This is a genomic window from Rhizobium sp. NPDC090275 (assembly GCF_044772225.1).
GTDB lineage: Bacteria > Pseudomonadota > Alphaproteobacteria > Rhizobiales > Rhizobiaceae > Rhizobium.
The window spans coordinates 113,963-171,633 of sequence record NZ_JBIVYL010000006.1 but is presented as its reverse complement, the minus strand read 5'-3'; the positions used below and the strand labels follow the sequence as shown (position 1 = coordinate 171,633).

Annotated in this window: 49 protein-coding genes and 4 pseudogenes (1 of these 53 cut by a window edge); 33 read left to right on the top strand and 20 right to left on the bottom strand. The window is 57.5% G+C overall.

Annotated elements, in window-relative coordinates; translation table 11 throughout:
* On the top strand, positions 1-125 hold the 3' end of the coding sequence (locus ACIQUB_RS17005; protein ID WP_402930844.1) for an alpha/beta hydrolase fold domain-containing protein. It extends 811 nt beyond the left edge of the window; only the last 125 of its 936 coding nucleotides appear in the window; its start codon lies beyond the left edge, outside the window; it ends in the stop codon at positions 123-125.
* A gap of 57 nt (positions 126-182) precedes the next feature.
* Here the strand turns inward: ACIQUB_RS17005 and ACIQUB_RS17000 are convergent, their stop codons facing one another.
* Positions 183-1,040 carry a LysR family transcriptional regulator gene (locus tag ACIQUB_RS17000; RefSeq protein ID WP_402930842.1) on the bottom strand — a complete coding sequence of 286 codons (858 nt, stop codon included), beginning with the start codon at positions 1,038-1,040 and terminating at the stop codon, positions 183-185.
* Between ACIQUB_RS17000 and ACIQUB_RS16995 the strand changes: the two genes are divergently transcribed.
* Positions 964-2,310: an MFS transporter gene (locus ACIQUB_RS16995; protein WP_402930840.1), complete on the top strand. Its 1,347-nt coding sequence runs from the start codon at positions 964-966 to the stop codon at positions 2,308-2,310. The genes ACIQUB_RS17000 and ACIQUB_RS16995 overlap by 77 nt on opposite strands.
* A gap of 233 nt (positions 2,311-2,543) precedes the next feature.
* Here ACIQUB_RS16995 and ACIQUB_RS16990 read toward each other — a convergent pair.
* Positions 2,544-3,424: pseudogene (locus tag ACIQUB_RS16990) on the bottom strand (AraC family transcriptional regulator N-terminal domain-containing protein).
* A 138-nt stretch (positions 3,425-3,562) separates the two neighbouring features.
* Here ACIQUB_RS16990 and ACIQUB_RS16985 point away from each other — a divergent pair.
* Entirely contained in the window at positions 3,563-4,306 is a 744-nt protein-coding gene (locus ACIQUB_RS16985) for an SDR family NAD(P)-dependent oxidoreductase (protein WP_402930838.1), read from the top strand.
* Positions 4,307-4,318: 12 nt separating this feature from the next.
* Positions 4,319-5,068 (top strand): nuclear transport factor 2 family protein, encoded by a 750-nt coding sequence (locus ACIQUB_RS16980; RefSeq protein ID WP_402930837.1) that lies wholly within the window; start codon positions 4,319-4,321, stop codon positions 5,066-5,068.
* A gap of 188 nt (positions 5,069-5,256) precedes the next feature.
* Here the strand turns inward: ACIQUB_RS16980 and ACIQUB_RS16975 are convergent, their stop codons facing one another.
* The 3 genes from ACIQUB_RS16975 to ACIQUB_RS16965 all read right to left on the bottom strand — a co-directional run bounded on the left by ACIQUB_RS16975 (position 5,257) and on the right by ACIQUB_RS16965 (position 8,418).
* Positions 5,257-5,721, bottom strand: coding sequence for a GNAT family N-acetyltransferase (locus ACIQUB_RS16975; RefSeq protein ID WP_402930835.1), 465 nt, complete (start codon positions 5,719-5,721; stop codon positions 5,257-5,259).
* 52 nt (positions 5,722-5,773) lie between these two features.
* Positions 5,774-6,466, bottom strand: coding sequence for an ROK family protein (locus tag ACIQUB_RS16970; RefSeq protein WP_402930833.1), 693 nt, complete (start codon positions 6,464-6,466; stop codon positions 5,774-5,776).
* A gap of 155 nt (positions 6,467-6,621) precedes the next feature.
* Positions 6,622-8,418, bottom strand: a complete 1,797-nt coding sequence (locus ACIQUB_RS16965) for a glycoside hydrolase family 15 protein (protein WP_402930831.1) — start codon at positions 8,416-8,418, stop codon at positions 6,622-6,624.
* 206 nt (positions 8,419-8,624) lie between these two features.
* Here ACIQUB_RS16965 and ACIQUB_RS16960 point away from each other — a divergent pair, with 206 nt between their 5' ends.
* Both ACIQUB_RS16960 and ACIQUB_RS16955 read left to right on the top strand, forming a co-directional pair.
* Positions 8,625-10,580, top strand: a complete 1,956-nt coding sequence (locus tag ACIQUB_RS16960; RefSeq protein WP_402930829.1) for a diguanylate cyclase domain-containing protein — start codon at positions 8,625-8,627, stop codon at positions 10,578-10,580.
* Positions 10,581-11,198: 618 nt separating this feature from the next.
* Complete coding sequence (locus tag ACIQUB_RS16955; protein ID WP_402930827.1) at positions 11,199-11,360, top strand: hypothetical protein; 162 nt, start codon at positions 11,199-11,201, stop codon at positions 11,358-11,360.
* On the opposite strand, the gene ACIQUB_RS16950 is transcribed toward ACIQUB_RS16955, so the two are convergent.
* From ACIQUB_RS16950 to ACIQUB_RS16940, 3 genes are all read right to left on the bottom strand, one after another.
* Positions 11,333-11,650 carry a hypothetical protein gene (locus ACIQUB_RS16950; RefSeq protein WP_402930825.1) on the bottom strand — a complete coding sequence of 106 codons (318 nt, stop codon included), beginning with the start codon at positions 11,648-11,650 and terminating at the stop codon, positions 11,333-11,335. The two genes, ACIQUB_RS16955 and ACIQUB_RS16950, sit on opposite strands and share 28 nt — an antisense overlap.
* Positions 11,651-11,977: 327 nt before the next feature.
* A complete protein-coding gene (locus ACIQUB_RS16945) occupies positions 11,978-14,632 on the bottom strand; it encodes an EAL domain-containing protein (protein ID WP_402930823.1) in 2,655 nt (884 codons plus the stop codon).
* Positions 14,633-14,742: 110 nt separating this feature from the next.
* Positions 14,743-15,777, bottom strand: coding sequence for a hypothetical protein (locus tag ACIQUB_RS16940; protein ID WP_402930822.1), 1,035 nt, complete (start codon positions 15,775-15,777; stop codon positions 14,743-14,745).
* A gap of 182 nt (positions 15,778-15,959) precedes the next feature.
* Between ACIQUB_RS16940 and ACIQUB_RS16935 the strand changes: the two genes are divergently transcribed.
* The gene (locus tag ACIQUB_RS16935) at positions 15,960-16,283 is read left to right on the top strand and encodes a CrpP-related protein (protein WP_402930820.1); all 324 of its coding nucleotides are present in this window, start codon (positions 15,960-15,962) and stop codon (positions 16,281-16,283) included.
* A 379-nt stretch (positions 16,284-16,662) separates the two neighbouring features.
* Here the strand turns inward: ACIQUB_RS16935 and proP are convergent, their stop codons facing one another.
* Both proP and ACIQUB_RS16925 read right to left on the bottom strand, forming a co-directional pair.
* Positions 16,663-18,192 (bottom strand): glycine betaine/L-proline transporter ProP, encoded by a 1,530-nt coding sequence (gene proP / locus ACIQUB_RS16930; RefSeq protein WP_402930818.1) that lies wholly within the window; start codon positions 18,190-18,192, stop codon positions 16,663-16,665.
* An 894-nt stretch (positions 18,193-19,086) separates the two neighbouring features.
* Positions 19,087-19,272, bottom strand: coding sequence for a DUF4172 domain-containing protein (locus tag ACIQUB_RS16925; protein ID WP_402930816.1), 186 nt, complete (start codon positions 19,270-19,272; stop codon positions 19,087-19,089).
* 503 nt (positions 19,273-19,775) lie between these two features.
* On the opposite strand from ACIQUB_RS16925, the gene ACIQUB_RS16920 reads away from it, so the two are divergent.
* Complete coding sequence (locus ACIQUB_RS16920; protein WP_402930814.1) at positions 19,776-20,894, top strand: metallophosphoesterase; 1,119 nt, start codon at positions 19,776-19,778, stop codon at positions 20,892-20,894.
* A 183-nt stretch (positions 20,895-21,077) separates the two neighbouring features.
* Positions 21,078-21,218, top strand: a pseudogene (locus ACIQUB_RS16915) (class II aldolase); the annotation flags it as partial.
* Between the two features lie 12 nt (positions 21,219-21,230).
* Here ACIQUB_RS16915 and ACIQUB_RS16910 read toward each other — a convergent pair.
* The 5 genes from ACIQUB_RS16910 to ACIQUB_RS16890 form a co-directional block, all read right to left on the bottom strand.
* The gene (locus tag ACIQUB_RS16910; protein ID WP_402930812.1) at positions 21,231-21,968 is read right to left on the bottom strand and encodes an ABC transporter ATP-binding protein; all 738 of its coding nucleotides are present in this window, start codon (positions 21,966-21,968) and stop codon (positions 21,231-21,233) included.
* Positions 21,965-23,122 carry an ABC transporter permease gene (locus ACIQUB_RS16905; protein WP_402930810.1) on the bottom strand — a complete coding sequence of 386 codons (1,158 nt, stop codon included), beginning with the start codon at positions 23,120-23,122 and terminating at the stop codon, positions 21,965-21,967. Before ACIQUB_RS16905 ends, ACIQUB_RS16910 begins: the two co-directional genes overlap by 4 nt.
* A complete protein-coding gene (locus ACIQUB_RS16900) occupies positions 23,119-24,210 on the bottom strand; it encodes an efflux RND transporter periplasmic adaptor subunit (protein WP_402930808.1) in 1,092 nt (363 codons plus the stop codon). Before ACIQUB_RS16900 ends, ACIQUB_RS16905 begins: the two co-directional genes overlap by 4 nt.
* Positions 24,211-24,591: 381 nt before the next feature.
* Complete coding sequence (locus ACIQUB_RS16895; protein WP_402930806.1) at positions 24,592-24,837, bottom strand: hypothetical protein; 246 nt, start codon at positions 24,835-24,837, stop codon at positions 24,592-24,594.
* Between the two features lie 41 nt (positions 24,838-24,878).
* The gene (locus ACIQUB_RS16890) at positions 24,879-25,361 is read right to left on the bottom strand and encodes an SH3 domain-containing protein (RefSeq protein WP_402931195.1); all 483 of its coding nucleotides are present in this window, start codon (positions 25,359-25,361) and stop codon (positions 24,879-24,881) included.
* Between ACIQUB_RS16890 and ACIQUB_RS16885 the strand changes: the two genes are divergently transcribed.
* The 4 genes from ACIQUB_RS16885 (at position 25,360) to ACIQUB_RS16870 (ending at position 29,704) form a co-directional block, all read left to right on the top strand.
* Entirely contained in the window at positions 25,360-25,572 is a 213-nt protein-coding gene (locus ACIQUB_RS16885; protein WP_402931232.1) for a hypothetical protein, read from the top strand. The genes ACIQUB_RS16890 and ACIQUB_RS16885 overlap by 2 nt on opposite strands.
* Positions 25,573-25,721: 149 nt before the next feature.
* On the top strand, positions 25,722-26,447 hold the full coding sequence (locus ACIQUB_RS16880; RefSeq protein WP_402930804.1) for a response regulator: 726 nt from the start codon (positions 25,722-25,724) through the stop codon (positions 26,445-26,447).
* Positions 26,447-27,796, top strand: coding sequence for a sensor histidine kinase (locus tag ACIQUB_RS16875; RefSeq protein ID WP_402930802.1), 1,350 nt, complete (start codon positions 26,447-26,449; stop codon positions 27,794-27,796). The genes ACIQUB_RS16880 and ACIQUB_RS16875 overlap by 1 nt, the downstream gene beginning before the upstream one ends.
* Positions 27,797-28,252: 456 nt before the next feature.
* Complete coding sequence (locus tag ACIQUB_RS16870; RefSeq protein WP_402930800.1) at positions 28,253-29,704, top strand: CHAD domain-containing protein; 1,452 nt, start codon at positions 28,253-28,255, stop codon at positions 29,702-29,704.
* A 272-nt stretch (positions 29,705-29,976) separates the two neighbouring features.
* Here the strand turns inward: ACIQUB_RS16870 and ACIQUB_RS16865 are convergent, their stop codons facing one another.
* Entirely contained in the window at positions 29,977-30,765 is a 789-nt protein-coding gene (locus ACIQUB_RS16865; protein WP_402930798.1) for a DUF4394 domain-containing protein, read from the bottom strand.
* 196 nt (positions 30,766-30,961) lie between these two features.
* On the opposite strand from ACIQUB_RS16865, the gene ACIQUB_RS16860 reads away from it, so the two are divergent.
* From ACIQUB_RS16860 to ACIQUB_RS16835, 6 genes are all read left to right on the top strand, one after another.
* Positions 30,962-31,513 (top strand): sigma-70 family RNA polymerase sigma factor, encoded by a 552-nt coding sequence (locus tag ACIQUB_RS16860; RefSeq protein WP_402931193.1) that lies wholly within the window; start codon positions 30,962-30,964, stop codon positions 31,511-31,513.
* The gene (locus ACIQUB_RS16855; RefSeq protein WP_402930796.1) at positions 31,510-32,214 is read left to right on the top strand and encodes an anti-sigma factor domain-containing protein; all 705 of its coding nucleotides are present in this window, start codon (positions 31,510-31,512) and stop codon (positions 32,212-32,214) included. Before ACIQUB_RS16860 ends, ACIQUB_RS16855 begins: the two co-directional genes overlap by 4 nt.
* Before the next feature lie 895 nt (positions 32,215-33,109).
* Positions 33,110-35,347 carry a UDP-forming cellulose synthase catalytic subunit gene (gene bcsA, locus ACIQUB_RS16850; protein ID WP_402930794.1) on the top strand — a complete coding sequence of 746 codons (2,238 nt, stop codon included), beginning with the start codon at positions 33,110-33,112 and terminating at the stop codon, positions 35,345-35,347.
* Positions 35,347-37,677 carry a cellulose biosynthesis cyclic di-GMP-binding regulatory protein BcsB gene (locus tag ACIQUB_RS16845; RefSeq protein WP_402930792.1) on the top strand — a complete coding sequence of 777 codons (2,331 nt, stop codon included), beginning with the start codon at positions 35,347-35,349 and terminating at the stop codon, positions 37,675-37,677. Before bcsA ends, ACIQUB_RS16845 begins: the two co-directional genes overlap by 1 nt.
* On the top strand, positions 37,674-38,768 hold the full coding sequence (locus ACIQUB_RS16840; protein WP_402930790.1) for a glycosyl hydrolase family 8: 1,095 nt from the start codon (positions 37,674-37,676) through the stop codon (positions 38,766-38,768). The genes ACIQUB_RS16845 and ACIQUB_RS16840 overlap by 4 nt, the downstream gene beginning before the upstream one ends.
* A gap of 119 nt (positions 38,769-38,887) precedes the next feature.
* Positions 38,888-40,552: a hypothetical protein gene (locus ACIQUB_RS16835; RefSeq protein WP_402930788.1), complete on the top strand. Its 1,665-nt coding sequence runs from the start codon at positions 38,888-38,890 to the stop codon at positions 40,550-40,552.
* A gap of 303 nt (positions 40,553-40,855) precedes the next feature.
* Here ACIQUB_RS16835 and ACIQUB_RS16830 read toward each other — a convergent pair.
* A pseudogene (locus ACIQUB_RS16830) lies at positions 40,856-40,978 on the bottom strand (NADPH-dependent oxidoreductase); the annotation flags it as partial.
* Between the two features lie 813 nt (positions 40,979-41,791).
* Between ACIQUB_RS16830 and ACIQUB_RS16825 the strand changes: the two are divergent.
* The 10 genes from ACIQUB_RS16825 to ACIQUB_RS16780 all read left to right on the top strand — a co-directional run bounded on the left by ACIQUB_RS16825 (position 41,792) and on the right by ACIQUB_RS16780 (position 50,538).
* Positions 41,792-42,448, top strand: a complete 657-nt coding sequence (locus ACIQUB_RS16825; protein WP_402930786.1) for a response regulator transcription factor — start codon at positions 41,792-41,794, stop codon at positions 42,446-42,448.
* A gap of 2 nt (positions 42,449-42,450) precedes the next feature.
* A complete protein-coding gene (locus ACIQUB_RS16820; RefSeq protein ID WP_402930784.1) occupies positions 42,451-43,821 on the top strand; it encodes an ATP-binding protein in 1,371 nt (456 codons plus the stop codon).
* Between the two features lie 111 nt (positions 43,822-43,932).
* Positions 43,933-44,616 carry an MtnX-like HAD-IB family phosphatase gene (locus ACIQUB_RS16815; protein WP_402930782.1) on the top strand — a complete coding sequence of 228 codons (684 nt, stop codon included), beginning with the start codon at positions 43,933-43,935 and terminating at the stop codon, positions 44,614-44,616.
* A 12-nt stretch (positions 44,617-44,628) separates the two neighbouring features.
* Positions 44,629-46,041 carry an aspartate aminotransferase family protein gene (locus ACIQUB_RS16810; RefSeq protein ID WP_402930780.1) on the top strand — a complete coding sequence of 471 codons (1,413 nt, stop codon included), beginning with the start codon at positions 44,629-44,631 and terminating at the stop codon, positions 46,039-46,041.
* Between the two features lie 4 nt (positions 46,042-46,045).
* Positions 46,046-46,999, top strand: a complete 954-nt coding sequence (locus tag ACIQUB_RS16805; protein ID WP_402930777.1) for an arginase family protein — start codon at positions 46,046-46,048, stop codon at positions 46,997-46,999.
* Positions 46,996-47,346 carry an EamA family transporter gene (locus ACIQUB_RS16800; protein ID WP_402930775.1) on the top strand — a complete coding sequence of 117 codons (351 nt, stop codon included), beginning with the start codon at positions 46,996-46,998 and terminating at the stop codon, positions 47,344-47,346. Before ACIQUB_RS16805 ends, ACIQUB_RS16800 begins: the two co-directional genes overlap by 4 nt.
* Positions 47,343-48,218: a fatty acid desaturase family protein gene (locus tag ACIQUB_RS16795; protein WP_402930773.1), complete on the top strand. Its 876-nt coding sequence runs from the start codon at positions 47,343-47,345 to the stop codon at positions 48,216-48,218. The genes ACIQUB_RS16800 and ACIQUB_RS16795 overlap by 4 nt, the downstream gene beginning before the upstream one ends.
* Positions 48,208-49,023, top strand: coding sequence for an alpha/beta hydrolase (locus tag ACIQUB_RS16790; RefSeq protein WP_402930771.1), 816 nt, complete (start codon positions 48,208-48,210; stop codon positions 49,021-49,023). Before ACIQUB_RS16795 ends, ACIQUB_RS16790 begins: the two co-directional genes overlap by 11 nt.
* Positions 49,004-50,176, top strand: coding sequence for a peptidogalycan biosysnthesis protein (locus ACIQUB_RS16785; RefSeq protein ID WP_402930769.1), 1,173 nt, complete (start codon positions 49,004-49,006; stop codon positions 50,174-50,176). Before ACIQUB_RS16790 ends, ACIQUB_RS16785 begins: the two co-directional genes overlap by 20 nt.
* Positions 50,173-50,538: an EamA family transporter gene (locus tag ACIQUB_RS16780; RefSeq protein ID WP_402930767.1), complete on the top strand. Its 366-nt coding sequence runs from the start codon at positions 50,173-50,175 to the stop codon at positions 50,536-50,538. Before ACIQUB_RS16785 ends, ACIQUB_RS16780 begins: the two co-directional genes overlap by 4 nt.
* Here ACIQUB_RS16780 and ACIQUB_RS16775 read toward each other — a convergent pair.
* From ACIQUB_RS16775 to ACIQUB_RS16765, 3 genes are all read right to left on the bottom strand, one after another.
* Complete coding sequence (locus tag ACIQUB_RS16775) at positions 50,535-51,362, bottom strand: MipA/OmpV family protein (RefSeq protein WP_402930765.1); 828 nt, start codon at positions 51,360-51,362, stop codon at positions 50,535-50,537. The genes ACIQUB_RS16780 and ACIQUB_RS16775 overlap by 4 nt on opposite strands.
* A 718-nt stretch (positions 51,363-52,080) precedes the next feature.
* The gene (locus ACIQUB_RS16770; protein ID WP_402930763.1) at positions 52,081-52,446 is read right to left on the bottom strand and encodes a hypothetical protein; all 366 of its coding nucleotides are present in this window, start codon (positions 52,444-52,446) and stop codon (positions 52,081-52,083) included.
* A gap of 886 nt (positions 52,447-53,332) precedes the next feature.
* Positions 53,333-54,103 carry a 2-keto-4-pentenoate hydratase gene (locus ACIQUB_RS16765; protein ID WP_402930761.1) on the bottom strand — a complete coding sequence of 257 codons (771 nt, stop codon included), beginning with the start codon at positions 54,101-54,103 and terminating at the stop codon, positions 53,333-53,335.
* Positions 54,104-54,807: 704 nt separating this feature from the next.
* Between ACIQUB_RS16765 and ACIQUB_RS16760 the strand changes: the two genes are divergently transcribed.
* The 4 genes and pseudogenes from ACIQUB_RS16760 (at position 54,808) to ACIQUB_RS16745 (ending at position 57,575) form a co-directional block, all read left to right on the top strand.
* The gene (locus tag ACIQUB_RS16760) at positions 54,808-55,839 is read left to right on the top strand and encodes a porin (RefSeq protein WP_402930759.1); all 1,032 of its coding nucleotides are present in this window, start codon (positions 54,808-54,810) and stop codon (positions 55,837-55,839) included.
* A 409-nt stretch (positions 55,840-56,248) separates the two neighbouring features.
* A pseudogene (locus ACIQUB_RS16755) lies at positions 56,249-56,453 on the top strand (two-component sensor histidine kinase); the annotation flags it as partial.
* 83 nt (positions 56,454-56,536) lie between these two features.
* Positions 56,537-57,229, top strand: a complete 693-nt coding sequence (locus ACIQUB_RS16750) for a VIT family protein (RefSeq protein WP_402930757.1) — start codon at positions 56,537-56,539, stop codon at positions 57,227-57,229.
* A 151-nt stretch (positions 57,230-57,380) separates the two neighbouring features.
* Complete coding sequence (locus ACIQUB_RS16745) at positions 57,381-57,575, top strand: cryptochrome/photolyase family protein (protein WP_402930755.1); 195 nt, start codon at positions 57,381-57,383, stop codon at positions 57,573-57,575.
* Positions 57,576-57,671: the final 96 nt, after the last annotated feature.

Below are 57,671 nucleotides of genomic sequence, written 5' to 3'. Positions count from 1 at the left end.
ACGCCGTCCGCTTTCTAGGCACCATTCATGATTTTGCAGTCCTGGGACCGCTTGCGGAGACCCCTGCTGCGCGAGGTGCCCTGGCTCAGGCGGCCGCCGTGTTGAAGGAGACATTCGGTGAATGACATCAAGAGAATTTGTGAGGAAAGCAGTCCGTATCACGTTCACGAATGCAGCTGAATTCAACGTACTCCAGAGAGGAGGCTCACCGCGAGTTCGACAAATGCCCTGAGACGTCCTGAGCGCCGAATATCGCGATGATAGCCCATCCAGATATCGCGGCTTGGCGGGTCTTCGCCCAGATCCAGTCGCTGCAGATTTGGCTGTTTGTCTCCGACGGGCCGCGGCAGAACGGCGATGCCGACACCGGCACTGCTCATTTGCGCCTGGACGTTTCGGTTGTTCGATTTGACGATAACCTTGGCTTGTGGAAGCTTCGATTTAAGCCAGTCGATATCGGGAAAGGCGCCGAGGGATGTGTCCATGGTTACAAGAGCACATCCCTGGCCCTCGCCGACCCGGGGTGGAGTTATATCCGCCGCAGCATAAACGCCGTAGGGCATCTCGATGAGCTTGCGCTGTACGACGTCGGCTTCTGTAAACGGCGAGATGCGGAACGAGACATCGGCCTCCCGCTGCGCGAGACTGAAGAGCCTAGTCCCGGTCAGAATTTCAGTGTCGACATGAGGGTACATCTTCACGAACGCGGCGACAACGGGCGGAAGGACCCAGGCTCCGAACCAGTCTGGAGAGGAGATTCGAAGGGCTCCCTCGAGCTTCTGGACATCTCCTGCCAGCCGCCTTTGAATGGCCAATGCACTCTCTTCCATATGCTCGGCGATCGATAGCACTGCAGAGCCTTCCTCGGTCAGAACGTAACCATCGCTGGTTCGCTGAAAAAGCGTCTGCCCTGTCGCATCCTCCATCGCTCGCAAACGCCGGCTGATCGTCGGGTGGCTGAGCTTGAGGGAGCGGCCGGCCGCTCCTAGCGTTCCCTCTCTGGCAACAGCGAGGAAAATCCTGACATCACTCCATTCCATACCAGACCCCGTTCAAAAACGTACGAACATTGTGCATTGTCTTCAATTGCAGAACAAGCACGTCAGCCTGATATTCTCGCCCATCAACAATGAGGACGTCGACATGACCATCCATTATCAACCGACGGCGTTACCGAAAATGACGACGCCTCTTACCTTCGCAATGGCGCTCGGTGCCGGCGCGGCGGTTGCCAACATTTACTACAATCAGCCGATGCTGGAATTGATCGGAAAGGATCTGCCGCTTGCCGCAACACTGATCTCGCCGGTTACGCAACTCGGCTATGCCTTGGGGCTGTTCCTGCTGGTCCCCCTGGGAGATATCGTCGAGCGCAAGCGCCTGATCGTCGGCCAATTCATCATCCTTGCCATCGCTCTTCTTGGTGTCGCCTATGCCGGCAACACGGTGATGGTCGTGGTATTCTCTGCTCTCGTCGGAATTTCATCGACGGTCGCTCAGCAGATCATCCCGTTCGCGGTTCACCTCGCGACACCCGCGAAACGCGGCGCGACGGTCGGAACCCTGTTGTCCGGCGTGCTCGGGGGTATCCTCTTGAGCCGAACGGTCGCGGGCTACGTCGGCACCACCCTGGGTTGGCGGGAAATGTATATGATCGCGGTCGCGGTCGCCCTTATCGGCGCGGCGAGCATGTGGGGCATTTTGCCCTATGTTCCTGTCTCGACATCGATGCGGTACCGGTCGCTGATATCGTCGATCGGCACGCTGTGGAAGGAACTTGCGGAACTGCGGCGGGCGGCCGTGACTCAGGCGCTGATATTTGCCGGTTTCTCAGCCTTCTGGACTGCGCTGCCATTTCGCCTTGCTGAGCCTGATCTCGGACTCGGAGCCGAGGTCGCAGGCCTCTTTGGCATCGTTGGTGCCGTCGGCGTGGTCGCCGCTCCGATCGCCGGCCGTGTCGCCGACGCCAGAGGTCCGGCAATCGTGGTGCGGCTCGGCGCCATCATCGCCTTGATGTCGTGGGCGCTATTTGCGGCGTCTCCGACTATCCCCGGCCTCGTCATTGGGGTCACTGCCTTGGACTTCGGAATGCAGAGCGCGTTGGTATCGAACCAATCGCTGGTCTATGCCCTAAACCCGAACGCGCGTGCCCGGCTCAACACGGTCCTGATGGGCTCCATGTTTCTTGGCGGCGCGATTGGATCGGCCGTGGCCATTGCTGTCTGGACCAACGCCGGATGGCTCGCGGTAGCCTCGGTCGGCGGGCTGGTCAGCGCCATCGCCGTCGCACTTCAAGTGAGGCGCTCATAGAGCGAGGACCATAGATGCAAGGAGCTTGGCGGTCTGTGTCGCCGGTTCGGATTTGTGGGTGGAGTTTCAAACAATCTCTGAAATTCAACGCCGCCATACGTGCTGAACGATCTCGCGATCAACGTCGCAGCCGCCCGCGCACAATCCGTTCGGCCGTCGGACACTTTTGAGAAGGCTGCGAGACAATCCGTGTCACGGGCGGCGGCTCGCCACCCGCCGCATGCCGCCCAGTGTTAGACTGCCCGCACCCGCAGTCTTGCGGCGTCCTTGAGCGGCGGCAGGCCAAACTGCCTAGCATACTCCCGACTGAACTGATTGGGGCTTTCATACCCGACGCCGAATGCCACCGATGTCGCCGTGCCTTCCCCTGATAGCAGCAGGGAACGCGCATGCAGGAGACGACATTCTTCTGGTACTGGATAGGACTGAGCGCTGTTACCGCTTTGAAGTGGCGATGGAACGCGGACACACTGAGTGCGGTCATCTCCGCCAGTTCCTCGACGCGGAGAGGTTTCGCGAAGTTTCCCCGGATCCACCGAATAGCATCGCCGATGCGAGAGAGAGGCGTGTTGGGCATTGCAATTTCGCGGAGCATCCAGCCAAGCGGCCCGCGCAGAACACGGAACAGGATTTCACGCTCGTAGGCAGATGCCAGAGCAGCGACCTCGTCAGGACGGTCCATCAAACGAAGCATGCGCACCCAGGCATCGAGCAGCTCGGGAGTTATTGGAGCCACCGAAAATCCCGAGCTGTAGAGGGTTCCGCCGGCAGTCGTTGGCAGGTCAGCGATCAGGTTCGCAACGATGGCCGGATCGAGCGTGAGACTGATCGCGAGGTATGGTCGGCCACGTTCATCCGGATGGACCGAGCCCACGGCCGGCAGGTCGACCGACATTACGAAATAGGTGGCCGGATCGTAGTGAAATGTCCGGTCGCCAACCGTCATGGACTTCGATCCCGTCAGGATCAGATTGACCATCGGTTCGTAGACGGCGGCTAATTGATGCTCCGGGATCTCTCCTTGCACCATCGCCACTCGGGGTATCCCGGTTTCGGTTCGGCGGTTCTCCGCTCGCGCAGCCAGATGTCGGAGTTCTTCAAGCTGTTGTTCCATCGGAGGGACGATTGCACGCGCCAAAAGTTTCAGCAAGAGGAAAGCAGAAATAGGCAATGATCGAGGAGGATCGGGTGAGCGTTGCGCGGCTGCCGCGGATATCAAATCGTCATCCACATCCGACATTGGAGACTTGTCATGAAGATCGTTATTGTCACCGGCGGGAGCCGCGGGATCGGCGCCGCCACGGCGCGAATGTGCGCAGCGAAGGGTATGGGCGTCATCCTGACCTACAACAGTAATCGTGAGGCCGCGGACGACGTCGTCGCTTCTGTAAATGAGCTCGGCGGCCTTGCGGTCGCCCTAAACCTGGATGTCTCGCAGATCCATTCGTTCGCGGTCTTCCGCAAAAACGTAGAGAAAGTGCTCCAAGCGAGGTTCGGCCGCGGCGACTTTGACTTCCTGGTCAACAATGCGGGATATGGACTGTTCACGCCCCTCGCTGACGTGACCGAGGACCAGTTCGATGGTCTGTTCAATGTCCACCTCAAGGGACCGTTCTTCCTGACGCAAACGCTTCTGCCTCTGATGGCCGATGGCGGGCACATCGTGAACATGACGAGCGCGACCAGCCGCGTCGCTTTCGCCGGAGTGGCTCCATACGCGTCCTTCAAAGGCGGCCTCGCGGTGATGACCCGATACTTGGCCAAGGAACTCGGCGGACGACAGATCCGCTCGAACTCCGTTTCTCCAGGGCCGATCCGAACAGACCTTGGTGGCGGATTGAACGAGGAATTCGAAGCAAAGCTTGCGGCTATGGCGTCGCTGGGTCGCGTAGGCGCGCCCGACGAGGTTGGGAGTGTGGTCGCCAGTCTCCTCGCTGACGAGAACCGCTGGATCAACGCACAGGACATCGAAGTTTCCGGCGGCTACGTGATCTAAAGGAAAACAGCGATGCTTGATCATATCTTTCTGACGGTTCTGGATACGGAACGCTCCATCAAGTTCTATTCCAGAAGCCTTCGGCCGATCGGGATCATCGAGCGGCACGACTACGATGGAAAGGACGGCCCGGTCGGCCATCCCGACCTTAAAGGCTTTGGCGCAAGCGGACGGATGTTCTTTTGGCTGCGGCAAGGCGAACCCTCGCCTGGGGCGGTTCATGTCGGCTTTGTCGCGAGCTCAGAACCGGCGGTTGCCGCTGCCTACGACGCAGCGATTGCCGCGGGCGCCACGTCGATCCATGCGCCAGGGCCGCAGCTTCACTATGACCCGCGCTACTTTGCATCGCAGGTGCGCGATCTTGTTGGCAACACTAGAGTTTGTCTTCAAGAGCTGGCAGCACGAAAGGTGACGATGATGGAGAAAAAGGCTGACTTCCACGCCGTGGCCGCACGTCTGATCAATGCGACGAACGCTTTCGATACCGACGCGGTGACGGCTTTGTTCACTCCGGACGCGGTGATCGACGACCCGTCCACCGGAGAACGTTTCGACGGGCACGACGGCATCCGCGACTACGTCGAGCGGTTCTTCGTGGGATACAAGACAGTGACACGTCTCCTGACGGTGGAGGCGTTCGGCCCACGCAGCGCGCGCCTTCGAGTCGATTTCACAGGCGACTTCGGTCACGAGGTCGGACGACTTGATGTCAGATTGGACAGCACGGGACTGATCGAACGGATCGATGCAGACCTCGAATAGCCCGCCGTCATTGCGCTACACGATGGGTCGCTCAGCATTTGGTGTTCTAGGATGTCTCTCCCTTTTCCATGCTTTGACATTGCCCCACTAACGCCATCCCTGCGTACAACCGAACGCTACCTCGCATGCCTAATGAGGAACATCAAACCGGCCCGAGGTTGGGTCTATACGAAGCGCTTACAGCGCATTCAGCTCTCTCTTGTCCAAACTTTGCACACCGCAGTGTCTGTATGACGGAAGGTTTCGAACCCCAATCGCTCATAGTATGATTGTGCAACAATGTTATCTTTGCCGATAAACGCCTCGATCTTGGACAGTCCAGCTTCGATTGCTGCCTCGCGGCTGCATTCGAACAGTCGCCTGCCTACTCCCCTGCGAGCAGCGTCGGGGGACACGTGCGTTCCTATGATGCCCCATCCAACCGGCGTTTCGTACCGGTTGCCCTCGGTTGCGTGGATAAGAGACTGTATCCCAAGAAGACTGCCTTTTTCGTCCTCGGCAAGACAGCACCGGATGCCAACCGGGTTGTCCGTATAGTTTTCACGAACAAATTCGATGTCTGCTCGCGCGGTCCGCTTTCCAGCGGCGACAAGCTTCTGGAGCATCTCGCTGATCGCAGGCGCGTCTTGCGCGGTGGCGGCGCGAATATTCACGGTAACCTCCTTTGATACGATGTGGATGGCTTGGCGAACCTATGTTAGGCGGCTAAATGATCAGCGCCTTATCGGTCCACAGCCGATTGGCTCCGACAAAGGCCAATCTATTGTCCCCACGACGGCAGCCCGGCGGCAGTTCATCCAGTTCGTCCACCTGACCGCCACCGATGACGACATAATCTGGCAGCAGCGCTGCCTGCAGGCGGGAAACGACATCGAACACTGAGGCTTTCCATTTCTTGTGTCCCCTGCCGTCGAGACCTCGGCGGCCCACATAGTCCTCGAACGAGCCATGCTTTTTATAGGGCAAATGTGCAAGCTCAAGCGGCTGAGCGACGTTCTCGATCACCATCGCTGCGCCCAACCCGGTGCCCAGCCCCAAAAACAACAGCCGGCCACCATCATAACTGCCGATAGCTTGCATCAAGGCGTCGTTGACAATCTTGACGGGTTTGCCGAAGGCTTGTTCAAAGTCAAAGTCTTTCCATCCCGGACCTAGGTTCACAGGTTCCAGCGATGGCCGATTGTCCTTCACTGGGCCGGGATAGCCAATGGAAAGGACATCATAGTCAACACCGTGCGCTAGTGCCTGAATGGCAGCGACGGCGTCCTTCGCCGAAGTCTTTGGCCCAGACTTTGCCTTCCGTTCTTCGATTCCGTCCGCCAATATCTTGATGTGATTGCCGCCGATATCGACTGCGAGGATGCGCTTGGATTGTGCGTCGGCATTTATGTCGGGCATCGAAATCCTATCGGGCAAGAGAATGCGTCTAAAGAAACTCGGCGTGCATGACTTTTAACCTAGGGCCCGCGCGTTTTGGGTCCACACCGCCATCTTCGCTCGGTTTAGAATTGCAGCGAGCCGTCGTTGATTGCACGGAGCAGCGATCTGATCACTCACTCGGCGCCCCGCGACCGCTCGTCTGCAACTCCATGCAAACGAGAAAGGTTGAGAGCGCTATTGATCAGGCCCACATGGCTAAACGCTTGCGGGAAGTTTCCAAGCATCACCTTGTGCTGGGGGTCATATTCCTCGGAAAGCAGACCGACGTCATTGCAAAGTTCGAGCAGTCGATTGAAGAGCTTTTTGGCGTCGTCTTCGCGGCCGATCAGACTTAGCGCATCGACCAACCAGAAGCTGCATGCCAGAAACGCGCCCTCGCCAGGCGGCAATCCATCATCAACGTCCTGGGTTTCGTAGCGCAGGACAAGCCCGTCGCGCATGAGCTTGCTTTCGATGGCGGCGACAGTGCCAATGTAGCGAGGATCATCCTCCGGCAGGAAGCCGACCAAGCCTATGTGCAAGAGACTGGCGTCGAGAGTGGTCGAACCGTAGGCCTGCACAAAGCTTCCCATCTTTTCATCGTAGGCGTTCTCACAAACCTCACGATGGATCTCGTCTGCGATGGCGCGCAGTTCTTTTGCACGGTCAGTGTCGCCAGCCTCCGTCGCCATCCAAACCCCACGATCGAACGCAACCCAAGCCATCACCTTAGAGTATGTAAAATGCTGTCGATCGCCTCGGACCTCCCAGATACCCTCGTCAGGGTCCCGCCATACTTTGGTTAGAAATGGAATGAGGGCGGAGTTCAGCGTCTTGCCGCGTGGATGTGGCGGAAGCCCACCTTTCACTGCCTGGGTCATCGCGTCGGCGACCTCGCCATAGACATCAAGCTGAAACTGTTGAGCTGCGGCATTCCCGATCCTAATGGGCCGAGATGAGCGGTAGCCCTCAAGCCAAGTGGCCTCCCACTCCAGCAGGTTTCGTTCGCCAGCGACGCCATACATGATCTGCATCTGCTCAGGTGAGCCCGCGACAGCACGCAGCAGCCAATCTCGCCACGCGGCCGCTTCATCGTAGTAGCCGAGCTTCATGAACGCGAGCAGGGTCAGCGTTGCGTCGCGGAGCCAGCAGTAGCGATAGTCCCAGTTGCGGGAACCTCCCAGCTGTTCGGGCAGAGACGTCGTTGCGGCTGCGACAATTCCGCCAGTGGGCACGTACGTCAGGGCTTTGAGCGTGATCAGCGATCGCTTTACCTGTTCGGTCCAAGGTCCGACATCTGGGCACTTCCTGACGAAGTCGATCCAGAATTTTGAGGTGTCGCGGGCGGCTTGCTCGATCTTTCGTGGCGTTGGAACCGGTAGATGTGATGAGCAGTAGGTGAGCGTAAAAGCAAGCTGCTCGCCTTCCGAAATGTCGAAAAATGCCCGCGTGCGCATGTCTTGACCTTGCAGCTCGATGGGGGAGGTAAGGATCAGCATGTCTGGACCGGCAATTGCCGTGAGGATGCCATCCTCTGCCTGGGTCACCCATGGTATCGTGCGCCCGTAGTCGAACCGAATGACCAGTTCAAAATCGAACGTGACGCGACCCCGTTTGCCTTCCACGATGCGGACCAAGTCGTTGACACCATCTCGCAACGGCATGAAGTCGCGCACAACAGCGACACCGGTGTCGGTTTCGAACGTCGTGTCAAGAATGAGGGTGTCCTTTTGATACTGACGCGTTGTCCGATATTTTTGGCGTGGGCTGATCGACCAGCGGCCGTTTTCTTCATTCCCCAGCAGCGCGGCGAAGCAGGCGGGGGAATCGAACCGAGGAAAGCAAAGCCAATCGATTGATCCGTGACAAGACACAAGCGCTGCGGTTTCGCAGTCTCCAATCAGGGCATAGTCCTCGATCTTGGCTTCCAACCGGCGCTCCCATGTCTAGATGAATGGGGGTTAAATAGGCCGGTGACAAGATCTTCAACCGTTGTGAGGGGACGTGGACATGATTGTCACCTGGAGCAATCTCCACGCGGGGCCAACATGTCGGTAAATCCGCATGAAGCATCTAAGCAAGTCACAGCTTTTTTAGAGATTGCCACTAGGGTGACGACCGCAACCGAGATCTCAAAATGCTTCCCTGGAATGAACTTCTTGCAAACCTGGCAATTGTGGCGCTGGCGACGTCGATCTGGACGGCCGCCCACAGCTGGATGGACACCATTTCCCTGACACGACAGCGGATCGCATTCGGCGTGTTAATGGCCGGCGCGACGTTGATCGTGATGTCGGTGCAATTTCAATTCACGCCGGGTGTCTTCCTTGATCTGCGCTACACGCTTCTGGCGGTCACGGCATATTTCGGGGGGCCCTTAGCGGTTGTGTTTCCGGCAATTGTTGCCGTCACAAAGAGGCTGCATGACGGTGGAGCCGGGGTCTGGGTCGCCCTCCCTCATATCTCACTTGCTGTCGCGTCAGGGCTCTTCGGATTTTATCGCGGTAAAGGGACCTGTCGCGCGCTCCCGCTCTTACTGTTGTCGCTTGCCGTGGTGTTCAGCGGCACTGTCGGCTTCTTCGTCATGGTCCCATACGCGGCCTGGCCTGGGATGATAAGCAAGGTGGTCGCTCCTTTTTCCTCCATCCTCTTCGTGTCGACGTTTTTCGCAAGCTTTGCAATTTCGCAAGAGCTCAAGCGTCAGCGCCTCGCCCAGCAAAACCAGATTTATCGAGCCGTCTTCGAGGCCCTGCCCGACTGCCTCAATGCGAAGGACCTCGACGGCCGTTTCATCGCTGCGAACTCTGCAACGGCAGCGCTTATGGGTGCTCGCCAGGCCGATGACCTGATCGGGAAAACCGACTTTGACTATTATCCTGAGGTTGTTGCCACCTCATTTAGAAATGACGAAAGACGACAGCTGACCAGCAACGCCGCACTGACCGTCGAACAAAGATTTGTACGGCCGGATGGTGAGGAAGCCTGGCTGTCCACCCTGAAAGCCCCGCTTCGCGATGCGTCGGGTGCCATGGTTGGCGTAATCACCCACAATCGCGAGATTACCGTACAGAAGCACCTTGAACTACGGCTTGCCGAAACCCGGCGCAACCTTGCCGACGCGATTTCCAGCATGGCAGATGGGCTCGCCATGTTCGATGCGCAGGACGTCCTGGTATTCTGTAACACTAAGTACCAATCGCTTTTCCCTGTCACAGCCGATGTCCGAATTCCGGGCAGTCCCCTGCGGGCAATCGTCCAAGCCTCAGTTGAGCGTGGAGAGGTTCGGCCCGACGCAGGGAGCGGCGCTACCGACATCGACGAAATCGTCAGCCAGCTCAAGACACCTGGACTCGTGCGCCTCCTCCAGGTTGCAGACGGCCGCTGGATTGAAACACGTTCCCAATCGACCAAACTTGGTGGCTTTCTGCTCATTTTTGCCGATGTGACAGAAGCGAAGGAAAACGCCCAGAAGCTGGAAGCGCTCAACCAGAAGCTGGAATCTCTCGCGAATACCGACCAATTGACTTCATTGCCAAACCGGCGAGCGTTCGATCGACAGCTTGACGCAGCGCTTTTCCAGGCGGGTGTAAGCGACACAGACCTTGTGCTGCTGATGATCGACGTCGACTACTTCAAACTCTATAACGATTGCTATGGCCACGTCGCCGGAGACGAGGCCTTGCAAAAGGTAGCATCATCAATTGACCAGGCGGTGTCGGGTCTTCATGGCGCGACTGTCGCCCGATATGGTGGTGAAGAGTTTGCTGTTGTCCTTCCATTTGCATCCGTTGCCGAGGCGTCAAACGTTGGAAAGCTGATCTGTGCCGCAGTCCGCAGCATGTCCCTAGTACATCAATCCAACCCAACCGGCCACGTAACGGTTAGTGTAGGTGTCGCGTCAATCATGAATCAACGCGAGGCACGTAAGGATGCGCTGCTGGAGGCAGCGGATCGTGCTTTGTATCAGGCCAAGGCTCAGGGTCGAGATCGCGTTCATGTCGACACAGTCGTTGCTCCGGTTTCAAAACACGGTCGATTAGCGAACGTGGAAGCATGCTGCGGCGGCCCATCATCCGGGTCGCCAACTTGCTGAGCAAGCTCACGATGTCCGGTTGATTTGTCTGGAATACGTTCGTCCGTACACCGAGGCCCATTAGGACGTTGACTGGGATGTTGAAGGGATTGCAGAAGCTGCATCTCGTCCGACCACGCGCTTCGTGAACTTAAGTATACGGTCTCCGCGAAGGCTTCATTTGATTGGCGAGTTTCGAGCAGAATAGAAAGAATTCGACACAAAGATCGGCGATCTGAACACCAGCTTGTCCAACTGGCACGCGAAGATGCCGTCATTTGCAGCCTGACTTCCATTCCCGGTATAAGCGTGCTCAGGCGGCGGTGGGTAATGCGGGCGGCTTTGCAAAAGTGCGGGATATGGGTGCAGGGCTGGGATCGTACCTAGACGATGCAACGCCGGCGGAAATCCCCGGCTGTTTGGGATAGCAAAACATGGCAAACTCCAGCGATTTGCTTACCAGATTGGTGCCTACTCAATGGGTTCTTCCAGCCAGGTAATTGCGCCTATACCTCGGCAATAATGGAACCTTGGCTCGGGCCCAATTTTCCGCTGCCGCTGGCCGACTGCATCGGGACCGCTCTACCGAACTCGTTCGATCCGCGCTGTTAAAGCCGAACAACCGCGGCAGGCGAGACGTTGAAAGCAGCAGCGGCCGCCCGGCGCGCTTGGGGCAATTCCCGCGATCTAATCGCCTTCGGCCATGGCATTGTTCTCCACCATCAGCGCGAAAGCCGGCTGGTCTTCTATGGTCGGGGCAAGCATCATCATTCCTACTGGATCGTCGGCGACAATTGGTGAGGGTCGGGGTTTGGTGCATCAAAAACTCCGAGCAGCTTCTCGAATTCAATCAGCACCAGCTTAAATTCCATATCATCCATGGCAGCGATCTGGATAAGCTCTGAAGACACTCGTGCAATGAGCGTGTCGAGCCAAATCCTTTTGTCAACCCGGATACGCCCCAGCACGTCCTTCCTAATATCCCGCAACTCTGTCAAAATGCGCGATACCAATTCGACCCGCTCATCGTAATTCATCCACTGCAGGCCGTTTTGGGCTTGCCGAATTTCGGCTGTGATTCTTGACGGCATGACCCGCCCTCCTGTCGTATCGATGAAGATAACCACGACGAACCTGCCGGCGACACGGGCTTTGGTCGCATATGGCTCGACTATTCGTTTGCCGAGTGGGCCGCGAGAGGGCTTGTACTCACTACCTTGGCCGTTCCAATCGCCACGCTTGCGAGCCGTTTATCGTCTTCATCCTTTGTTGTGAGAGTGGGTTCGCCCGGCGTCATATCGTCCGGGCCGGATCAATGGGATCAGCCGACACGACGTGTGCTAATCCACCCACTGTAATGATGGCGAAGACTAAGTGCGTTGCATTGGAAAGTGCGGATCGCTTCTCCCGGGACAACGTTATGTGCCAACGGCCGCTAGCGTGGTGGTTTTCTCGAAGAGTTCCCGCGCCGGCTGTGGCCTGCCGAAGAGATAGCCCTGCCCCGTTTCGCATCCAAGCTGTCGCAGGGTTTCGACCTCAGCCTTGCCTTCCACTCCCTCAGCCACGACACCGAGCTTCAGCCCATGCGCCAAGGAAACAACGGCTTTGACAATCTCCAGAACACCATCATTGGCGTTCATGACCCGAACGAAAGACTGGTCGATTTTTAACTTATCAAGGGGAAGGGAGGTCAGATAGCTCATTGACGAGTAACCGGTGCCGAAATCGTCAAGTGCTATGGAAATTCCTGTTTCTCGCAATCTGCGCATTTTCTCGATCGTTGGCCCGCCTTGCTCCAAAAACGTGGACTCGGTCAACTCGAGGCAGAGACGCGACGCAGCCAAACCGGAGACGGCTATAGCTACTCGAACAATCTCCTCAACGTCGGACTGTGCAAACTGAACAGGAGACACGTTGACGGCTACCGTGGCGTCTTCCGGCCAATCGGCCGCCGCGGTGCATGCTTCTATCAGCGCCCAGCGTCCCATTTCGCATATAAGTCCTGTCGACTCTGCGATTGGGATGAATTCGACAGGCGAGATCAAACCAAACTCCGGATGCTGCCATCTAATCAGAGCCTCAGCTCCGATCAGCCGACCGCTTGAGAGCTCGATTTGTGGCTGGTACAGCAAGAAGAACTGACGCTGCACGAGAGCCTCTCGCATATCAGTTTCTAGACGCCGCGCTCGCGCTTGGCGAACGGCCGAAGCGGGATCATATTGCGCCCATCGGCGGCCAGGCACAGAGCGTACCAAATCGAGAGCGGACTCGGCGTCGCGGACGCGGCTTTCAGCATTGTTATCGACGTCCTGTGCGATGCCGACCCGAATACTGACCGGTACCGAAGTGAACCCGACGGCAATAGGATCCATAAACAGATCAAGAAGCCTCAGAGCGACGCCTTGCGCCTCGTGAAGGTCCGGGGAACTTAAAGCGACTGCGAAAACATCTCCTGCCAATCGGGCAATGAGGCTGTCGCCGAATTCTGAACGCAAATGCGAGGCTATGGCTCTCAGTACGTCGTCGCCGGTATCCCGTCCGAGGGTCGCGCACACCCCGGAAAATCGCTCGACGTCAAGCACTGCGATTTGATAGGTCTCCTTGGAAACATCAAGGCGGGCTGCGAACTCGCGACGATTGAGAAGGCCAGTGAGCTCATCGTGTTCTGCAAGGTATCTAAGCTTCTCATGGTATAGTCGACGAGCTGTCACGTCTCTTAAAATGACGCAGCCAGCAAAACCGTCATCACGTTGAGTAGCGTCGGTTCGCTCATTCGGAGAAATCGTTGCGACGGCCTCAAGGTGAACGGTCTTCGCACCGACCTGCATCGAGAACTCGACAGTTGTCGAATGGATTTTTGAAGGGTCGGCGCGATGTCTATCGATGAGCACCTGAACTGCTTCGACAATGGTAGGATCGGCATGCTCGAAAAGATCGCTATCTAGTTTTGTATCGAATAGCTGCCTGGCAGACTGGCTGGCTTCGATTACTTTCAGATGACTGTCAAATGCGATGACACCGTCGGAACTGTCTTGAATTATCCGTTTCATCAACAGGCGGGTATTTCTCCTCTCAACGTTCGCGACGACGAGGAGGATTTGCCCGACATCTAGCCGTTCATTCAGGAACATCAGAAAGGAAAGCGACAAGATCAGCCAGGGCACGGCCGTTCCAATGATGAAACCCAAATCTTTCTGGAGAAAAAACGCGCCGATCTCGATCAGTATCCCCAACGATCCCGTCATAATCGCTACGCTTGCCATGCCGATCGAGCGCCAGGTCAGAGCTACCACAATCAGCATCGCGGAAAAAAACAACTCGAGAGGTATTTGGTTAAAGGCACGAAGGTTTCTGTTTTGCAACAGAGTTTCGGCTGCGAGAACATGGATCATTGGACCAGCCAATACGCCATAAATCGGAACCGGGAAAATGTCCTTTAATTCAGTAGCCGAGGCTCCAACGACAATCGACCTCCCTGTCAGCGCATCAGCACCCACATGACCGTTGAGCACATCGGACAAAGAGAAAGTCGGAACGGTATCCGGACGTATCGAAAAATCAATCAAAGACGACCCGACATGATTGTCTGTTTTCGCCAAAGTAGCCGCAGCAGATTGAATAGAAACGGCATCAGATTCCTCGCCAAGCGAGAAGCGACGAACATTACCATCCGAATCCAAGGCAACATTTGCAAACACTGGCCATGACTTCTCGGCGAGCAAGCCAATCGGTCGGGTGATAGTGGTTTCAGAGCCCTTAGCTGTGACTTGCTGGCGAAAAACTGGGAGAAGGACACTTCCACCAGCTCGGTCGAGACCTGCAGCAAGCTTATCATCTTCAGACTTCTGTGAAGGTGTGCTGAAGTCAACGTCGATGAAAATGTCTCCAGCGCCAGCAGCAGAAATCCGGTCGATCAGTTCGGCGTACACGCCACGTGGCCAAGGCCAGACGCCCAGCGCATCCAAGCTCTTTTTATCGATGGCTATGAATGCGATCGTCCCGGAGGCACTACGGGGAGCCATTTGAGATCGTGTCGCAACGATGTTGTCGTTCCAATTCTGCACCACAAACATACTGGGCGCGACTACCGGCAATGCTAACATGGTGCCAATTAGAGCAAGTCGAAGGACGACGGACCCAGATCGACTACCCAGCGACCTCCAAAGAGCCTTGGATCTGGCAATCACTTATTGTTGCCCCTGCCGCCGTTCCCATTGCCATTGTTTCCATTCCCGTTTGCGCCACCGTTACCATGTCCGTTGCCGTTGTTGCCGTTTCCATTTCCTCCACTATTGTTGCCGTTCCCGCCACCATTTCCGTTGCCGTTGCCGTTCCCGCCACCGTTGCCATTGCCGCTGTTGCCGTTTCCATTTCCACCGCCGTTGTGGCCGTTGCCGGCGCCGCTGCCGTTGCCGCTGTTTCCACTTCCACCTCCGGCGTGCCCGTTGCCGCCACCGTTGCCGTTTCCGTTCCCGTTATTTCCCTTATCGTTTCCACTACCATTGTGGCCGGCATTGCCATTTCCACCGGCTTTGCTGCTTTTGCTGTCAGACGCGGCTTCACCTGCCGAAGCACGGCCGGCGGTTACCGGTCCTTCGCCGGGCTTCACTTGCCCGATTGCCGAAATGCGCGCAGCCGAACGAGGCACACTAACAATTGATGGTTCGACTTGGCCCGACACCGTCATCCCTTGCTTGCGATCAACAGCCGCACTTTGACGGGGACCAATGTTGGACCGCTGGCCGCTCGCAAATGAGGTAACCTCAACAAGTCCCCGATCGACTGAAACGGATGCCTTGGTCTTGCCGACCGTCACATGAAATATGGTTCCCTTTACGACGGCAGCGAGAAACGGCGTCTGAACAGTCGTATGAGGCTGGCTTCTCTTTTCAATCTCAAGGTCAATCGAACCTACCTGCTGAAGGACTTCTGTCTTACGAGAGAAGAAGCCAGACGTTGTGATGGAAGCGAGTGTGCCTGGTTGCAATGAGATTGCTTCGACGCCTCGCGTAAGCTGCAGTCGCCCGCGAGGCCCGGTCGAGAGCCATGCCTTGTTTGGAACGACATCTCCAACATGGACGTCGGTCCAGGTCGATTGGTCGACCGTTACCTTAACCTGACTTGTGGTCTTGACGACAACCCAGTCATTACTGGCAGCCTGGGCTGGAGCGCAAAAGAGAACAACCGCTAGAAAAACCCAACGAGAAACAAACGACATGCACTTTCCCCTAAATTGATACGGGTATAAGGGCATGCTTCAGTTAAGAATGAATATAGATAAGCAGCGATATCTCTTGTGCGCTAGCGTACAGAACCCGTCGCTCTGGCAAAACCATCGCGGCGGCGTTGACCTACGAGCGTACCAGGCGAAAAATCGATTGTCGTCTACCTTGAAGTGAAGTGTATTCGAGCTATTTGCCTCGCCAACTTTGGGGGCAAATTTTGACGATTGATGAATTCATTGACCTACAGGAGGCGGGTGGGAGAGCTCGCTTGTTAGGCGTGCCCATGCATGGCAATCCCTACGGTCGCCCACAGCAGTTGGCTAAGTTAGGTCCCGATTTAATTGGAGACCGCGCCATTCGGCACGATGCTTGGAAGTTCGGTTGGGAAATGGAAGATGAAGGCCTGAGAATAAAGATCTCACGGCGTTTCAGAGACTTCGAACGCTCCCATCCTCTGCAAATGCCACAGCATGTTGACGCAAACTGTCAGCCGATTTGAGCGAGATAGTTCGCTACGTCGCAATTGCTAGAATTGAAGCGACCGTCCTTTGCCGCGTTCTGGGCGTCGAGCGCAATGCTGTGGCGGATGGTTGCCCTCATCAGGACCCAGCGTTCTCACAAAGGTTGAACTCTTGAGCGACAACGTTCATGGCTTCGCACTCTCGACGTCAATCTTTCGAAAGCCAGCGACGTCGAACGCGCTCCCCAACACGGCGGAGAACAGGTGTCGATCCTGATACTGAAGGCCCGACAGCGTTCGGGATCGGGTGACCGTATTGCGAAGCTGCAGACGACTATCAGTAAGCCGTCCGAGCTCGACGAATTGCCTGAAGCACCTTGCCTGATATCGTGCGGCAGACCTCTCGAAGCTGAATTTATCAATCCAGTTCCGGGTGTTGGCCCACGAGCCTGTCACGCTTTTGCTGAAGAAGTTGCATCTGCTCGGCCAACTCCGCCATCGCTTCATCGATCTTTTCGACGCTTTCCTCGATGTATAGATAATGCTCCGCAAGAAGCGCTCTTGCCTCTTTGCGGCTGGATGCGTTCGGCGTATCTCCATAAAGGGGTCGATTGGCCGTCTCCCTCAGGAAAAAGGTCGTGAGAAGCCCCGCGGCTGCGGCAATCATGAGATAATAAGCGGGCATGTAGATGTTGTCGGTCGCTTCGACCAACCATGCCGCCATGGTGGGCGTGAGACCGGCGATGATGATCGAGATATTAAACGATATCGCGAGCGCGCTGTAGCGAATGCGCGCAGGAAACAAAGCAGGAAGGGTTGCGGCCATAATGCCGACAAGGCAATTGAGACCGATTGCGAGGATCAACAAACCAAAAAAGATGCCGATCGTGTTGCCGCTTGCTATCAGATGAAATGCCGGCAACGACAAGACGAGGACGATCAAGCTTCCAGCCGCGAGAAACGGCCGACGGCCTATTCGGTCGCTCAAAAACCCGACCAGCGGCTGCACGAACAACATCCCCACCATGACCGCAATGATGATCAAAGCGCCATGATCCTCCGTATAGCCAAGGGTCTTCGCCAGATAGGTCGGCATATACGTTAAGAGCATGTAGTAGGTGACGTTCGTGACGAGCACCATACCGATGCATATTGCGAGCGACCTTGGGTGCCTCTGAATGATCTCCGCTATCGGGATCATTGGGCGTTCAGACAACGCCTGCTTATCTTCGCTCTCAGTTCGCTTCAGCCGTTCGGTAAAGGCCGGCGTCTCCTCAGCGGCATGCCGAAGGTAAAGACCGATGAGACCCAATGGGGCTGCGAGAAAGAAAGGCAGCCGCCAACCCCAGGCGAGGAAATTCGCTTCGCTCATTGCCGCGGTCAGTACGACCACCAGTCCTGCGCCGAGAACAAATCCGGCGATCGATCCGAAATCGAGCCAACTTCCGAGAAAGCCGCGCCTGCGATCAGGCGAATATTCCGCGACAAATATTGCAGCGCCCGTGTATTCGCCGCCAACCGAGAACCCTTGGACGAGCTTGCACACAAGCAGCAGGATGGGAGCCCAAAGGCCAATCATGGCATAGCTTGGTATCAGGCCGATACAGAACGTGCTGACCGCCATGATGACGATCGTCAGCGAAAGGACCTTTTGTCGGCCGAACTTGTCACCCATAGATCCAAAGAACACGCCACCCAATGGGCGCACGAGAAATGGCACGGAAAAGGTTGCCAGGGCCGCTACAGTCTGAAGCGCTGGTGAAGCTTCGGGAAAAAATACCTTGCCAACCGTGGCTGCGACGAAGCCATAGACGCCGAAATCGAACCATTCCATCGCGTTGCCGAGGGCGGCCGCGGTGATCGCCTTCTTTAACTTGGAGTCCTCGATAACTGTGACGTCGTTCAGTGTCAGCGTGTTGGTTTGCGTGTCGGTCACGATGCCCCTCATGTTTGAATATGCCTGATCGATAGGCGCGTTCAGCCTAAAATTCTCCAACGTTCCAAGCCGTTATCTAGGGCTGGTTTTTGCCGCTCCAAGCTGCACGACAGCTCGGTTAGCGAGCCAATGACACCCGGATCTCCACGGGTGCCTCGCTTCTAAACTGTCAGCCTTGACAACGTAACGTATAATGTGCATACGCGCTTCCAAGCACAACTTAAGGCGCTGATCTTCACGAACTGCTACAGGTCGCGTGTGGCTGTTGCATGCTATCCGCGGGTTATCGAGATGTGATTCTCCGCGCTGAAACCTCCCTTGAGACCGACAATACCCCCCAGAAAATGCGTCCAACACCGTCTTTCGTCTTCCACTAAGTTGGCCGCGGAATTGATCGAAGAAACTTTTCTTTGCGAATGAAGAAAGCTGTTCGGTTGATCGTCGCTTGTTGAGCTTTAAGGATCGCTTGGGGAAAATACGCCATTCAACGGTCGATATCGAGCGAGCGCTAGTGGCGACAAGGTCCAGAAAGTATGCTTCTAATTTTCTCGTTTGTGTACGCGAGCCAGGGTGAGGCTTGCTTGTCCCACATTTCGATCGAGTGACTTCTCAGCGAGAGCGCGCCCGCTCCTGCCGTTGCTGACCTCCGGAGGATGTATTCTCTCGAAGTAAAGATGTCCGATTGATGCGCGCCTCAATGCCGGCAGTTAGAGCTGCCCATTTGGCTGCAATCGGTTGAGCGACGTGATGAAATGCCCTATTCCCAGGGCAACCCGGCAAGATGCAGGTGCCTAGAAGTGGCTCGTCGGTTTGTCCCGTCGACGCCAAGATCTGCGTTTCGTCTTCATGCCGGCTGTAAGCACCGATCACGTATAGCTGTCGATCGCCTGCCATCAGCATCTTGTGTCAGTTGAAAAGCTTCTCTTTGACCAACGCCCCACTCCAGTTCCGATAAACACCCGCCATCAGCGTAATCCCATGCTCCCGAGGACATACGGAAAGGTCGTCGGCACTCAGTCCGAACTGCCGACGAAGCGAGGAATGGACGCTTACTCTAGTAAGATATTCACCTTCAATTTCAGAGGTCTTCATAGCTCTGTCGCTCTGTCGCTCAGTAGCTCTATGCGCAGCTGACTGCTGTCGTCTTCGAGGTGTCGAACGGCTCCTGTTAGCTCGCCGGAAGCCCGCTGAGATCTCGTTTCCTATGCGATCATCGCGCAAGCATTATGTGTGAAACCCGGCCGGTCGGCGTTTTGCCAGTTCCACTGCATGAGTTATAGAGACCTTTTCTATAGCTCATAATGATCCAGTCTATTCATTTATTGCTCATGCCTCGAACGCCGACTGAAGCGGCAGATCGGCTCCAGGCCGCAGATGGCTATCGGCAGCTTTCGACTGAGCGCCTGGGGACGGCCGAGGCGACTTAGTTCACGAGCCGCTCCGTCTGCAACATTCAGGCCTCCACGAAATCGCCCACGCATGAAAATTTGAACAAAGGCGTCGTTGGCAAAAGGCTCATCTTGTCTTTCATGGGGCGAAGTGCCACCTATCCACCCCATGTCAAGTCTCGCTTTCCTGCAATCGATGGGCTTATCATGTTTCACCTAGTCTTCGGGCTGCCCTGGCTCGTCGTGGTTTTGCGCTTCCTTATGCCTTTGCCATGGCTGTGGTCCGTCAAGGTGACAATCGGGGCCATCTTGCTTATTGCATCTCAGTATCATCTGGTCAGTCGCATTTCGTCGGGGTCCGTCTTCTCCCCAGAATTTCCACGTGCGCTGGTGATCGGCTTCAACGTCTTGTTTGGCGCGATCGTCATGCTCGCTGTTTTTCAGATCGCATTCGATATTGTTTCACTCGGCGTCGCGCTTGTGACCGAAAGCTTTCAGTCCGTTTCGCCCGAGGTCAGATACGCGATGGGGATTTCCGCATTTGTGCTCTCCAGCTTCGCGGTTAATCAAGCCATCCGCGTTCCTCCGCTGAAGACTGTCGAGATCGCAATACCGAACCTTCCAAGCGCGTTCGAAGGCTATCGAATACTGCAGCTCACCGATCTGCATATCAGCCGCCTTTTTCCAAGATCGTGGGCCGAGGAAGTGGTCAGGCGCTCCAACGATCTCCAGCCAGACATGACACTTGTCACCGGAGATTTCATCGATGGCAGTCTCGATGCGCGCCGCAAGGACATTGCACCGATTGCTGAGCTCGAAGCAGATGACGGTGTTTTTGCAGTACCAGGCAATCACGAATATTACTTCGGCTACGAAGGGTGGATGAAGCATGACGCTGGGATGGGGATCCGAATGCTCCTCAATCAGCACGCTATCATCGAACGCGGAGGAGATAAAATCATTGTCGCTGGCCTTACCGATCTCGCGGCGTTCGGCACAAACCTCCCCAGACCCGATCTCGACAAAGCGTTGAAGGGAGCGCCCGCCGGGGTGCCGATCATCCTAATGGAACATCAGCCAAGACTGGCGAAACGGTCGGCTGCGCAAGGTGTGGCACTCCAGCTTTCTGGCCACACCCACGGAGGTATGATCCGCGGCTTGGACCTTCTCGTTTCCCGCGCGAACGATGGCTATGTCTCAGGTCTCTACCGCGTCGGAGATATGCAGCTTTACGTGAACAATGGCACCGGACTTTGGCCAGGCTTCGCGCTTCGTCTCGGGCGGCCGTCCGAGTTGACCCTCATTAGCTTGCGCCGAGCACGGTAGCCCGAGCTCATCACTGCGGGCCAGTCGAGACGATGCTCATGCCATGCTGTTAACGCCGCATATTAATCATGCGGCAATTGAGTCGGTCTAGCAAATATGGTTTTAAATGTCGGACTGATCGTCTTCAACCGCGTCGCTCATCGAAAAACACTCGACAGAGCGTCGGGCCTCGAGGGAGAATCTGAAGGCGCAGCTCGTTACGTCGAGGCCGCGCGGGCCGCGGGGCAGAGCGACGCGCTCGGTCTTCGCATCTACACATCCCGCCTCATTGGCGGCGATCCTGACCTCGTTCTGCACGGCGGTGGCAACACATCCGTCAAGGTGTTTCAGACCCTGCTATCGGTCGCAATAACGAGGCAAACTGCGCTCAGCGCGCCTGGTGACATTCTCGCCGACAATCCACCCGTCCCTAAGTTCAATTGTTCGGTCAAACAGGTCCTGCACCCGAGGATCATGGGTAACGACAACCACGCCCGCCCGCCTCGCATCGGCTATCTCCCGAAAAAGAGAGATCACTTGTCGCCCGCGTATGCCGTCGAGTGCGGCCGTCGGCTCGTCGGCGAGAATCAAGGCGGGATCATTTGCCAGCGCTCGCGCAACGGCCACGCGCTGTTGTTCGCCTCCCGACAAGCGGGTTGGAAGGTTACCGACGCGATGTGCGAGATCGACGCTTCCGAGGAGGTGCGAAGCATAGTCGCGCGCCGCTCGCGCCGGCACATCGTCGATCTCAAGCGTCAGCGCGACGTTTTCCACGGCGGTCAGAAACGGAATGAGATTAGCCTTCTGGAAAACGAAGCCGATATTCTTGCGCCTGAAGTCTCGCAGACTGTCCAGATCCGCACCCGGCTCTGAAACAAGGCGGTCGCGGATATAGATCTCACCGGTGGTGGGCGGTTCCAAGAGCCCGGCAATCAGCAGCAGTGTGCTTTTGCCCGAACCGCTCGGTCCGAGGATACCAACGACTTCGCCAGGGTGGATTTCGAACGATACGCCATCGAGGGCACGCACTACCGCCTCGCCGCTGCGGTAGTGGCGGGACGCATTGTGGACGCTGAGAATGGGTGCTTCGCTCATGATAGGATTTCCTGCGCCCGGACCTTAAGGGCTCTTGAAATGCCGAGCAGGCTGGCAAGCCCACATATAACAGCCATGGCAATAGCAAGCATACCGATGTCAGGGAGGTCGATAACGACCCGGCGCGGAAAATAGGGAAAGATCAACTGGGACAGCAAAAGACCGAGAACCAAGCCACCTGCACCGATGAGAAAGGACTGTTGGGCGATCATGCCGACAATCACCGCGTTGCGTGCGCCGATCAATTTCAGCATGGCGATCTGATGACGCTTTTCCATAGTCAGCATGTAGATAATGAGCGAAACGACGATGGCCATAACCAGCATAAGGACCGTGGTGAACGCGAGGATCTGCACTCTCAGTCGCCACAGCCTCTGGTTCAGAAGCAGGTTTTGCTGATCGGCTTCGCTCAGGACGTTTGCGTCTCCCCAGGCCATGATCGCCGCGCGGACGGCCTTCTCGTCAGCACCCTGCTCGAGCGTTACCAGGGTCGCTGCAATCTTGCTATCCTGTTGCACCGAGCTACCGCTTGTGCTTTGTCCGTAGCCTGGTTGCGTTCGGGCAAGCAGCACTTCTTCGCTTGTCCGTCGTTGGGCGATTGCCATGGCATCGTTCACGGTAACTATAAGCAGGCCATCACCACTCATGTCTACCATCCCTCGCGACATGCCAACGATAGTGAAATCGTCCTGGCCGAGCTGGACTTGGTCACCGAGAGCAAGCCCGATGCTCGCGTCCGCGATAGCCTCGAAGTGGCCGTTTTCCAGATGCCGGCCGACCGTCAATGGCACCCATTGTCCGCGGTCCTTGGGAAAATCGAGCCCTGTAATGGAGGCGCGCAGCTCTCGACCGCGGAAGGAAAATTGCTGGCTGATCTGGACGAAGCGGCGGACGCCAGCCACGCCAGCGATACCCGCCACACGGCGATCCATATCGGATGATATGGCGGAGCTTTCGGAAAAGGGGCCAGATCGCCCGCCCTGCACCACCCACAAATCCGCACCCACCTGATCAATGATCACCAAAGCATCCTGTACGATGCCCCGGTAGAGACCGATCATCCCAATGGATGCTGTTACCAGGAATGCAACGCCGGCCGCGGTCATCAAGAAACGCCCAAGATTCTGACGGATATCCTTAAGGGCGATATTCATGGCCGGGACTTCGAGGCGGCGACAGGCATGAAGGCGTAGGCCCGCTTTGGGTCGGTCATGACGACATCTCCCTTATCGAGACCGCTGCGCACCTCGACCCGCTTTCCACCGATCGATCCGAGTTCCACCGGCCGCCACACAGCACGCCCCTTAACGACAGTCCAGACGCCTAGATGATCATCGTTTCGAATGATCGCGGAGGATGGAACGGACATCACGTCTGACCTGCCTTCAAGAGCGATGACCGCGTCTCCACGCTGCCCAATCGCCCAATTCGATGGCAATCGCTGCGGCGTGATGTCCACTGTGAACTCGCGCGTCTCGGTATCGACCTCGCGCCCGATACGGCGCACTTTGGCCTCGATCGCAGCCTTGTCCTGCGAACTGAACGTGATTGTCACGTCTTGCCCTGGCGACATGGAAGCGATCGCGCTTTCATCGAAACGCGCCGCCAGTACGATGCTTTGGGGGTCGACAAGTTCGACAATCGCGGTACCGGGCGAGACGACATCGCCGGGATTGAGATCCCGTGCGACGACAACGCCATTGATGGGAGCCCGGATGATGGACTTGTCCAACTGCGCCTGGTTCATGTCCACCGTTGCAGCGGCTTCAGCCCATTTCGCTTCGGCCTGCATGATAGACGACTGCGCCTTGGATAGATCAGCTTCGGCCTGCTGGACAGCCGTTTGAGCAGATTCCAGAGCTGAGCGTGTCGAGGTTCCCGCGCGCTGCAACTCCTCCTGACGGGCAAGCGTCGAACGGGCGTTGGAAAGCGTGGCTTCAGCGCGCCTGCTGTCGGCATGGGTAGCGTCCACGGTCTTGCGTGCCGCTTCTTGCGAGGCACGCGCGATACCGAGTTGCGCTCTCAGATCGTCGGCGCTGATTTCGGCGATGATATCCCCCTTACGCAACACGTCGTTGCGGTCGACTCGGAGAGCCGTGATGACGCCCTGCAAACTGGAACTGACATTGGCCTTGTTGATCGCATCCAGGGTACCGGGGCCCTTTATCTCCGCTTGGAAGAAGCTCTGACCCACCGGCATCAACTCCGCGGGCTTTGGCACCAGATAGCGAACCGACAGCAAGAGCGCAGCCACCGCCAAGACGCCGACGACAAGCAGCGCTACCTTCCTGCCTGGCCGACGTGGCGTAGAAGGAGGCCGGACGAGGCTCGCCGGCTTCGGAGCTTCGGGTGATCGATCGCCGACTGGCGCGACAGAGGGTGACGGCGCCGGGTTGACAGTGTTTTCGCTGCCGGGTGCACTTGTCTGTTTATAGGTGATATCTTTCCCTCGTGGTCCCTTTTCCCTTGGCTTATAGGCTGTCATTGGATGCACGAGACTACACTCCAGACAATGTTGTGATCATGGCTTCGGGCTTCATGTGGAAGCGCCTGGCATCATTGGAAGCTGATGCCAGGCGCACTCCGTCCGCTCTCCGTGGGGCGGCGGCGAGCAGAGACGAACCTAGTCCGGCTTCTTTGGCATCAGTGTCGCGAGCGTATGGGAGCAGATCTTCGAAAGCTGATCCTTTTTGCTCTGGACGCACCGCATCAGCTGACCATCCCCTGGGCGCAGGCCGGGGCATAGCTTGCGGAAATCGCTGCTACAATCTTCCCGGATCTGCAGCTTTTGAGACATTGAGAGTTGTTGGGCCGAGACACCGGTGACAGCGGCAAGGGAAAGGGCAAGGCTTATTGCGTATTTGTTCATGACAATAATCTCGTGTGTGGGATGACTTCTGCAGGGGACTGTCAGTCGCGGGATAAGGAACCATGACGAACCCGGACGTGACCAAGGGGTCCTCGGTTCATTGAGGTTCCGCTGCAGGTACCATCTGTGCAATGGCCAAAAGCGACATGGCCCGGGCTAATCGCCGCACCACCGCACCCACGATCGTTGCAGCCTGCAACCGCGCCACCTCGGGGCGAATGGGCACCGCGACGATAATAGGCGTTCCATTGACCGTACCACGGACGGCCGAAGTAGTAGGTATTCCAGTACGTCTCATTGAAGCTAACGACGGTAATGCCGACGGCCGGGGCTATCACCGGCGCTACCACTGTCGGGACACCGCGATAAACCACCTGGACGTAATTCGCCGAAACCCATCCGCGTTCCCGTCCCCAGGACACGTCGCACCATGACGTATTCGTCGTGCACCCATGAACCGACAGAGCCGCCCGCGATGGAAGCCCGACAACGACCGGATAGGCCGTGCTCGGGCCTGCTCGCATGTTGACACTCGTCACCGCGACCGCAGACATGGCAGTCGATGCCTGGCAGGGCATCATGGTGCCGACAACGGCGGCAAATCCCGCCAGTAAGCCAAGCAATGTCTTTTTCCCGTTTGGCATCAACAATCTCCTGATTAAAATGGAGCCCGGTGCTCGCCCGGTCCGAAGCGACCCGGCAGTGGGCGTTCTGTTGATGTCAGCCTTGGCCTGACGATCGACATGGAGAGATGTAGTGGTCCGCCGTAAACAGCCGTTGAATAGCTCATATCGTTTTGTTTCAGTTTGTTAATGGGCTGCAAGCATTTGTAAAAACGCCAACAGATGCTTGCGTTTCACGGCTAACCCTACAAAACTAGGTGGATGGAAACGCCCAACCATTCGATCCTGATTGTTGAAGACGATGTCGAGATACGCACTCTTGTGGCGGAGCTTCTCGTTGTCGAAGGTTTTGTCGTGACTCAGTCCAGCAACGGACGCGACATGGACGACGCTCTCAACAAAGCCGTTCCGGACCTTGTCATCCTCGATCTCATGTTGCCGGGAGAGGACGGTCTTTCCATTTGCCGCAGGTTGCGAACAAACAACAACAACGTGCCGATCCTGATGCTGACGGCCAAGGGCGATGAGATCGATCGCGTTGTCGGTTTAGAAGTAGGGGCCGATGATTATCTGGTTAAACCCTTCAGCCCACGTGAGCTGACTGCCCGCATCAGAGCCATTTTGCGCCGCACCAATATGCGCAGCTCGATCGCAAGGGTCCGATCCCGCCGGTTCACCTTCGACAATTTCGTCATCGACCTTGACGCGCGCCAGCTCTCGAACAAAAAGGGCGTCCCCTTGATCTTGACCAGCGCGGAGTTCGATCTTCTTGCTTGCCTCCTCACCCGGCCGCAGCGTGTCCTGACGCGCGACCAGATTCTGGACCGGACACAGGGGCGCTCAGCCGAACCGTTCGATCGTACCGTTGACGTGCTGATTTCACGGTTGCGGAAGAAATTCGAGACAGCCAGTCCCGGCACGAACCTAATCAACACGGTACGAAACGGTGGATATCTATTTACCGCGCTCGTTGAGCAGGTACCATAGTGAAATCCCTCACTCTCGCCCGCCGCCTCTCAGCCATCGTCATCGTCCTCATCCTGATCGTTTGGCTGATCATGGTGATGAACTCTTACCTCGGCAAGAATTGGGAGGAGAAGAGCTTTCGACCGTCACCCGAGCGACTGGCTGCCATAGTCGAGGCGATCGAGACCACCCGTCCCGATCAAAGACCGGGTATACTAAAAGCTCTCACTACGCCGATCTTGTCCTTGCGTATTGTGACGCCGACTGAAAAAATGGAACCCAGCGACGCGTCCGGAAATTTGAGCGACGTGATTGCCGGGCAGTATCGCATTCACCTTGGCGACCGGACCTTGGCTGTCTCGCGCCTCGCCAAATCGCCGACGAAAAGCGATATTCCCCACTTTCCTTGGAACGACAAGTCGACGCTTGAGTTCCGAATTGGAATGCGCACCGGCGAAACATTGATCGTACACAATACGTCGCCGGTTATCGCCACGCCATTTGGACTACCGATCGGCCTCGGTGCGGGTCTTCTCGGAAGCATCGCGGCACTAGGCGCTTTGCTCATTCTCTATCGCGAGATCCGACCGCTAAGTGCACTGGCTCGCGCCGTCGATCACATTGACTTGAACGGTGAGAAGATCAGCCTTCCTGACACAACAGGCCAAAGTGCCGAACTAAAGGCGTTGGTCGCAGCTTTCGATCAGATGCAACACAGGCTCTCACTTTTGCTGCGGTCTCGAATGGTGATGATCGCGGGCATTTCTCACGATGTCCGCACGTTCGCCACGCGGCTACGGCTAAAGATCGAGGCCATACCTGATGTGGACAAGAGAGAGCGTGCAATCTGCGACATCACGGACATGATACGCATGCTCGACGATGCGCTGCTCGCAGCCCGGATAGGAGCCGGTGATCTGCCCCAGGAACTCATCGAGTTGGTGGCGCTTGCGCGCAACGAAACAAACGAGAGGCGCAAGGCAGGGGCTGATGTCAGCTTTGTCGTTCAAACGGGTCTGAGCACATTTGTTCTCGGAGATCCGATGTCTTTAAGACGGGTGATTGGTAATCTGATCGACAACGCCATCAAATATGCAGGGTCAGCGCGCATCTCGGTTACGGTCGATGGCGGATACGCAGTCTTGTCGGTCGAAGACGAAGGTCCCGGCATTCCCGCCGAACTTGTCAATCTGCTCACCGAGCCTTTTGTTCGTGGAGAAGTGTCCCGCAGTCGCAACACTGGCGGTGCAGGGCTCGGCTTGGCGATCGTGAAGAACCTTGCACAGGCGCATGGCGGCGATCTCTCCATTGGAACCGGGCAGAGCGGCGGCGCGCTGATCGATGTTCGAATTCCGGTATACGAGCACTAAATGCTATAGGTTTAGCTTAGCCGAGCTTACTCAATATCGTAGGACAGGTCCGTTCTTTGTTCAAACATTCGATCAGGCGAAAAAGACAAATTTGACAGAACAGGCTGCCACGCGGCTCTTTCAGTTTCGGGAATACTCTCCCTTATCAGAAGGCCGCCGCGAGACTGGGAGGCGAGATCTGGATCCATAGCGAAGACCCAACTCACCTGCGCTCGGATAGCTCTGCATGATGGTGCAACGCATCAAAGCGTTTGATGGTGTCTGGTCATCCAGGAAGTCTCGTTGCTTCGTAAGTTGAAGGGCTGGGGCGTGATGATCTTGGAAGCCCTCGGCAACTCTGGCATCGCCGCAGCATGCTTGCATCGCAACCAAACAGGTATCATCAGATTGCTGTAGCATCGAACTATGACAGTCATGTGCGCGTTGAGTTGGTTCCTCTAGCAGCCGGAGTTCACCTTGTCATCCGAAACCGAAATCAAGCTCGACCTGTCACAGGAAGCCTTCGACGCCCTTGTCGGCTCCGATCTCCTCGGCGAACCCGACAAGGTCCTCGATCAGAGATCCACCTATTTCGATACCGCCGACCGCAGGCTCTGGAAGGAAGGCTACACCTTGCGCATCAGGCAGGTCGGCGACACCAGGATGCAGACTGTCAAAGCGACGGGGCCAAGCCGATCGCTGTTCGCGCGGTCCGAATGGGAAACGCCGCTTGAGGGTAACGAGCCCGTTCTCGATCACACCAGCCCGCTCCTTGGAGAGTTCGGTAGTGACCTGGCGCTCGAACCCGTGTTCGACGTGGTGATCGCAAGGCGGCTGTGGAACGTGGTGGAAAACGGCTCACAGATAGAGGTGGTTCTCGACGAGGGTAACGCCATCTCCGATGACCGCCATTCTCCGATTAGAGAAGTCGAGATCGAGCTGAAGGAAGGAAGCCCGAGCGACTTGTTCGTTTTCGCCCGCAAGATTGATGCAGTGGCCGCCTTCCGGTTCGGTGTGCGGTCGAAGGCCGAGCGTGGTTTCGTTCTCGCCGACGTGCAGAAGACAGTGTTCAAGGCCGAGCCAGTCCAGCTGGAGCGGAGCATGAATGCCGCTGTGGCATTCAAGTCGATTGCGCTCTCATGCGTCCGCCAGTTCAGGCTGAACGAAGATATCCTTCTTCAGCGCCGAAACCCGGAAGCCCTTCACCAGACGAGAGTGGCGCTGCGCCGCCTGCGATCCGCCTTCTCGTTGTTCAAAAGCGTCCTGTCGCGTGACGAGCCGAAAAGACTGAACCAAGAACTACGATGGCTCGCCGCGGTTCTTGGCGAAGCCCGCGATATCGACGTTCTCCTGGCAAAGGCATCCGACGCCGATCTCGTCTCCAAGCTCAAGACCGCGCGTGCGGCCACCTATCGCGATGCCGTCGATGCCTTGGGTTCCTCGCGCACGCGAGCCCTGATGCTCGATCTGATCAATTGGCTGGAGTGTGGCGACTATCTTCCCGGCAACGGACCGGTATCGGCGGACGTGCCCGGCGCGCAGGATTTCGCTGCGCGGGTGCTGGAGAAACAGCGCAAGCGCCTGAAGAAGGATGGCAGCGCCCTGGCAAAGGCTGACGACGAGCACAGGCACGACGTTCGCAAGGATGCGAAGAAGCTTCGATATGCCGCCGAGTTCTTCGCGTCGCTCTTCGACGACAAGCGCAGCGCTCGACGGTACAAGAAGTTTCTAACCGCAATGGAGGCGCTGCAGGACGAACTGGGTGCGCTGAACGATCTCGCGACGGGTCCTGAGGTTCTTGAGAAGCATGGCCTTGCTGACCATCCTGCCAAGGACACCGTTATTTCGCATCGGGACAAGGCAGGACTGCTCGGGAAAGCTCAAGCGGCGGTCGACGACGTTCTCGATACCAAGCGCTTCTGGAGGTAAGTGCAGCCGATCTGGCTGGTCCACTGTCAAAAAACTTTCACAAACAAAAGGTCGCCTGTGGCTCGTCCGCTGCGATATTGTAAACCTCAAAAAAGGAAGTTTCCCGGGCGACGGCTTCGCTAAACGATTGCAAGTCTGCCACGACGTCGGTGCAAGTACGTTTCACCCTTCGCCAGCGCCCGTTTGTAGGTCGGGCGGGAATGCACTTTCAGAAAGTCCGCAAGAGGACAGTGCATCGCCTGCCCTCCGCGGCTTGAGAGACGAGGCGATCATCAGCTCGCGAGGAGAATGGCGATATCCCTGAGCTCCGTGTCTAGACCTTCAATGGCGCCGACCTCAGTTGCCACCCCAGTTTCCAGGTTCACGGTGTAGAGCATCTTGCTCGCAGCCAGATAGGCCGTGTTCTTGCCGTCTTCGGTTCCCTGGATATCGAAGGCATAAGCTGCTGGAGCGTCCTTGAGGCCGAGCTTTCCGATCGCCTTCAGCGTACCGTCGTTTGGCTTGGTCTGCTGGATCAGCGCGCCGATCGTCGCGTCGATATTGTACATCGCCGTCTTCTCGGGCTTGCCGAAGGAATTGGTGTAGGCAGCGGCGACAATGTTTGGCGTTTCACCCTTGTGCATGTCGCCATCCTCGTAGGCCAGGACGCCATCCACCGTCACCGCGCCCGTGTCAGGATGGACCCGATGGTTGGTCGTTCCGGTCATGAAGCGCAGACGGTCTGCCATCGGGTTGAAGTCAACGACGACAGGCGCTTCGGTAAGAGAGAGCGTCTTGTCCATCTTGGCGACCTCACTCGCAGCCCCGGTTTCGAGATCGATCGAGACGATGCGATGATCAGCCGTCACGCCGATGACGGTCTTGATGCCTGGGCGGAAATCGATACCGATGAGTTTGTCGACGCCGGTGACCTCCATCGTCTTGGAGACCGCTGGCTTTGCCGTGTCGAACATGACGAGCGTTTTGTCACCAGTCAGACCGAGCACCGGCGCGGCGAAGGTGGCGCTGGCAGTCATCGCGAATACGGAGGAGGTGATCAGTGCGGCACGAATGATGGACATGTCTTTCTCCCGTTTGGTTGATTTACGGGGCGGCTCGAGGCTTGTTCGAAACGCTCCCATCTTCAGGACACGGCAGCAGGCCTATTTGGATGCAGGCTGCCAAAAAAACTTTCTCGGCACGCATCCATTCCAGCTCGTCGTGGGTATAGGCATTCAGTGGCGACCGTGGTCACCACCGAGATGGGGGACCTTGTGTATGTTGATGGGCTTCAAGCCGGATAATCTTGGGGGCGCGCTCGCCGCATGCGCCAAGGGCGATCGCAACGCGTTGCGTAGCATCTACGATCAGGAGGCGGGCCGACTTGTCGCCGTTGCCGAACGCATCGTGCGCCGGCGCGACCTTGCCGAGGAGGTCGTCCAGGAAGCCTTCATCCGCATCTGGACCCATGCCCACCAATACAAGCAGGATTGTGGTTCGGCCCGCGGCTGGATTTACGCGATCGTCCGCAACCGGGCCCTCGATCTCCTGCGTGACGGCAAACGCGAGATTACAGTCGAAGACGTCGGCGTGCTCCGCGATGGAGAAGACGCCAACGAACTGATCGCCGCCTGGCAATCGCTGGACCGCAGTTCGCGTTTATACGAGTGCCTCGGCGCCCTCGACGAAACAAAGAGGCGCGGCATTCTGATGGCCTATGTCAACGGCTACACGCATGGGGAAATCGCCGGACGGCTGCGGATGCCGCTGGGTACGGTCAAATCCTGGATAAGGCGCGGATTGACGGCACTAAGGGAGTGCATGGCATGAGATACGAGCACGCGGACATTCCCTCGATCGCCGACGAATACGTACTGGGCCTGCTTGACCGACGGGAAACGGCTGAGATCGAGGAGGCGATGGCCGAGGACTTGGAACTTCGGGCGGCCGTGGCAGCCAGCCGTGACCGTCTCCTCCCGCTCGACATGGCGCTCGAACCCGTAGCCGTCGATCAAGCGCTCTGGCAGCGCATCGAAACCGCCCTGCCCGATCGTCATCAAACAGCTGTGTCGGAGGCACGACGGTCATCGAACGACAATCGCGTAGCCATATGGCGAAACACGGCTGTCGGCGCCCTCGCCGCAACCATCCTGCTTGCCGCTGGACTGGCATTCAGCTTGATGCGAACCGTGGAGCCGGTGGTGATCGCAGTCCTTGTCAGCGAGGCTGGCGAAGTCCAGGCGATCGTTGAAGATTTCGGCAACGAGAACGCCGCCGTCCGCCTGCTAACCGATTTTGACGTACCAAATGACAAGACCATCCAGGTCTGGACTTTGCCGTCGCGGGAAATGGGTCCAGTATCCCTTGGACTGCTGGAAGGTGTCCACTCGGCCCGTCTTACAGGTCCTGAACTCCCAGCTCCTAATGTAAATCAGCTCTACGAACTCACGCTCGAACAGGCTGGCGGGTCGCCAACGGGGCGCCCGACGGGTCCGATCCTCGCAAAGGGTTTTGCGAGGTTGCCTCGATAGCGGACGAGAGTGGATCGCCCACAGTTCCAAACCTCTCATAAAGCCGCATGCGCCCAGTCGCTTTCCATTGCGGTTCATGTCGAGAACGACCCATCGAAAAAATGTGAAGGCGCCCCGCTGCGAAGAACAGCAACGGGGAGATATGATCGAGCATCATGCTCATTCTCCTGCAGATGATCCGATGCCAGATAAGATTGGCACAACAGATTTCTGGGCCGTTAATTGCGACGGAGGCTTAATAGGGCCGACCATACTTTCTTTGAACTCGCTTCTCGCCTCTAACTTGAACGGACTCATGCTTCCCAATACTCGGTGCGCCAACGAAATTGCGGGGTCTCAGCGCCCAATCAATCGGCACGACGCAGTCTGCGCCAGGAAGATTCAAACCGAGCGACAAGCAGGTCGAGATCGTCCACAGCCTCGTGGAGGCTATCTTCGGGGAGCAGACTGGTAAAGTGCACAGCATTCACGGCTCTCGCCGCGACGATCGGGGAACGCAAATTGCCTGCAACGATCGGCAAAACCTCTCCACAAGCATAAATGACCGAACAACCTGGAAATGAAGGGCTGCATCAAATATATCCTGAGTAGTATGCAGCCCTGCATCTTGGCCCCGAAATTAACTAAGAACCTACTAATTTAGCCCCGTGGTCGCAACGAAAACCCCTAAAGACTCATGGTAAATGGCTAAGAAATCTGCTCATCCCATTCGCAGCAAGTATATTTTATGTGCAAAAAGTCGTGCTTCGACCGTCTTAATGCAGATAATACAGGTAACTCATAAATATTTATTCAATTACATTTAAAATCTGCGCAATATATAGAGGTTGCCAACCAATTATAATTTCCTAGTATCGGCCCAAATTAACTTCCCGTTAATCATTGGGGCTGATCAATGACTAAGCTAGTCACTTTTATACTGTGGACGACCAGTACACTTACCGCACTGTTTCTTGTCACACAGCCGGTTGGAAACTCCGTCCAAATGGCTCTGTCGCTGTCTGTCATAGCGGTTCTTGCCGTTATCGCGGTTCTGCGTCTCGATGGCATCTGGCGCCACGTGTTTCTGGCGCTCGGATCAGTGGTTGTCCTACGTTATGCCTACTGGAGAACGACCAGCACGCTACCGCCGGTCGACGACCTCTATTCTTTCATTCCAGGCGTCGTGCTTTATGCGGCAGAGATGTACTGCATCGTCATGCTGGCGATCAGCCTGTTCGTTGTTGCCGATCCGCGTGAGCGGCAGGCCGCGCCGCGTCTTTCGGACGAGGACGCGCCCAGCGTCGACGTTTTCGTGCCGACTTACAACGAGGGCAAGGAAATCCTTGCCATGACACTGTCGGCTGCCATGGCCATGCACTATCCGAGCAACAAGCTACGAGTGTTCCTGCTCGACGACGGCGGCACCGACCAGAAGCGTTTCTCCGACGACACCGCAGTCGCCGAGGCTGCAATCAACCGCGCCATCGTCCTCAAAGATCTATGCGCCGATCTCGGCGTCACCTATATGACGCGCGCCGAAAACGTCCACGCCAAGGCCGGAAACCTGAACAGCGGCCTTTCGCGCACCAGCGGCGACCTGGTCGTCGTCTTCGATGCCGACCATGCGCCAGAACGCGCTTTCCTGCAGGAGACAGTCGGATACTTCTCGAAGGATCCCAATCTCTTCCTCGTTCAGACGCCGCATTTTTTCTCCAACGCGGACCCGATCGAGCATAACCTCGATACCTTCACCACAATGCCGTCCGAGAACGAAATGTTCTACGGCAAGATCCAGAAGGGTCTCGACCGCTGGAACGCGTCGTTTTTCTGCGGCTCGGCAGCCGTCCTGCGCCGCGAAGCGCTGGAAGAGGTCGGCGGCTTCTCGGGGATCACAATCACCGAAGACTGCGAAACGGCGCTTGAACTGCACTCCCGTGGCTGGAACAGCGTCTATGTCGACAAGCCGATGATTGCCGGCCTGCAGCCGGAAACAGTCTCCAGCTTCATCGGTCAGCGCTCGCGCTGGTGCCGCGGCATGGTCCAGATCCTTTTGCTGAAAAACCCGCTCCTGAAGGCCGGTCTCAGCTTCGCGCAGCGCATCTGCTACCTTTCCAGCTCGCTGTTCTGGTTCTTCCCCTTCGTGCGCGCCGTCTTCATCTTCGCGCCGCTTCTCTTCATCCTTTTCAACATGAAGATCTTCGTGGCGTCGTCCGAGGACTTTATCGCCCACACGGTGACCTACCTTATCGTCGGCGAACTCATCCGCAGCTACCTCTACGGTTCGGTTCGCTGGCCCTGGATGTCGGAGATCTACGAATACGTCCAGTCGGTCTACCTGTTCCGCGCCATCATCAGTGTCATCCTGCAGCCACGCCGCCCAACCTTCAACGTCACGGCGAAGGGTCAGAGCACTGCCGGAGACCGTCTGTCGGAGCTCTCCCTCCCCTACTTCGCGATCTTCGCGGTTCTCGCCTTCACGCTTGGCGTCTCGATTTATCGCTACAATACCGAACCTGAAATCAGCGGTCTCCTGATGATCGTCGGCGCCTGGAACTTTTTGAACCTGCTGATCGCCGGCGCCGGCCTTGGTGTTATCACCGAACGCCGCAACGTGGTCGAAGGCATTGAGCTGCCGACCAACACCAAGGTATCGCTGACCTTTGGCGACAAGACCTGGACGGGTTCGGCTCTCAAGGCTTCGGCCGCCCGCGCCACCATCCAGTTACCGCAGGCCGCAATGCAGGCTCTTCGCAAGTCGGATAACGGCCACCTGTCGATTGCCAACCCTTCGCAGGCGCTGATCGTCAACTCGATCCCGGTGACGGTCGCCGCACATCCAAGCCAGGAGCAGCAGACGCTGGCGATCCGCTTTGATCTGGAGGCGCAGCACTACCCGGTCGTTGCAGAAATGATCCTGCGCGATATGAGCGATGTCCGCTCGATCCGCACAACCCGCCAGAAGCGCCGCGGCATGATCATTGCGACTGTTGCCCTCCTTCGCTGGGCCCTCAAGAGCCCGGTCAGTGCGCTCGCATTGCTTATGACCGGTGGTTCCGCAGCTTCGGCGCGCCGCTCGCAGGCGCCCCTGCTGCCTGCAAACAACAATACAGCCCAGGCATTCCCCGAAACCAGTGCAAAGGAAGGTGCATGATGCGTATCCCCTATCGTTACAAGCTGGCACTTGCCGCAACATCCCTCTCGCTGCTCACCGGTGGTGCCTTTGCACAGTCTCCAACCGCCTTCTCGCTCGGCGATATCGCCAAGCCGATGACACCTGCAGCGACGGCGACCACCGCAGACGACAGCAATCTGCGTCGGATCGGTGCCACCCGCAATGCACTGTTCTTCAATGGTGAGAGCACGAGCAGGGAATATGCCTTCTACGCGCTTCCGGCGGAGATAGCCGGCAGCACCAAACTCGTCCTGTCGCTGCAGACCTCAATCTCGACCGCGCCCGAAAGCTCGGCCATGCGGGTCTTCGTCAACGACCAGGATGTCGGCACCATCAAGCTCACAGCCGGTGACCCCTACCGCGCCGAACTCAAGGTGCCGAATGGCCTCATTCAGCCAGGCTACAATGCCGTCTCCATTCTTGTCGACCAGAAGCACCGCGTCGATTGCACCATCGATGCAACCTATGAACTCTGGACGCAGGTCGACCCCGAACAGAGCGGCTTCGTCTTCGGCGGCAAGTCCGCCGCCGGCGGAACGTCGATACCCGACCTGATCGCACTGGGCGGGATCAATGATGGCCGCACTCCCATCCATGGACGGATTTCGCCCGGCGCATCGACGACCGAATACAATCGGATCATGGCCGTGATCCAGTCGCTGGCAATTGCCGGCAACTTCGATCGCCCGGCCGTGACGATCGGCGAAGCGCAATCCGGCGATCCCGGCATCGATGTGGTCGTCGGCACACGCAACGCACTGGCGTCCACACTTGGCGCCGATCGCGCGGCGGCGTTGAAGGACGGCATCAGCGTTCTTTCCAATGATGGCACGCAGCGCAAGATGCTGGTGATAACCGGACAGGCCGCTCCTGATGTCAACAACGCGGTCGAGGAGTTCCAGCGGCTCAGCCAGCAGCAGCAGAATGACGGAACGCCGCAGGGTCTGCGCGCGCTTGCCAACACCAAGGGTCGCCCGCTTGCACCCAACTCGGTGGTGCCGCTTCAGAACCTCGGCTTCATCGCGCAGCCCTTCACCGGTCGACTTTACAAGGAGAGCGTCAACTTCTCGATGCCGTCGGACTTCTATCCCGGCGACTACGGCTCGCTCGTCATGCATCTGAGCGCGCGCTATGCCGCCAACCTCGCCCGCGGTGCCGAACTTATCCTGCGCGCCAACGGCGAAACGGTCGCTGACATTACGCTCGGCGCCAGCCGCAACGGTCTCATCGACGATCAGCGCCTGCCGATCCCGCTGAGCAAGCTGCGCCCGGGCGAGAACATCATCGAGTTCGAAGCACGTCTGCCGACGCCGGCCGATGCCGTCTGCGATCCGCTGGCCGGTGCCAATGAGGACCGTTCGCGCTTGTCGATACTCGGATCGAGCTTTCTGGAAGTTCCATCCTTTGCACGGGTCGGCCGTTACCCCGATATCGCAGCGCTGGTATCGGGCGCATCGCTCGCAGCGGGTCACGCTGCCGAGGCCACTTCCGTCTACGTGCCGGATCTGAATTCGCCGGCAATCGATGCAGCGGGTTCGTTTCTCGCCAAGATGGCCTACTCGTCCGGTCGTGTCACGCCGGTCGATCTGATGACATCGGTTCCCGACGCCGGCCAACGCCAGATCATGGCCTTTGCACCCTTCGCCAGACTGCCTGCCGAAATCCAGAGCCAGGCCGGCCTCGACCTCTCCGCCACACCGGCAGGTCTGACCAACGGCCCGCCGAGCAGCAGGCGCGGACAGGCGGCAGCTTCGATGTCGTTCGGGGATCCTGCCAGCGGCCGAGAAGCCGCCGCAGCCGATACGCCGACACAGCTGGACAAGCTTCTCGCGCCCGTCACCGAATTGGCTTCGACGGCAAAGTCATTCGCCCGATCGACCCTGTCGCAACTGCAACCCACACTCGGCTCGGCCGGTGAGACCCGCGCCGAAAACTACCAGCCGAAGGACAACACCGCTCTGCTCATCGCCCAGAAGGAAATGTCATCGGGCGGCGTCTGGACTGTGGTGGCATCGCCTTCCGACACAAGCCTCACAGCGACGGTCGACGCAGTCATGGAACGCTCGACCTGGACCCGGCTCAACGGCTCGCTGCAGTCATTCTCGACGAGCGGCCAGGTCATGGACCAGGTGTCTCCCCGTGACATCGCGCTGTTTCAGACCCAGCCGGTATCCATCGGCAACATGCGCCTGATCATCGCCGGCTGGCTTTCCAACCATGTCATGGAATACACGCTGGCCCAGCTCGGCGCGGCAATCATGCTCGGCGCATCGACCTTCCTGATGCTTAAACTCGGTCGGCGCAAATGATAAACCGCACCGTCTCGTTCAAAGCGATGTTGCTGGCGGGTTCGATTGCCGCGTTCCCGCTGGCACAGGCGAGTGCTGGCGCTGACGACGCGGTTCAGCCGGTGGACTATGTCGCAGGGTCGTGGATGCTCTATCGCCACGAATACGTCACCCAGGAGGGCCGCGTGATCGACACGCGGGCTAACGGGATCAGCCACAGCGAGGGTCAGGGCTATGGCATGCTGATCGCCGCGATCGCCGACGACCGTAAGAGTTTCGAGCGCATATGGGGCTGGACGAAAGCCAATCTCTACGTGCGTGGCGACAATCTGGCGGCCTGGCGATGGGATCCGGCGGCGACGCCACACGTCGCCGACACCAACAACGCGACCGATGGCGATCTGCTCATCGGCTGGGCATTGGCCAAGGCGGCCCATGTCTGGAAAGACAGCGATTATGCTCGTGATGCCAAGCGGATTGCCGAGGAGATCGCCGACAAGACGGTCGTCGACACGGCATTCGGCAAAGCGCTACTGCCGGGCGAGCGAGGGTTTGGCGCCACGGACCAGCCGGACGGGCCCGTCGTCAACCTCTCGTACTGGGTCTATCCCGCCATCGCCGAACTGGGCGTCGCGTCATCGCGTTTTCCAGCCGACGAACTAATCAGGACGGGGCTGTCCCTGACGCAAACCGCGCGCTTCGGACCGGCAGCGCTGCCGGCGGACTGGATATCGCTGAAGGGCAAAACGCCGATGCCGGCAAGTGCCTATCCGGCGCAGTTCGGCCATGATGCGATCCGCATTCCGCTCTATCTCGCCTGGTATTCGCGCGATCACTCAGACCTGCTGACGCCGTTTGCCGACGCCTGGCGCGACACCAACAATGGTGCCGCCTCGGTCATCGAACTGGCAAACGCCACGACACTGTCGCAGATGCCGGAAGCCGGATACCGCGCCGTGACGGAATTGGTCGGCTGCAGTCTAGGTCGCGAGACAGCGGCTCCAACGGCAGCAGCCTTCGAAACCACCGATTACTACCCCTCTACACTTCATCTCCTCAGTCTTGTTGCAGTTGCAGAAAGGTATCCAAGATGTCTGCCAGATACACAGTGACAGCACTCCTGCTTTGCAGTTGCGCTATTTTTCTGACCCCATCGCTGAAAACGGTTCCGGTCTCCGCCGCTGATCTAAGCGGCAACACAGGCCTTAACGCGGTCGTGCCGGCAGGTGGCATGAGCGCTCTCGCCGTCGTGCCGACGCAGAACACGGCAATCACGCCGGCGGTCGACCAGAGTGTTGCCGCGGTGCTGCCGAAGGCGGTCAATGCCGCTCCAGTTACCGGGACCGCGCAGCTTCCCGAGACCAGTTATCGCGACGTCGCACCCGGCGAAAACCCGTTCACGCCTGTGGCGCAGAAAGCCCCCGTCGTCACGACGCCGGCGCCGGCCGCCACACCCGCAGCCAATCCATTTGCTTCGGCCACGGCCGACATGAAGCAGGCGGCAACGGGCCAGGCTAAGGCGGCCGCCCCTGAGAAGGTGGACGAAACCGCATTGCGCTATTATGCCAAGACGCGCGACCTGAAGCGCCTCGGCGCCGAACTGCGCCGCCTCAAGGCGCTCTATCCGAACTGGGAAGCCTCCGAAGACCTGTTCAACCAGACGACGGCGATCGACGAACAGCCGCTGTGGGACATTTACGCGACGGGCGACCTTACACGGCTGCGCGTGGAGATCGCCCGTATCGCAAGCGGCAACCCGGAATGGAAGCCCTCGACGGACCTGATGGAAAAGCTGGAGATGGCGGAATCGCGCAAGCTGATCGACCGCGCCTATACCCGCGCCAATTGGGGCCAGGTGATTTCTGCAGCCCAGCAGCAGCCACAACTGCTCGTATGCGGTGAGATGAACGCGCTGTGGCAGGTGGGCGAGGCCCTTGCCAAGACCAGAGATATGGCAAAGGCATTCGATCTCTACAAGTATGTGCTTACCAATTGTGACCAGCCGAGCGAGCGACTGGCAACCATGCAAAAGGCCAGTGCGCTTCTGCCAGCCGCCGGCATCACCTCGCTGCTTGCGCTGGGCCGCACCCTGCCCGATGGCACCGCGGAATTCGCCAGCTTCAGCTATGATGCGATCCGCAAGCAGATGGGCGCGGTCAGCGAAGGCGATCCTATGGCCCGCCCGCCTTCTGGCGCGGATCTCGAGAGTTTCGCTAACTATGTCGAAAGCGCCCAGTCCGCCCCCGACGCGAGCCTGTTCGGGTGGTATTACTATAGCCAGAAGCAATGGCAGCCGGCGTTGGCCTGGTTCACCTCGGGCATGCAGTATGGTAACGACTTGAAAAACGTTGAAGGCGTTATCCTGTCGCTGCGCAATCTCGGCAAGATGGACGAGGCCTTCACGCTTGCAACCCGCTTTGCCGACAAGTCCGACGATATTCGCAACGAATATATCGAGATCGCCGCCGCGGCGTTGACCGACGAACAGGCAACGCTGAAGATCAGCGATTCGGACCTGAGCACGCTCAAGAGCTACGTCTATGCTGCAAAGTCGGCGTTGGGCGCACAGGCACTTGGTTGGAAGCTGTTCCGAGACAAGGGCCCGGCGGAAGCGCGCCCCCTGTTTGCCCAATCCGTTGAATGGGAAGCCACGGAAGGCGGGGTGATCGGCATGGCCGTCATCGCCAGCCGAAGCAAGAACAAGAGCGAGCTTGCGGCGCTGAAGCAGCAGTATGCCGGGCAATTCGCGGGCCTAAAGGACTTCGCCATCACGCCATCGCTCAAGAAAAGCAAGCGTGTCGTTCAACCGATAGCGGTCGCAGCAAAGCCCGTGACAAACCGGTTCAACCGAATCCCTTCAACAAAATGGATGTATTCGCGAGAATATGCTCGTTAAAGTTTGCAGGAAGTGGATAGTCGGGACTAAGCCACCAAGCTCGGATGCGAGAAGTATTTCGCATCCGAGCTCACCTGCGCACTGAGTAACAATCTCTTATGAACGGGATCGGATCAATGCCCCCTGGTCGCAAACGTATGCACCTCAAAAAACTTGCTAGGTCCGTTTGCGTGATGCGCGGGTGCAGACCAAGACGGGGACGATCTCTATTCCTTCCGCAGGGATGATACAATTTCTTGTGCAAGGCCGCGAGATGAGACAGATTGCCCGCGACACTCGCAATCGTCACCCGGCAAGCCACCGCGGGAGTATGAAACGCAAGTCGTTGAGCGTCTGAGATTTGACGAGCGCCGTCTTGTTCCCGACGACCGCGACAGCAGCGACTTTGCCATAAGACACCATCCGACCCTGATCGTCGGTTTTCTCATCCGTCAGGGGAGACTTCATGCCAACTCGAGTCGAGGTCCAGATCGAGCCGTCGGAACCGCCCCGGCATCGATCACATGCTCGGTTCCGGCGATAGACGCTGCTTAAATAGATCGGAGTGTCTGAGAAGTACTTACTCGGAACTCGTCAAAAATATCTTAAGTGAACTGCATGTATCAGCATTTCAGACCAAGCATGCTCACGTTTTCCAGAGAAATTACTATCTCCCTGCTGCGGCGTAATATCGCCGCGTCGACCGCACGATGCGCGCGCTTCCGAAGCCAATTTGACCGTTTCGTATCGTGTTTGGCGCCAGCTTCACCCTCAGCGAACTAGTCATTCTTCAATCACACTCCAACGCCGTTCTCGAGCCCGGCGTCGTCCACCTCCACTGCAAACCCGTTGGACAAATATCGCCAAAGATCCGGAAGCCGGCTCGTAGTGAGTGAGGTGATTGTTTACGGAAGGTCAGTCGGCGACCGTAGGCAGGTCGAAAGAGCCTCCGCCACCAATGGACTAGCCTAGCAAGAGCCAACACGAAGACATCCACGCACATCGTTAGTACCACTCAGGAGAAAGAAGAACGCTTTCGCATCCAACACTCGGCCACGACCATGCCGGATACTTTCGCTTACACCGTCCACCTTGATAATCATGCAACCAACCGGGCGCTTTGGGGCGTGGCGCGTAATGCTTTAGCGGGTAACCGTCTTCGTCATGACCCACCTTCGCGGTAACCTTGAGATGGCCGGATTTCGGCCTCAATCGCGGCGGATGAAGCACATCGGCGATTGAGATGGCGAGGATAGAGCATTGCGCATAGTTTTGGTCGAAGACGATTTCATCCTTGGTTCCTCGCTTAAAAAGGCCCTCGAGAAACATGCCTATGGCGTTGACTGGTTTCGCGATGCAGAAACGGCGCTCGAGGCCTTGCGCGACAACGCCTATGACACCGTCATTCTCGACGTCAATCTGCCGAAAGCCAGCGGTTTCGACGTGGTGAGAGAGCTCAGGCAAGGCGGCAATCAGGTGCCGATCGTGATGCTGACGGCGCTCGACAGTGTCCGGGATCGCGTGGCCGGTCTTGACGAGGGTGCAGACGACTATCTGAGCAAGCCCTTCGATCTCGACGAATTGCTTGCCCGTGTGCGCGCCTTGCTGCGCCGCCGGCAGGGCCGCAACGAAACCGTAATTCGCTGTGCCGATGTCGAGATCGACCCGGCAGCGATGGTGACGCGCCGCAACGGGATCCAGCTCCACATGACCGCCAAGGAATTTCATCTCCTTAGGCTGCTGATGGAACGTAGCGGCCGCTATGTGACGAAAAGCGATATCGAATATGCGCTCTATGACACAGATGTTTCCGTCGAGAGCAATACGATCGAGGTGACCGTCTATAACCTGCGCAAGAAGCTCGGCACCGATTTTATCCGATCGATCCGCGGCGTCGGCTATATGGTCGAGCGCTAACAGTGACACTCAGCCAACGCCTTTTCCTGCGCATCCTGCCGACCCTGATCGTCACGATCGCTATCATCGGTTTTTTTGCCTATCGCAGCGCGACGCGTGAGATCGACAATATCTACGACGCCCAGCTCATCAACGACGCCAATGTACTGTGGTCGCTGATGAAACATCCGCTGACCCGACCGACGTCGCGGCCGACGGTGCAGGTTCCAGATCTCGACTTCAACATGGATAACCAGCTAGCGCTCAACGAGGATGCTGACGACTACGCCGATGCGCATTCGTTCCGCGCGTGGAGGGGGGCAGCGCTTGCATTTGCAAGCAGCAACGCCTTTCCCGCTGAGGTCACACGCTTTGCAGCGGGCTTCTCCGACATCACCTTTCACGGCGAGCTCTGGCGGATCTATTCGCTGTCGATCCCAAATACCGAGGTCACGATTGAGGTCGCCGAAAAGATCAATCTCCGACAAGGTCTTGTTGACAATATCCTCCTCAATCTCGCCTTTCCGCTTCTCGTTCTCGTGCCGGTCATCGCGATCATCATCTGGCTTGCGATCAACAACGGCCTTGCGAGTATCAGGGGACTGGTTTCGCAGATCAGGACACGGACCCCGGACGATCTATCGATGATCGCCACCAGGGCGTTGCCGCGGGATCTCACCCCGCTTGTGCATTCACTCAACAATCTTCTGCGCAAGCTCGGCCGCTCGCTGACCATGGAACGGCGCTTCTCCGATCTTGCCGCTCATCAACTCCGCACGCCACAGGCCGGCATCAAGCTGCTTCTGCAGCTTCTCGACCGGGCAGACACAGACGAAGAACGCCGAGCACTGCTGAGAGATCTCGTCATCAGCAACGAACGCGCCATGCATCTGATCGAGCAGCTTCTGCGGCTAGCGCGCGTGAGCCACCAACCGCTGCAGCTGGAGGCTCTGGAATTGCCGGAAATCGCGGCATCGGCAATCTCGGATTTCGGCGCCGTCATCAGTAGCCGCAGGTTTGATGTCAGCCTTGAGAGAGGCGAGGCGAAAGCCATGGTGCTGACCGATTGCGCCCTCCTGCATGTGGTGATCGACAATCTTCTTGATAACGCCATCAAATATTCACCCGATGCCACCCGCATCGAAGTGCGGATCGAGCAGAGTCGGCGCGGCTGGGTGCTCTGCATAATGGATAGCGGTCCGGGGATCCCGGCCGAAAAACACGATGCGGCCTTCCAGCGTTTCAATCGACTGGGCGCGGACAGTGGCGAAGGATCCGGGCTCGGCCTGCCGATCGTCGCCGATATCGGAAGCAGGCTCGAGATCGGGATCAAGCTCGGCACCCCGACCTGGGGATATGGGCTGAGAGTCGATCTGGATATTCCCGCTGCGTAAGATCGCACCGGCCACGATTTTCGCGCGAATTCAGTTTCGCTTCATCTTCGCCTCATCCTGCTTTCAGTTCGCAACGCTATAGCCTTCGTCAAGTTCTTGACGGAGCATGCAATGCAAGTGTTTTGCGATTTCGACGGGACCATATCGAAATGGGACGTGACCGATTTCGTTCTTCAGCGATTTGCTCCTCCAGAATGGCACAAGATCGAGGATCAGTGGACAAAGGGCAAGATCACCTCGGCGCAATGCATGCAGCGTCAGGTGCGGCTGATCAGGGCCACGCGGGATGAACTCGATGCGCTTGTCGACATGGTCGAGATCGACGATAGCTTCATTGCCTTCAAGGCCTTCTGCGACAGCAAAGGCCTGAGCCTCACTGTCGTTAGCGATGGCGTCGACTACTTCATACAACGCGTGCTCGCTCGACATGGGCTTACCGGCATATCTGTTGTTGCAAACAAACTCGTCATTGATCCGGCAAAGGTCGGTGCGTGTTTCGACCTTGATTTCCCTTTCATCAATGCCGCCTGCGCCGCCGGCTCGGGCGTTTGTAAATGCAATGTCGTCGCCCCATCCAGAGACGATATTTATGTCGGCGACGGCCGCAGCGATTTTTGCGTCTCCAACGCGGAAGTGACGGTCTTCGCGAAAGCAAAACTGGCCGACTACTGCCATCGGCGCCGTATCCCCTTCATCCCCTATGACAGCTTCGCCGATATCCAGGCCGCTGTCGCAAAAATCCTTTCCAGCCCGCCCCGGCAGCCAGTTGCGCTTTCCGTGGCAAAATCTGCGTAAGAAGAGGACTTCATGCGATCCAATCTGAAACTGGCCGACAGCGCCGAGACAGTGCTGTCAGAAGATGAACTGCGTCTGCTCGAAGAGACCTATTGCTCGCACGGCGACACTGTCCACTATTCGGAGAGGCCGAAATTCTTCGAATCCTGCGAGGGCTCATTTGTGTACGATGCGGCTCAAACGCCGTTCCTCGATCTGCAGATGTGGTACTCGGCGGTCAATTTCGGCTACCGCAACGAGCGGCTGAACACTGTCGCCCATCGCCAGCTCGACCGCCTGCCACAGGTCGCGTCGCAATATCTGCATCGCGAGAAAGTCGAACTGGCGACGCTGATCGCCAAGGATGCCGAGCAGAAATTCGGCATGAAGGGTCGCGTGCATTTCAATGTCGGCGGTTCACAGGCCGTCGAGGATTCGCTGAAGATCGTCCGCAACTACAGCGGCGGCAAGAGCTTGATGTTTGCCTTCGAGGGCGGTTATCACGGACGCACGCTCGGAGCGACTTCGATCACCTCGAGCTATCGCTATCGCCGGCGTTACGGCCATTTCGGCGATCGCGCACAGTTCATTGAGTTTCCCTACCACTTCCGCGGGCCTAAAGGCATGTCGAAGGAGGAATACGGACATTATTGCGTACAGAAATTCGCCCGACTGTTCGAGAGCGAATATAACGGCGTCTGGGACCCAAAGGCTCAGAAATCCGAATATGCCGCCTTCTATGTCGAGCCGATCCAGGGCACCGGTGGCTATGTCATTCCGCCGATGAACTTCTTTAAGGAACTGAAGAAAGTCCTAGACGATCACGGCATCCTGCTCGTCGTCGACGAGATTCAGATGGGCGTCTATCGCACCGGAAAGCTCTGGTCGATCGAGCATTTTGGCGTCTCGCCCGACGTGCTGGTTTTCGGCAAGGCGATCACCAACGGCCTCAACCCGCTTTCCGGAATCTGGGCAAAAGAGGAGATGATAAACCCGACGATCTTTCCGCCTGGCTCTACGCATTCGACATTTGCCAGCAACCCGATGGGAACTTCGGTTGCGCTCGAAACCCTCAAAATGGTCTCGGAGGACGATTTCGGCGCCAGCGTCATGAAAAAAGGCGCCCATTTTCTGGAAGGTCTCAAGGATCTGCAGTCCCAGCATGCCATCATTGGCGAAGTCGATGGTCTCGGTCTTGCGCTGCGCATGGAAATCTGCAGGCCCGACGGCTTTACGCCCGACAAGGCAACGCTCGACTGGATGTGCGACGAGGGCATGAAGGGCGATCTCGTCGTCGACGGCCGGAAATACGGGCTCGTCCTCGATGTCGGTGGGTACCACAAAAACGTCATCACTTTTGCCCCGAGCCTTATGATTAGCCATGACGAGATCGCGCTTGCCGTTGCGCTGCTCGGTCAGCTGCTCACCCGCGCGGAACGGAGATAGATCCGTGCAACTCCTTCTTCTTCATCTCGATGATGCGTTGGAGTTGCAACCCGACTTCATGCACTCTTCCATAATGGCAGGAGCGCATGAAGTCAGCGACAAGGAGAGCGGGCGCAATATCCGTCTCTGGGGGCGGGAAAAAGCACTGGATTGCCTATGGCGCAATCTTGCAAAGACCGGGCCGCTGTCGGCCAAGGGGTCGCGACTGTGCTTCATGGGCTCGGGCGATTTTCACCATGTGACAGCTCTATTGCTTCAGCTTGCGCTGCAAGGCCGTAGCCAGCCGGTGACCGTCATTCACATCGACAATCATCCGGACTGGGTGCATTTCGACAACGGTCTGCATTGCGGCTCATGGGTCAACAAGGCGCTTGAACAGCCGATGGTCAAGAAGGTAATCACGCTCGGCGTCTGCAGCCGCGACCTCAGCTCGCCGGAACGCAAGGGCGCAAATCTTCGGCCTTTGGCCGATGGGCGACTGGAGCTCTATCCCTACGCGCACCCGCCAAGCCGCGTGAAGTCTAGCTATGGTTCGGGCGCGAGTTACAGCCAGATCGCCGGCGCCTTGCATTGGCAGTCGATCTCGGAGCTGGGTGAGAGCAACTTCCTCGACCGCCTGCTCAGCAGAATCGAGACTGAGGCGGTCTACATCACAATCGACAAGGATGTGCTTTCGGATGCCGATGCCGTCACCAATTGGGACCAGGGCTGCATGCGGCTGCCCTATGTCCTCTGGCTTCTGAGCGAGATCGGCCGGCGACACCGCGTCATCGGTGCCGACGTGACCGGCGATTATTCGACGCCCAATTATGGCGGTGATCTCTACACGCGCGCGATGAAGAAGGCGGAGGTGCTGATCGATCAGCCCTTCCGATACCGGGAGAGGATGGCGACCCGCAACATCAACAGTGCCGCCAATCATGCGTTGCTCGAAGTGCTGTTGGAGCTGATGCCATGACGTCGGGACTGACGGGGTGGACGCTCGGTCTCATCCTCTCCTGCATTCTGGCGGAAACCGGCCGCGAACTCTGCTTCAAACATGGCGCATCGAGCGTGCTCGCGGAGACCCTGCGAAAGCCTGCGATCTGGCTCGGCATCGCCTTCTGGGCCGTTGAACTGGTGATGTGGACGCGCGTGCTGGAAGATGTCGCGCTGTCGGAGGCTTTCCCGCTGATGGCGCTGAGTTATGCGGCGATCGCGTTAGCGGGTGCGGTCATATTCAAGGAAACCATCAATCTTCGCCATGCGCTCGGCATCGTTTTGGTGACCTTTGGCGTGGTCTGTGTCGGAGCGACGGGACTATGAAAATCTTCGCACATTCGAAATGGGATATCGTGCCGGTGTTGGCAGCAATCGCAAATCTGGCCTTCAATATCTACTTGATCGCAGGTTTCGAACGCCGCCCGCTCTGGATATCGGCGGTGCTCGGAGCGTTTTATGCGCTGTCAATATCCTGGAATATAAACAGCATCTCCCATAACTTCATCCACACGCGCTATTTCAAGCCAAGGTGGATGAACTACGCGTTTAGCCTGTTGGAATCGATAACGATCGGTTTCTCGCAAGCCTATTATCACTGGGTGCACATGCGTCATCATTCCGGCAACAGCGACCGCCCGAATGACAAGGGTGAGACGATCGACATGTTGTCGATCTACAAGCACGGCAAGAACGGCGAGCCGGAAAATGTCTTATCCTACACATTCCTGAGCTTTTTCCGCGACGATATCGGCGACATCCACCAGGCAATAGCCAGCAAGCGACCGTTCGAGGCCAAATGGGGACGCATCGAGCTTATCTCCTTCATCGGGTTCGTTTTCCTCGCCATTCTTTATGATTGGAAAGCTGCCTTCTTCTTCTTACCCTTCTATTATCTCGGCAACTGCCTTTCGTCGCTTAACGGCTATTACGAGCATCTGAACGGAGACCCTGACGAACCGAGTGCGTGGGGGGTCAGCAGCCATAACAGGTTCTATAACTGGCTTTGGTTCGGCAACGGCTACCATGCGGAACATCACTACCGCCCGAAGACCCATTGGACAAAGCTTAAGGATTTCCATGAGCAGATCCGCCTCGAGCAAGAAGCCGCTGGCACACATGTGATCAGCACGTGTCACGCGCTCGGTTTCATGGCGAAGGAGAACCGGCCGCATGAGGAGTTGCCGCATGCCGGCTGACAGGCTTTCTTTCTTTCTTGAAGGCACGAGTGGCAAGGGTGTCATGCTCGTTCACGGACTAACGGGTGCGCCAGCCGAAATGCGGCTGGTCGCCCGGCAGTTTCATCGTCGCGGCTTCAGCGTGTATGCACCGCTTCTTGCCGGCCACGGCGAAAACGAAGCGACACTCCGTCGCTCACGCTGGGAAGACTGGCTCGATAGTGTGGAGGCCGCCGGAGACTGGCTTTCCGAACGCGCGAACGATGTCTTTGCCGCCGGCATCTGTGTTGGCGGCAAACTCGCTATGATGGCGGCCGATCGCAACCCGCTGTCGATCAGTGCAGTCGCCGTCTACTCGCCCTGCTTCCACTATGACGGATGGGACGTGCCGCGCTATTATTCACTGCTTTCGCCTTACATCCGGTGGATCTCCCTGATCCCGTTCATAGAACGGCTGAATTTCCGCGAGACCCCATCACTCGGCATCAAGGATGAACGCATGCGCCGAATGGTCGCCGGTATGATCGGTGAAGGCATGCTCGAAGCCTTTCCAGGACGTGGGTTGATCGAAATGCATGAACTTGGCCGCGCGCTGAAAGCCCGCCTGCCGGAGATGCGCACACCAACGTTGATCGTGCATTCGCGCGACGACGATCTGAGCGGCCCCGCTCACGCACAGTATATCGCCGCCCATCTCGGCGGACGACGGGAGCTGCGCTGGTTAGATGATAGCTATCACATGATTCACGTCGACCGGCATCATCGGCGTGTCGCCGACATGACGGCGGAATTCTTCGAGGCGGAGCATGAAGCAGCAAGCGCTTAAAATGCCGGTCACTAAGCCCAGCATCTCTAAGGAGACAACCCTCGTTGCAACGGTTGTCTCAAGCATCTGCATGCTCGGGCGCGAAGCGTGGAACGCCTGTTTCCCGGCTGAAATCGAAACCTTCGATTATCTGCTCGCTGTCGAGAAAGCCGGTATCGCGGGATTTGAATGGCGCTATGTCGTTGTCCGCGAGGATGAGGACATCATCGCCGTCATGCCCGCATTCCTGTGCGACTATGCGCTTGAAACGACGCTGGAGACAGGCCGCATCAGACAGGCGGTCGAGAAAGTCCGCGGCGTCTTCAAGAGGTTTCTGACGCTGCGGCTTGCCTGCCTCGGCTCGCCCTGCACGGAAACGGGCGCCATCGGCTTTGCCCCGGGAATTGACGAAGCACGCCGGCCGGCACTCTTTTTCCTGCTTCTCGATGTTTTCGAAGCGCATGCCCGCAAGGAGCGCTGCTCGCTAACGGCGCTGAAGGATCTGGCGCAGCCCCTGCCGACTGATATCGCAAACGCTTTGTCCGCGCGCGGTTATGCAAATTTCGCCAGCATGCCGACGGCGTGGCTAGATATCGAGTTCAAGTCGATCGACGAATATCTCGCCATGCTCTCGTCGGGAACGCGCAAGGACATGCGACGCAAGCTCAGGAGCCGGGAAAAAATCCGCGTCGAATATCGAAAGAGCTTCGGCGACCTTCTCCCGCGCGTGATGCAGCTATATCTCGAAACGCGCCAGCGCAGCGAATGGCAGTTCGAAGAACTGACGCCGGATTATTTCGACGGCATTCTCAAGCGAATGCCGGAAAATTCCTTCTGCGCGATGTATTTTTCCGGCGAGGAACTGCTCGCAGCCAACCTAATGATCCACGATGGCGACAGGTTGATCGACAAGTTCTTCTGCATGGATGCCGAAAAGGGTCGGCCCTACAATCTCTATTATCTCAGTTGGTTCACCAATCTCGACTATTGCCTGCGTCACGGCATCAGGCGATATCAGAGCGGCCAAGCCTACTATCGCAACAAGGTGCGCCTCGGCAGCAAGTTGACGGCCAACGCCATGTATTTCCGCCATCTCAATCCAGCGCTTCAGTTCATGCTAAGAAAGATATCGCCGCTGCTGGTCTCCGATTACGGTTTCGAGGCGGTACCATGAAGGTGATGCGGCCGATCTGGCTTGCTGTGCCACTTTTAAATACTGCGCAGCAGATCCTGTTGAAACAGAGCGCCGAGGATGCGGGCAGCATGGGCGGCGACAACTGGCTATTACAGATCTTGTCTTCCCACTGGTTTCTGGCGGCCGTCGCTGCTGAGATTGCCTGCTTTGCCATCTGGATGAAGGTTCTGTCGGAACTCGATCTCAGCAAGGCCTTTCCGCTCTCGGCTCTGAGCTATCTTTTCATCATGGCGGTTGCCTGGCTCGTCTTCGGTGAAGCTGTTCCTTTGCTCCAGCTGGTCGGCAACGGCCTGATCCTTGGCGGCGTCTGGTGTATCGCCACGGCCGCGAAAGAGACCTAAAAGCTGATGCTGAAGGCTTTGCTAAGAGAGATGCCGACGATGTTCTGGCTTCTACTTCCAATCTTCGAGGTGATAGGACTATCGGCGGCATCGCCGGTCAGGCGGTCGAACCGATCGTAGATCTGGAAGGTCAAGGTCGGAGTTAGGTCATAAGAAACCGCGGCGGTCAATCCGACGGACTTTAGGCTACCACCGGCGCTAAAGGCGGGCAGGCCACCGTTGCGGGATGCCTCTATCTCTGAAACACCGAAATATTTGCGCATGTAGGCATCGTTGCCGAGAGAGGCGCGCGGGCCAACAGAGAATAACCATTTCTCTGCAATAGGCTGAAACCAGTCAGCGCCGACATCGACGACAAGGCCGCTGCCATTCGATACCGCCTGACGAATTTCCGTGCGCAAGCGCAAGTGATCGGGGATAGCCCAATATTGCACAAAGAGACCGGCATCGACGCCCCAGTCGACGGCATAAGTGCCTTTTAGGTTCACCTCGTCGGATTGCGAACGGCTGTCGCGAATCCCGATTACCGGCCCGATTTCGACCCCGCCGAGATCGAAAAGTCCGTAATCAATATTGTCGTCGGGCGCGCTTTTCTCGTCGGGCTCATCGAACCGTCTAATATCGAAGGACGGCATGGCGCTCAAGCCGACGTGTTTGGATCCGGGAAATGTCGGTCCGTATTCGACACTGGCGCCGAGTGTGACGATCCACCTGGAACTATCATCAGGCGCCGGCCTGTCCGCCGCTTCGGCGACAGGCGCCGCCAACCATACTCCCGCAGCAACGGCAAACATTGCTGTGCGTCCGGTTTTGGATCTCGACAAGACTGGTCTCCGTCACACACGCTGCCTGCGCCATTCCCGAAGCTGGTGCAGAATGGCGGGCAATATGTGCTCCGTCAAGAGCATCACACCGACGGAGATTGCCCAAGAGCGGCACTCCGAGAGTGCTCCTCCAGAGGTCCGTCAACGCACAGCATTTTGGATACACTCAGGCGAACGGCCGAGAGCACAGACCCTTCAAACCGAAAGGTGGCGCCCCCTGCTACCGTCGAAGAAAAGCGGGCAACAAAGCCACTTGCTACATTCTGGTACCCAATCGCGCCGGTGGGTACGGCGCCAGCAAAGCGCCTCGCGGCGGGGTGCTACTTCCTAACTTCTACAGCGTAACAATCTTCCAGGTTAACGCATTTTTGCACAGACGAACTCTTTCGGCTCGTAGTTCTACCGAAGAGCCGGTGTCAAAGCCTAGAACAGGCCTGATTTCGGGGATGTGACCTGCGTAACATAGTTCGATCGTGACGGACGCGCCATAACTGCTTTAGATCGTAAAGTCGCACATCTCACGAAGAGGGTTGCTCGTTAGATCGGACGCAATAGAATTGGCAGCAACCAGACCCCTGCCGTATGTGGCGTGTTGCAATCCCCTTCGCGTCTTACGCACGCTACCCAGCCGGTAGCCCGTCCCGTGACAGGAGGCGGGCCGCGCTCCGACGAAGGATTATGGCACTCCACCAAGGCGAGCTGATTACGCGCCAAGCCGTCAATTGCAGACTCGCACCCTTTCTACGTGGTAGCCGTCGTCATAGCGATCCTGCACAGTTTGGCGTTGATACCAGCACTCCGGCTCTGGCGGCGGAGGCGGTGCGTAGTTACGCTGGCCGTTGTCTTGAATCGCGTTACTTATAAGGCCACCGATCAATCCGGCCGCAATGCCGCCGGCGATCACGCCGCCGTAATCGTGATGGCGGTGATAGTGACCCCATTCAGGAGGGGGGCCGCCCCACCCACGATTGTCCTGCCAGCCTCGACCATAGTATTCCTGTGCTTCAACTGTCCCTGCAGAGAGCGATACGGGGACGGCTATTGCAGCGGCAATAAGTGCCAAAGTGATGGATCTTTTCAACATCGCCATGCTCCAAGTCCGGGTCGGACCAAGACCGCGTCAAGGTCACTCCGGAATGAACTCACATTAGCGCATTGTCCTGAATGCTGGTTGAACATGACGTTCATCCTCCCAACCGTCGAGGTGATGGCAATAAGGGTCACGACGACACCCGAAATCAAGGAGGCGTTGCAGCTACTCTCTACCAGTTACGCAGGTGTCGCTGACGGACTTTGCTCCTCGCAAAAACCACGCTACTAAAACTGGCTTTCTGCTGAAATGCCTTGGATCGGCTGTAAGCGCTTCGGTGTCTGTCACCGTCAGAAATGCGGCGCCGAGATCAATAGACCGGCGAAGCCGGCACGGGTTATCAAGTCGATGACGTGGAATGGGATGAGTTGAGGGCGGCAAAGATCGTCGGACGTAAGCGAGGTTCCACAGTCCCCCACGTCCATGACCAGAAACCAGACGAGCGCGATCGGGCCGAACAGCATGGAAACAGACGCCGTTCCAACTGATTGCTCCAAAACCCATGATAGCCATGGTGATCGGTCGGCTTGACGCCGTCAAATTGAAAAGGGCGAAGCGCTTTGGGAGGCGTCTGCTTCCGTCCCGTCGTGGGACGCCTGCGAACGAGTACCGACATCCATAGCTTACGACGGCTGAGGCGCGAGCCGGCCTGCCGTCGACGACCGCTACAACCGGAACTGAGCGCGAATTCACGTCTGGTAAGAAGTACTATGCCGACGGCTGCGGCTGACGGTCGCCGAAGTAGCTTGCAGAGAAGCCGACGGGGCTCTGGGTTTGCGCCGGGTGGCGAGGCGAGATTTTTGGCTGGCAAGGGTCTCCTTCTTCGAACCTCTATGACGAACGGTTTTTGTTGCACACGCATCACGTTGTTCTGGTTCCCTTAGTTGAAGATACATTCGATCTGGCCGAGCGGGCCAAAATCAGCGGCCAAGTGCTGTCGCGGCCACACTTGAAGGATCGTGGTGCAGGAGCCGGTCGCAACCATGTCGTTCGGTTCGAGGCAGCGTCCTCTCGCCTGTAGTTCACCCGCAAGCCAGGCAACCGCATGCAGCGGATTGCCCATGACGGACGACGCCTTGCCCATCAGAACAGTCTCTTTAAAAAGAAAGGTCGTGACCTCGATTTCGGACAGACTGGAGGGCGCGAATTCTTTCATATGATCTCCGCAAAGGGTCGCAACATGAAGACCATAGTCCGCGATGGCTACATTATCGCCTGCGAACGGCCGGCACGTTCTCCGGCCTAGAACCCCGATCGCAGGGCGGCAGGTCAGTACGGTGTCGCCCACGTTTGATAGATCGATGTCTTCTCCGGCGTCAGGATACTGACGCAGCATGGTGAACACAAATTCGCACTGGACGCCAATAACCCCTTCGGGGAGATGGAACTCTCTCGTGTTCGACAGAAGCGATGAGCCGGGAATCTCGGAGAAGATGGGCTTTTCCAAGCCGAGCGTTCTACGCGAGCCATCGCTCGATCCAACAATCGCGTAGCCCTTGCGTTCAAACCCGAGAGCGTCCTGCGCGGCCGCCTGGATGTCGTACGCTTCGGCTTCGGATGAAATCAAGTCGAGAGGCAGATCGCACAGCTCGCCGTGACGGCGGCTTTTTGCAAGGATATCGGCGGTCGCGTCCTTGAGTTCGAAATACATCTTCGTCTCCACATGTCGTTCACCAATGACATGTGGACCTGATCGCGTAGCATTTCTATTGGAGACAATGCCTCGCAAAGTAAAAATCTCATAGAAATGCGCCCAGTGCTTGCACCTTTTCGACAAGCCAATGGTATCCGTTCGACAGCCGTGTTTTAATCTCAACCAGCACTTCGCGTCACGCCGCGATCGTCCAGACGCCGGCACCTTCGATGATACGCGAGCCCATTGCGTCAGACGATCAACGCTCGACGCAACGCGCCCGCGTACATCTTCATTGCATCATTCATTGTGAGGGTCGTCGTTGTGTTCTACCGAAGACGGCTCTCTTCATGCGCTGACTGCGGCCTGAGGCAGACTTAGTTTCTATAATTGACGCTTATTAGTTCGCGCGATTTCATATTTGTGAATTCAGTGCAAATGCAGAAAGTCAGCTTGGGGAAGCGGTGACGTTCGGCAAGTAATGATGCTCACGTGAGCACGACCCCGCCTCGATTACCGATGTTGCATTAGACAAACTCAAAGGATTAGGGGAGATCCGCTTATGTCTCACGTCATAATCAGCAGCTGACCATATCTTTTCACTGAAGACCTACGCGGCGCGCCTGAGCGCACGCCTTTGATAAAAACCCAACGGCACGGGAATAGCGGATTCGACGTCTGCCATGACCCTCTGCGCCCATTCGAAAGAAGATTGAACCACTATGAAAATCAAAACAGCTCTGATTTGTTGGACCGCAGCACTGGCCGCTCTTTCGAGTGCACAGGCCGCTGAGGCGATCGTCGTTGCTGAACCCGAAACTGTTGAGTACGTCCGCATCTGCGATGCTCACGGGAGCGGGTATTTCTACATTCCTGGGACTGAGACCTGCCTGAAAATTAATGGCTATATTCGTTTCCAGGCCAATGCCGGACCAAACGCGGTGACTGCGAACGCTTCGACTTCAGGCACCTCGGATTGGGACGTCTTCACTCGCGGTCAGCTCCAGGTCACTGCAAAAAGCGACACGGAGTACGGGGCGCTAACTGGCGTGCTGGTATTCCAGACCAATGCAGACAACGCTTTTGGACAGGCCACGAAGCTCGACTCTGCATACATCGACATCGCAGGTCTGCGCGCAGGCCTGTTCTATAGTTGGTGGGACGATGACCTCTCCGGCGATACCGACGACATCAAGAGCAAGGTCACTCTCCACAATTCAATGCGCTATCAGTATGAGACCAACGACTTCTATACCGGGGTAAGCGTCGACGAACTCGAAGATGGGTATTACAGTGCCGGCGAGGCTCCCAATAACGTCGGCATTGCGTTCGCTGTTGGCGGCAAGGTCGGTGCACTGAACTACCAGATCACGGGTGGCTACGACACTGACAACGAAGACGGCGCAATTCGCGTTATGGGTAACGTAGCCATGGGGCCGGGAACACTTGGCTTGGCCGGAATTTATTCCAGCGCTCCGAATTCATACTACCAGACGGCCGAATGGATCGCTGCGGTCCAATACGCCATTACCGCGACTGAAAAGATAAAGATCACCCCAGGGTTCCAGTACTACGGTCACTACGGCATCATCGGTGGTGACTTCAACGACGACAACGACGGGTGGAAGGTCGGCGTCACGATCGACTATGAACTCGTCGAAAATCTATATGTTAAGGCAACAGTGAACCGCCTGGAACAAGATCAGGGCAGCGACGTGACGACGGGATTCTTCCGGCTTCAGCGCGCGTTTTGATGGCATGGCCGAGACCGCGCTGAGGCATTCAGTGCGGTCTCCCTGCTCGGAGAGAACTTCTATCACGATTGCAAAGCCGCCTGAGCCCATCGGGAATTTCGGTTTGGCGCATGGTTAGCCTGCAAGCGATGCCCATATTGCGTGGTGGGTTCAACGGACCCTGCAGCGCACTCTGCATCCTCTCGGGCTTGGCGTATGAATGCGCAAGCTTCTCCTTGGCCGTTCGTTGAGTTGCGTCGCGATAGCACTAAGCTTGGCCTGGCTCTGCGCCGGCAATCGGCACCGCGTGGGAGATATTGGCGCAAGAATCGATTGTAGTTTTCATTCGGACCGCCTGCCAAGCTAACCTGGGATAGCACGCGTAGCTTTTGAAGTCAGAAGCCATCGCCGGCTGCCTATCGCCACTCCATCCCTTGCAGCGAGCGCACGCCGCTACGCCAACCCCCTCAACATCGAGGCAGCACCGCGCCAAGTGGCTAACGATCGGGTTTGACGTCGACGACCCCGGCATTCCCGAACAGAACCGTAAGGAGGTTTCCAAGCCGCTCTTTCGCCTCGATCAGGCTTGCAATCTCGATGCGTCGGCTGCGGGTCAGGGAGATGCCCTAGCGCAAGCAAGCAGCGGTGCGCCTGGACTTGTTGCCGCTAACGTTGTAAATTATTAGAATATTTCTAATCTATGTAATCGGCATGGGCAATGCACGGGCATATAGAACGGCATGCGATCGAAAGGATTGGCTGGCTGAGGGCGGCCGTCCTTGGCGCGAATGACGGGATCATCTCGACAGCCAGCCTCATGGTCGGCGTCGCATCAGCATCGACCTCAACCTCGGAGGTACTTGTTGCTGGGTTTGCCTCGCTCGCCGCAGGTGCCATGGCGATGGCAGCAGGAGAATTTGTCTCAGTAAGCTCGCAAGCTGATACCGAGGCTGCAGACCTCACCCGCGAACGACGGGAGCTCGAAACACAGTCGGAGCACGAGCTGATCGAACTTGCCAAAATTTATGAAGCCCGTGGCGTCTCGGAAGAATTGGCACTTGAAGTCGCCAAGCAGCTGATGGCCCATGACGCGCTGGCCGCTCACGCACGAGATGAACTCGGCATCAACGACACGTCTGCAGCACAGCCCGTTCAAGCTGCCCTGACATCTGCTCTCACATTCTCGGCCGGCGCTATCGTGCCTGTGCTGACGGCAATTTTGGCGCCGCCGGATGTGATGCAGGTTGCCATCCCGATCGTTTCCCTGCTGTTTCTCGCAGGGCTTGGTGCCGTAAGTGCCAAGGTGGGGGGCGCCGGCATCGTCAAACCGACAATCCGGGTAGCGTTTTGGGGAGCCTTGGCTATGGTGACCACAGGCCTTGTCGGCGCGCTGATCGGCAAGGCAATCTGACATCACGCACATCGCGTGGCGATGTACCAAGATATTCTCATAATAAGGAGTTTGTCGAGGCTGATTGTCAACCTGGAGACCAGCTGTCTCCGGGTATATCCTCGCTGGTCGGCGCAGCCAAAGCCGCGACACCGTTCTTATGTGTAAGGTGATGGCCCAGGCCATCTATGTTGGTCATCACAAGAAGAAGATCGCCTTCATCTTCTCGGCGATGCGCCATTTTACCGATGAATTACGAGGCGCCGGCTACAAAGTCCGACACACAAAGATCAACGACCTTGATAAGGCTGGCTCCTCCAGCGGCGAGGTTAAGCCCCTGCTGCGACCTGGCCGAGAATGGCGATGACAGCCGCCCTGAGATCAGGCGCTAAGCTACCAACATCTCGCTGACCTAAGATAGTCGCTACCGCGCTGAAATGCTGCGTCGGAGCACAGGCGCACA

Coding starts and splice junctions, on each gene's coding strand:
- ACIQUB_RS16790 (WP_402930771.1), top strand. CDS start 48,208: ATGCCGGCTGACAGGCTTTCTTTCTTTCTTGAAGGCACGAGTGGCAAG.
- bcsA (WP_402930794.1), top strand. CDS start 33,110: ATGACTAAGCTAGTCACTTTTATACTGTGGACGACCAGTACACTTACC.
- ACIQUB_RS16800 (WP_402930775.1), top strand. CDS start 46,996: ATGACGTCGGGACTGACGGGGTGGACGCTCGGTCTCATCCTCTCCTGC.
- ACIQUB_RS16760 (WP_402930759.1), top strand. CDS start 54,808: ATGAAAATCAAAACAGCTCTGATTTGTTGGACCGCAGCACTGGCCGCT.
- ACIQUB_RS16765 (WP_402930761.1), bottom strand. CDS start 54,103: ATGTATTTCGAACTCAAGGACGCGACCGCCGATATCCTTGCAAAAAGC.
- ACIQUB_RS16895 (WP_402930806.1), bottom strand. CDS start 24,837: ATGAACAAATACGCAATAAGCCTTGCCCTTTCCCTTGCCGCTGTCACC.
- ACIQUB_RS16845 (WP_402930792.1), top strand. CDS start 35,347: ATGCGTATCCCCTATCGTTACAAGCTGGCACTTGCCGCAACATCCCTC.
- ACIQUB_RS16745 (WP_402930755.1), top strand. CDS start 57,381: ATGGCCCAGGCCATCTATGTTGGTCATCACAAGAAGAAGATCGCCTTC.
- ACIQUB_RS16890 (WP_402931195.1), bottom strand. CDS start 25,361: ATGCGAGCAGGCCCGAGCACGGCCTATCCGGTCGTTGTCGGGCTTCCA.
- ACIQUB_RS16920 (WP_402930814.1), top strand. CDS start 19,776: ATGTTTCACCTAGTCTTCGGGCTGCCCTGGCTCGTCGTGGTTTTGCGC.
- ACIQUB_RS16860 (WP_402931193.1), top strand. CDS start 30,962: ATGTTGATGGGCTTCAAGCCGGATAATCTTGGGGGCGCGCTCGCCGCA.
- ACIQUB_RS16810 (WP_402930780.1), top strand. CDS start 44,629: ATGCGATCCAATCTGAAACTGGCCGACAGCGCCGAGACAGTGCTGTCA.
- ACIQUB_RS16840 (WP_402930790.1), top strand. CDS start 37,674: ATGATAAACCGCACCGTCTCGTTCAAAGCGATGTTGCTGGCGGGTTCG.
- ACIQUB_RS16905 (WP_402930810.1), bottom strand. CDS start 23,122: ATGAATATCGCCCTTAAGGATATCCGTCAGAATCTTGGGCGTTTCTTG.
- ACIQUB_RS16950 (WP_402930825.1), bottom strand. CDS start 11,650: ATGCCGTCAAGAATCACAGCCGAAATTCGGCAAGCCCAAAACGGCCTG.
- ACIQUB_RS16980 (WP_402930837.1), top strand. CDS start 4,319: ATGCTTGATCATATCTTTCTGACGGTTCTGGATACGGAACGCTCCATC.
- ACIQUB_RS16835 (WP_402930788.1), top strand. CDS start 38,888: ATGAGCGCTCTCGCCGTCGTGCCGACGCAGAACACGGCAATCACGCCG.
- ACIQUB_RS16885 (WP_402931232.1), top strand. CDS start 25,360: ATGTTGACACTCGTCACCGCGACCGCAGACATGGCAGTCGATGCCTGG.
- ACIQUB_RS16910 (WP_402930812.1), bottom strand. CDS start 21,968: ATGAGCGAAGCACCCATTCTCAGCGTCCACAATGCGTCCCGCCACTAC.
- ACIQUB_RS16770 (WP_402930763.1), bottom strand. CDS start 52,446: ATGTTGAAAAGATCCATCACTTTGGCACTTATTGCCGCTGCAATAGCC.
- ACIQUB_RS16945 (WP_402930823.1), bottom strand. CDS start 14,632: ATGTTTGTGGTGCAGAATTGGAACGACAACATCGTTGCGACACGATCT.
- ACIQUB_RS16960 (WP_402930829.1), top strand. CDS start 8,625: ATGCTTCCCTGGAATGAACTTCTTGCAAACCTGGCAATTGTGGCGCTG.
- ACIQUB_RS16880 (WP_402930804.1), top strand. CDS start 25,722: ATGGAAACGCCCAACCATTCGATCCTGATTGTTGAAGACGATGTCGAG.
- ACIQUB_RS16925 (WP_402930816.1), bottom strand. CDS start 19,272: ATGAAGACCTCTGAAATTGAAGGTGAATATCTTACTAGAGTAAGCGTC.
- ACIQUB_RS16815 (WP_402930782.1), top strand. CDS start 43,933: ATGCAAGTGTTTTGCGATTTCGACGGGACCATATCGAAATGGGACGTG.
- proP (WP_402930818.1), bottom strand. CDS start 18,192: ATGAGGGGCATCGTGACCGACACGCAAACCAACACGCTGACACTGAAC.
- ACIQUB_RS16795 (WP_402930773.1), top strand. CDS start 47,343: ATGAAAATCTTCGCACATTCGAAATGGGATATCGTGCCGGTGTTGGCA.
- ACIQUB_RS16855 (WP_402930796.1), top strand. CDS start 31,510: ATGAGATACGAGCACGCGGACATTCCCTCGATCGCCGACGAATACGTA.
- ACIQUB_RS16940 (WP_402930822.1), bottom strand. CDS start 15,777: ATGTCGTTTGTTTCTCGTTGGGTTTTTCTAGCGGTTGTTCTCTTTTGC.
- ACIQUB_RS16970 (WP_402930833.1), bottom strand. CDS start 6,466: ATGCCCGACATAAATGCCGACGCACAATCCAAGCGCATCCTCGCAGTC.
- ACIQUB_RS17000 (WP_402930842.1), bottom strand. CDS start 1,040: ATGGAATGGAGTGATGTCAGGATTTTCCTCGCTGTTGCCAGAGAGGGA.
- ACIQUB_RS16985 (WP_402930838.1), top strand. CDS start 3,563: ATGAAGATCGTTATTGTCACCGGCGGGAGCCGCGGGATCGGCGCCGCC.
- ACIQUB_RS16865 (WP_402930798.1), bottom strand. CDS start 30,765: ATGTCCATCATTCGTGCCGCACTGATCACCTCCTCCGTATTCGCGATG.
- ACIQUB_RS16785 (WP_402930769.1), top strand. CDS start 49,004: ATGAAGCAGCAAGCGCTTAAAATGCCGGTCACTAAGCCCAGCATCTCT.
- ACIQUB_RS16750 (WP_402930757.1), top strand. CDS start 56,537: ATGCACGGGCATATAGAACGGCATGCGATCGAAAGGATTGGCTGGCTG.
- ACIQUB_RS16780 (WP_402930767.1), top strand. CDS start 50,173: ATGAAGGTGATGCGGCCGATCTGGCTTGCTGTGCCACTTTTAAATACT.